A 57,062-nucleotide genomic window follows, 5' to 3' on the forward strand; every position below is an offset into this window, starting at 1 on the left:
GCCGATCCTGATGCCCGCCCCGTTCAGGACGGCGGCGCTCATCATCAGCCCGGCCAACGGATAGGCGAGCAGCGGGAGCAATATCGCGTTCCAACCAAAACGGCATACGATCTGGAGGCCATAGACCGGCGTGCGCTCCACGACGCTGGAGGCCAGCGTCCGCACATAGCCGACCGGATCGGCCAATATGACGGCAAGCTGCGCGCTAAGCGGCGCAGTCATCACCGTCTCGCCGGTCTTGCGCGACATGATGTGATAAAGCGCCTGGCTTCCCCCCGACATCTTCATCCAGACGATAAAGGCCAGCGCGCCGAACGCCATCGCGCCCAGCAAGAGCCATGGCCCGGCATCGCGGCGACGGGGCCATTGCAGCCCTGCCGCCATCAGGGGCAGATAGACCCCCTTGGCCAGCGCCAACAGTGGTCCGCAAATCATTAGCCCTGTCGACCGCGCCGTGTTGTAGCCCATCGCCATCACCCGAAGCGCCAGCGCCAGCGCCAGAAATCCGACCCCATTGATAACGGCGTCGGGAGAAAGCGAACCGGTCTGGAAATAGAATGTCGGCAGCAGCGCCGTCGCCAGCAAGGCGTTCCGGCCGAACGGCATGAGGCAGAAGGCAAAGGCCAGCAGGATCAGGCCCGCCAACGCGTTGACGATCCGCCCCGCATAAAAGCTCCCCAATCGCGGCAAGCCAAGTTCATCGCCCAGCAGCAAGCCCGCAGCGCCGGGCGTATAGAGCGTGGGCGCATAATTGGCGACATTGGGAAAGTCGGCAAAGGCTCTGCCCGGCCGCGCCATATCCGCCTGCCATGCCTGCTCCAGCATCGGCTTGGCGAATCGGCGCTTTTCCCCCGTCACCTCGGTCGGAAAATCGATGCCATGCAGGTCCAGCGCGGATCGCGGCAATTCAGCGCCGATCCGTTCGCCGCGCTGCTCCGCCATGACATGGCCTTCGCTTAGCAACAGCGCCTTCATATAGTGCTGGTTTTCGTCTGGGGCCTGAAATGGGGGCGTGATCAGGACGAAGGACATCGTCGCGACGCAGACCAGCGCCAGAAGCCATTTCTGCATATGGGTGGCTGCGACGGCCATGGGCAGGGAAACGGCCTTGCCGCTGAAGGCCGATGATCTTTCCTGTCGCACGTCCGCACCCGTTCCGGCCAATGGCTTGCCCCATGCAATCCATCCTTGGGAACGGTGCAGCAGGCCGATGGAAAGGTTTAGTCGTCAGCCATTAACATTCCCCTCCGTTCAGGGGCGGGGGATCATTCCTCCTCCTCGTCCCTTTTTCTCTCGGCCGGGGGATGCAGCCGCAACCGCGTCACCCTGCGCCCGTCGCTGCTGACGATTTCCAGTTTCCAGCCGCTCTGCTCATGCTTCAAAATTTCGCCTGCATCCGGCACACGGCCAGCGATGACGAAGGCCAGGCCGCCCAGCGTATCGACATCTTCCTCGATATCGGACAGCCGCTCGTCAATCTCCTCGGCGACGTCTTCCAGTTCAGCCCGCGCGTCCGCTTCCCACATTCCGCCTTCCAGCGGGACCAGCAGCGCTTCGGGGGCATCGTCATGCTCGTCCTCGACATCGCCGACGATTTCCTCGACCAGGTCCTCGAACGTCAGCAACCCTTCCGTCCCGGAATATTCGTCCAGCACGATGGCGAGATGCGTGCGCTTGGCGCGCATTTCGGCCAGCAGGTCCAGCGCACCCATGCTTTCGGGGACATAAAGCGGCTGGCGGATCAACGGCGCCAGGCTGTCGGGAACCGGGGATTTGCCGGCTAGGATCGCGAACGCGTCGCGAATGTGGACCATGCCGACAATGGTATCCAGCGTTTCGCGATAGACCGGAATGCGGCTGTGTCCCGCTTCCGCGAACAATGCCGCCAGTTCAGCGAAGCTCGCTTTTTCCTCGATAGCGATGATGTCCGCGCGCGGGACGGCGACGTCATCGACCGTGTGCTCGGAAAAATGCAGCAGGTTGCGGACCATCTGGCGTTCGATCGCCGACAGGTCGCCATTGGCAGGGGAGGGCGCGCTCTCGTCCCGCTCGTCCTCGTCATACCCGTCCAGCGCCTCCTCCAGCTCGCGCCGGAGGCTGGGGCTTTCTTCCTCACCGAAAAGCAGCGACTTCAGGCCGCTCCATAAACCGCCCTCGTGACTACTACTGTCCGATTCCTTTGAACCGTTGCCGTCCTTCGGACTGCCTTCAGCCATTGTTCTTCCTACTATCCTGTCTGGCGATCCCCATAGGGATCCGTAACGCCTAGGCTTTGCAGGGACTGGGTCTCCAGCGCCTCCATCGCTTCCGCCTCGGCATCCTCCATATGATCATATCCCAGCAAATGAAAAGTCCCATGGATGATCAGATGCGTGGCATGGTCTGCGACAGAGACGCCCTTTTCCGCCGCTTCCCTTGCGCAGACCCCTTCCGCCAGCACGATGTCGCCCAGCAGAACCTCGCCATCGTCGGTATTCCCCGTGCCTTCCAGCAGGTCGGCCTGCACCATGGGAAAGGACAGGACGTTGGTGGGCCTGTCCTTGTCCCGATAGTCGCGGTTGAGGCTGTGGACTTCTTCGTCGCTGGTCAGTTTGACGGCGACTTCATACAGGGCCTCGTCCGTGGCGAAGGCGGCGTAGGGACTGTGTACGATGGCTGCGACCACGGCCCGCTGGGCTAGCAGTTCCCAGTCCTCGCCCGGCCAGCCACTTTCATGAAGAACCGCTACTTCAATCACTTTGCATGCTCCAATATCCAGCGTTCAGGCATCCGGCCCCTCATAAGCCTGAACGATCCGCCCCACGACCGGATGGCGCACGACGTCCGCGATATTGAACGGCACGACCGATATTCCGTCCACGCCTTCCAGCCGCGCGACGGCGTCGGCCAGGCCGGACACGCCCGGCTGCGGCAGATCGACCTGCCGTGGATCGCCGCAGATCACCATGCGGCTTCCTTCGCCGAAACGGGTCAGGAACATCTTCATCTGCGCCACGGTCGTATTCTGCGCCTCGTCCAGCACGATAAAGGCATTGGCCAGCGTTCGCCCGCGCATGAAGGCCAGCGGCGCGATCTCTATCTCTCCGCTCGCGATCCGCCGCTCCACCTGTTCGGCGGGCAGCGTGTCATAGAGCGCGTCGTAGATCGGCCGGAGATAGGGATCGACCTTCTCCTTCATGTCGCCCGGCAGGAAGCCGAGCCGCTCGCCAGCTTCCACGGCGGGGCGCGACAGGATCAGCCGATCGACGCTCCCCGTAATCAGCTGGCTGACGGCCTGCGCGACCGCCAGATAGGTCTTGCCGGTGCCTGCCGGTCCAAGCGCAAAGATGATATCGTTGCGGGTCAGCGCCTCCATATAGGTGACCTGCGTTGCGGAGCGCGGCACGATCGTCTTCTTGCGCGTGCGGATCATCACCTTGGGCGGCTCTGCGACGTCATGGCGGATGATGCCGTCCAGCGTCGGTTCGGCGGACATGGCGATCACCGCCTCGACGGCGCCGCTGTCGATTTCCTGCCCCGCCGCGATCCGGTTGTAGAGCCCGGTCATGACATCGCGCGCCCGCGCCGCCGCTTCGGCCTCGCCCTCGATCTGTAATTTGTTGCCCCGCGCGGCGATATAGACGCCCAGCCGGTTCTCGATGGCGACCAGATTCTGGTCATATTGCCCGAACAGCGCGCCCAACAGGTGGGGGCGGTCGAACGTCACTTCCAACCGTGCGCGCTCTACGGTGTCGCTGCGCTGGTTCTGGTTCGGCTTCTTGGACATTTCAGCAGCTCCCCTTTCCGTCAGTCATATCCGCTAGGGCGAATATCCATCTCCTGTCGCTCGAGCCTGGTGGACAGGTCGGGAGATGGGTTCCCTGCGCGGGAACGACTGAGAGTAGGTTCAAGCGGCTTTCCTCCTGCTAGGTTCGCCGGCCAGGCTGTTCGGACCGGCGCTGATGATATCGACTTCCACCATATCGCCAATGAAAAGTTCGGGCGCGGTGACGTGAACGGACTGGAGCCAAGGCGTCTTGCCGATCAGCTGTCCGGCATGACGGCCCTTGCGCTCCAGCAGGATTTCGGTGCGGCGGCCCACGGTCGCGGCGTTGAAGTCCACCTGATGCCGGTTGATCAGCGCCTGCAGCCGCGCAAGCCGTTCGTCCATCACTTGCGCAGGGATCTGACCGTCCATGTCCGCGGCAGGGGTGCCCGGACGCGGGCTGTATTTGAACGAATAGCATTGCGCATAGCGCACCTGATCCACGATCTTCAGCGTATCTTCGAACTCCGCGTCAGTTTCACCGGGGAAACCGACGATGAAGTCGCCCGACAGCGCAATGTCCGGCCGCGCCTCTCGCACCCGCTCGATGATCCGCAGATAGCTGTTGACGCCATGGCTGCGGTTCATCGCCTTCAATATGCGGTCGTTGCCCGACTGCACCGGCAGGTGAAGGAACGGCATCAGCTTCGGCTCGTCGCCATGCGCCGCGATCAGGCCGTCGCTCATGTCATTGGGATGGCTGGTGGTGTAACGGATGCGCTTGAGATCAGCGATCTTGCCCAGTTCGCGGACCAGGCCATCCATGCCCTGCATGCGCCCCCTGTCATCCTCACCGGTCCAGGCGTTCACATTCTGCCCCAGCAGCGTGATCTCGCGCACGCCGCCATCGACCAGCGCCTTGGCTTCGTCCAGGATCGCGCTCCAGCTACGGCTGATCTCCGCCCCACGCGTATAGGGCACCACGCAATAGGTGCAGAATTTGTCGCACCCTTCCATGATGGTCAGGAAGGCGGTTGGCCGGGCTTGCTTGGTGCGACCGGGCAGGGCGGCGAATTTCGACGCCAGCGGCATGTCGGTATCGACCGCCTCTTCGCCACGCCCGGCCTTGGCGATCAGGTCAGGCAGCCGGTGATAGGCTTGCGGCCCCACGACGATATCGACGGTTTTCGCTCGGCGGCTGATCTCGCTCCCTTCCGCCTGCGCGACGCAACCGGCGACGGCGATCATCGGGCGCGTGCCATCCTCGCGGTTGAGGCGACCGATGTCGGAATAGACCTTGTCCACGGCCTTTTCGCGGATGTGGCAGGTGTTCAGGATGACCAGATCCGCCTGCGAACCATCGGCCGCTGCGGTCATGCCGCGTTCGCCCAGCATCTCCGCCATGCGCTCGCCATCATAGACGTTCATCTGGCAGCCGAAGGATTTGACGTGGAATGTCGCTGGAGTCTTTTGGGCGTCGTTACGATTCATGCCGTCCAGCTATACAGGGGCAGCAGCCGGAACGAAAGGCGGCAGGTGCATCGCAATGCTTGCCGCGATCTTGTCTCTTGTAACCGCCGCCAATTGCTTGCGATCGGGGTAGAGCGCCGGATCGAACGGCTCCAGAAAGCGCAGCGTGACGTCGATTCTGCCGGGTCGCTCCAGCAGCCGTTTCACATTCCGACCCGCCGGTTCATCGCTGTGCCATGCGATCTCGGCGGTGGCCGCGCCATAATCCACATGCACCGGCTGGATCATCACCGCTCTTGGAGGCGGTAGCAGCACGGCCAGCAGAGAGGGCTTGAAAGGCAGCAAGCCCAATCCGTCGCTTGTCGTCCCCTCGGGGAACAGGGCGACCGGCTGATGCCCGGCCAGCGCCGCACGCAGCGCCTCGATCTGGCTGGACAGCGCACCGCGCCGATTGCGCGCAACGAACAGCGTGTTGTTCTGCGCCGCCAGCCACCCGATCAACGGCCAGCCCGCTATGCCGTCATGCGCGACGAAGGCGGCCCCGGTCGCGCCGCCCATCGCCAGAATGTCGATCCAGCTAACATGATTGGCGATGATGAAACTGTCGCCATGAAACGGATGGCCTTCGATCCGCACGCGCGCGCCCACTGCTCGCGCCGCCAGTCCCAGGAAGCGGCGGGGCCAGGGGGATCGCCTGCCCGCCGCCCGCCAAAGCAGGTGCGGGATCAGGCAAAGGATAAGGCAGCCCGCAAGGGCGCCCAACCGGCAGAAATAGCGAAGCCGCCGCAAGCGTTCAGTTCTTGCGGTCGAGCGATACGCCGTACAATTCCATGCGGTGATCGACCAGGCGGAAGCCGAGCTTTTCGGCGATCTGCTTCTGCAACTGCTCCAGTTCGGGATCGACGAACTCGATGACGTTGCCGGTTTCAACGTCGATCAGATGGTCATGATGCGCTTCGGGAGCCGCTTCATATCGTGCCCGGCCATCGCCGAAATCATGGCGCTCCAATATGCCCGCTTCTTCAAACAGGCGGACGGTGCGATAGACGGTCGCGATGGAGATGCCCGGATCGATCGTGGAGGAACGCTTGTGCAATTCCTCCACATCGGGATGGTCCGATGCGTCGCTAAGGACTTGAGCGATCACACGACGCTGCTCGGTGATGCGCAGGCCCTTTTCATGGCAAAGGGCTTCTACGTCGATCTTGCGGTTCATGCGGACTCGCTCATTTCAAATTTTCAGATAGTCGGCAGAAATTTAGCGGCATTTTCGGCATTGTAAAAGGGGCGCACGGCAAATGCGCCCCTTCACATGCCGGATCGCCCACCAACGGTGCTTATTTCGCGCGGGTGCGGCGGCGCTTTGTGCCAAGACCGATCTTCTTGGCCAGCGAACGGCGCTGTTCGGCATAGTTGGGAGCGACCATCGGATAATCCGCGGGCAGGCCCCATTTGGTCCGATAATCATCCGGCGTCATCTGATAATGGGTCATCAGGTGGCGCTTGAGCATCTTCAACTTCTTGCCGTCTTCCAGGCAGACAATATAGTCCGGCTTGATCGACGAACGGACCGATACGGCTGGTTCCGGCTTTACTTCGGGAACAGCAGCGGGCGTCGCCAGTCCTGAAAGTGCGGCGTGCACGTTCTGGATCAACGTCGCCACATCAGACACAGCCACGCTGTTGTTCGATACATGTGCAGCAACGATATCCGAAGTCAAAGTAATGAGCAGTTCGCTCTGTGCGGATTCGATTTCCATTTCTATTATCCTGCGAAGGCTGAATTTGATGCGACCCGCCCAGGCCTATTCGTTTCACGAGCGGTATATGAGCGTTATACCCTCGTCTGCCGCTTAGCAAGGGTGATCCAGACTATCCGATCATTTCGATACGAAAGCTCAGGGCATCATATAGTTGTCCGTCGCTGCCCCGGTAGTAACCGGGTCGGCGATGCACATATTCAAACCCGATTTTTTCATAGAGTTTGATTGCTGTATTCGACGAACGGACTTCGAGGTTCATCGACCTTATGCCACGTCGTCGCGCCGTCTTGAGGCTATCGACCAACAGCACTTGCCCAATGCCTCTTCCACGCCATGATGGATGAACCGCCAACAGCAGCAATTCGCATTCGTCCAGCACCGACCGGACAAGCGCAAAGCCCATGGCCGCAGCGTCAACGCGCGCAATAGTCAGCCAGGTTCCCGGCATCATCATGACGCCTGCAAGCTGCGACAACGTCCACGCCTCGCCAAAGGCGGGATCGAATGCCTCCGTCATGACATCCATTGCGTCGGACAGCGCGTTGCGTTCGCCCTCATCATAGGTGTCGAGGATGATGCCGGGTATCATAGCGGCTTGCGCATCGACATCGGCTGCGCGTCCGCGTCGCGGCAATATATGGGGGAGGGGGGCAGCGGCGGCAGCCCCGCGATCAGCGGATAGTCCGCCGAGTTGGGATACAGGGCGATGGCGGCGCCATGTCCGCGCGCCGTCACCAGCGCTTCCGCGCCCGTGCCATAGAGAATGGGCTGATCAAGCTGCGCGGCCAGCACCGCGATGGGCGTGGACGCAGGCTGCGTGATGGGGGTCAGCCCGTCGGGTTCAAAGCATTGCCAGAACAGTTCGCCATGTCCCCCGGTGATGGTGACTGCGATCGGGCCGCCTGGATGGTCCTGCGCTGCCTTCGCCGCTATCAGGGATAGCGCGCCATAACCCCGTAAGGGGAGCGACCAGGCAAGCGCAAGCGCCCGCGCCGCAGCGATTCCGATCCGTACGCCGGTAAAGCTGCCCGGTCCCAGGTCCACCGCGATTCCGTCGGCGCGGCCGCCATCTGGCAGCGCGGCAATTGCGGGCATCAATGCTTCGGCATGACCCCGGCCCACTATTTCGTGAAAATGTCCTGCCGGGACGCCATCGTCGAGCAGCGCCACGGACAGCGCCTGCGTCGCGGTGTCGATGACGAGAATGCGCAAGAAAATCCCCTGTAGAACCGGCGTGACCGGATGACCTGCCGGAAGCGGTTAATCGATCCGGCCCGATTCGCCAAATGCCGCCGTCATCGCATCAAACGGCGCGAACTTCCGTCACTTCGGGGACATAATGTTTCAGCAGTTGCTCGATGCCGTTCTTCAGCGTCGCCGTGGATGACGGGCAGCCCGAACAGGCGCCCTGCATGCGCAGAAACACCGTGCCGCGTTCGAACCCGCGATAGACGATGTCGCCGCCGTCATTGGCGACGGCGGGCCGTACCCGCGTGTCGATCAACTCGCGGATCTGCGCGACGATCTCCGCGTCCTCCGGGTCGTCGGCGAACTCTTCCTCCTGCGGGATCATTATGTCGGAAGCCGACCCTTGGGTGAACAAGGGCATGTTGGCTGAAAAATGATCGAGCAGGATCGACAATATCTCCGGCTTAGCATCGCTCCACTGCGCGCCGGGGCCGATGGTGACCGAAATAAAGTCTCCGCCGAAAAATACGCCGGTGACGTCCCCCAGCCCGAACAGTGCGGCGGCAAGGGGTGATGCTTCAGCCTCTTCGGGCGTTGCGAAGTCGCGCGTTCCCATGCCCATGACCACGCGGCCGGGGATGAATTTGACGGTTGCCGGATTGGGCGTTGATTCTGTCTCGATCAGCATGGCTGCTATGTGGAGAGGACACTGCTTGAGATCAAGCTTTCCTGACGCGATGAACGGAACTTCGCCACTGGCCGTCCATTGACTCCATGTCTGTAAAAGCAGGAGACGCAGGATGAGCAACGAGTCCGATATCCGCCACCGCTTCTGGACCGAATTGTCGCAAAGCCCCTTCGTCATGATCGGCTTGCAGGGGTCGCATGAACATACGCTGCCCATGACGGCTCAGCTGGATCCGGGGGCCAATCATTGTTTCTGGTTCTATACTACCAAGGACAACCGACTGGCCGCGGGTGGCCCTGCCATGGCTCAGTTCGTTGGCAAGGGCCATTATCTGTTCGCCTGCATCGACGGGACGTTGGTGGAGGAAACCGATCCGGCGGTGATCGACCGCTATTGGTCCCATGAAGTCGCCGCCTGGTATCCTGGCGGGCGGCAGGACCCCAATCTGCTGATGCTGCGCTTCAACCTTGGCCACGCTGAAATCTGGCGTGCGGACATGTCGCTGGGCGGCGTATTCAAACAGATGTTCGGTGGCGACGTGCGCGATGAAATGCGCGCGAAGCATGTGGAAATATCGCTCTGATTGTCACGGGGGCCCCTAAATATACGGGCCCCCTTGCTTTTCTGCGTAAATGAACGCATAGGGCCCGCAGCGCAGCGGGCGGCCCTCATGGCCCATCAGCGATTGGCAGCGTGATCGTTCCGGCCCTTGATATGGGGTAACGGGGCCGGCCAATGAAAGTCTGCGCCAAGCTTTGAGGCTTCCCTTTTCACGCGGGTCGTTTCGTAACCCGCCTTGCGCCCGGTTGCGAAATGCAACCTATTGGCGCGTGTGCTTTTCAATTCGAGAGTTCATTCATGCATTTCACCGACCTTGGTCTCGCCGAGCCCATTCTAAAGGCGCTCGCCGCCAAGAATTACGCATCCCCCACCCCGATCCAGACACAGGCCATTCCTGTCCTCCTACAGGGCAAGGACCTGTGCGGCATCGCGCAGACCGGGACCGGCAAGACAGCCGCCTTCGCGCTGCCCAGCCTGGATCACTTCGCCCGCAATCCCAAGCAGACCCCGCTCCAGGGCTGCCGCATGCTCGTCCTGTCGCCGACCCGCGAGCTGGCGGCGCAGATCGCACAGAGCTTCCGCGACTATGGCCGCTTCATGAAGCTTTCCGTCGAAGTCGTCTTCGGCGGTGTTCCCATCAACCGCCAGATCCGGGCGCTGGGCCGCGGCGTCGATATCGTCGTCGCGACGCCGGGCCGTCTGCTCGACCTGATCGACCAGCGCGCCTTCACCATCAAGGATACGGAAATCTTCGTCCTCGACGAGGCCGACCAGATGATGGACATGGGCTTCATCCATCCGCTCAAGCGCATCGCGAAGCTGTTGCCCAGGGAACGGCAGAACCTTTTCTTTTCAGCCACGATGCCGGGCGAGATCGAATCGCTGGCTGCGCAGTTCCTCAATAATCCGGTGAAGGTCAGCGTCGCGCCGCAAGCCACCACGGCTGAACGCGTCCGCCAGCAGGCGACCTTCGTCAACCAGGTGGAAAAGCAGGCGCTCCTCACGCTCACCGTGAAGAATGAGCCGATCGATCGCGCCCTGATCTTCACCCGCACCAAGCATGGCGCCGATCGGGTCGTGCGTTTCCTGGAAGGCGCCGGCATCCAGTCCGTCGCGATCCATGGCAACAAGAGCCAGGCCCAGCGCACCACGGCGCTTCAGGCGTTCCGTCACGGCCATGTGAAGCTGCTGGTGGCGACCGACATCGCCGCGCGCGGCATCGACGTGTCGGGTGTCAGCCATGTCATCAATTTCGAGCTGCCCAATGTGCCCGAACAATATGTCCATCGCATCGGCCGTACTGCCCGCGCCGGGGCGGAGGGCGTCGCGATCAGCTTCGTGGCGGATGACGAGAAGCCATATCTGAAAGCTATCGAGCGGACCACGCGGATCAAGCTCGACATCGTGCCGCTGCCGGAGAATTTTGTGGAGGCAGTCCGCAACCTTCCGAAGGCAGCGCCGCAGCGCAAGGGCCGCGAACAGACGCCCGAGCAGAAGGCGAGACGGGCCGATGGTCAGCGTCGCTATCAGGACGATCAGCGGCAGCAGCGCGGCACTGCGGAACGGGCGCATCGTCCCGACGGAGACGCCAAGCCCGCCAAGAAGAACTTCCGGCGTGGTCGCGGCGGTGTCGGCGCGCATAAGGGCGCCGTGCAGAAGGTCGGCGGGCGCTAAGGATCGAGCAAGCCCGATAAAAGCAGATCGTCATGCCGAATCCTTTTCGGCATGACGATCGGCATGACATGGCCCGCGCTTCCGCCAAGCCGTCGCATTGTCAGTAGCCATTCAGAATTTTGGCTCTAGGCTAACGCGCCATGAGCTTTTCCCTTCGGCGCCCTGCCGTTTCGCTGACCGTCCTCGCACTGCTTCTTTCGGGATCGCCGCTCCCGCTGTCGGCGCGGACGGAGCCGATCACTACCAAATCAGCCGTCACCGCGAGCGATACGCGGGCGCAGGTTCGTCCCTGGCTTTACGAAAACAGCGATGTGCCGATCGACGCGGCATGGCGATTCGGTACGCTGTCCAACGGCTTGCGCTACGCGGTTCGCCGCAACGGCGTGCCGCCAGGGCAGGTTTCCATCCGTCTGCGCATGGATGTGGGCTCTCTGATGGAGCGGCCCGACGAGCTTGGCTACGCGCATTTCATGGAACATCTGACCTTTCGCGGGTCACGCCATGTTCCCGATGGCGAATCGAAGCGGATATGGCAGCGTCTGGGCGTGACGTTCGGCAGCGACAGCAATGCCCAGACCACGCCCACGGGCACCACCTATGCGCTCGACCTGCCGCAGGCGACGCAGGCGAGCCTTGGCGAGAGCATGAAGATCCTGGCCGGCATGATGGCCAATCCCAACATCGTCGATAGCGCGGTCGCCGCCGAGCGGGCCGTCGTGCTGGCCGAACGGCGCGAAGGCGACGGGCCGCAAATGCGCATTTCGGATGCGAGCCGCCGCCATTTCTTCGCCGGACAGCCGCTCGCGGACCATAGTCCCATTGGCACGGTCGCCACGCTCAATGCCGCCACCGCCGGGCGGATGGAGGCGTTCCATCAGCGCTGGTATCGTCCAGAGAATACGGTGATCTCCATTGCGGGCGACATCGACCCAGCTGTCGCCGAGCAGATCATAAAGGATAATTTTGCGTCCTGGTCGGTGGCGGGGAAGGGAGCGCCGCTGCCTGATTTCGGGGAACCGGACCCCGAAGCTGCCGCCACGCGCGTAACCGTGGAACCGGGCGCGCCCACTGGCCTGACCATGGCATGGCTGCGCCCGTGGAAGCCGCGCGCTGACACGATCGTCTATAATCAGGACAAGCTGACTGATATGCTGGCGCTGCAGATCATCAGCCGCCGGTTGGAACAGGCTGCACGCCGCGGCGGCAGCTTTCTCCAGGCTAGCGTCGATCAGCAGGATGTCAGCCGTTCAGCCGACGGTACTTTCGTTACCATCATGCCCACGGGGGACAATTGGGAAAAAGCGCTGGGCGACGTCCGCGCCATCATTGAAGACGCCAAGGCGAGCCCGCCCAGCCAGACCGAAATCGACCGCGAATATGCGCAGCTCGATACGGCGCTCGCGATTCAGGTCGAAAATGCGGATACCGAAGCGGGGGCCAAGCAGGCGAGCGATCTGGTGAGCGCGGTCGATATTCGCGAAACCACGGTTAGCCCTCAAGCGGCGCTGGAGATATTCCGTTCGGGCCGGCCGTCCATGACGCCGCAGAAGATGCTCGATTCCACCCGCCGCCTTTTTTCCGCAGGTGTGTTCCGCGCATTTCTGATCACGGGAAAGTCAGTGCCAGGCACCGAGGCGAGATTGGCCGCCGCAGTCGCTGCGCCGGTCAGGGCCGCCACCGATGCCCGGTTGGCTGACAAGGCGATCACGATGGCGGATCTGCCCAAACTTGGTCCTCCGGGCAAGGTTGTTTTACGCACCCAGACCGGGCTGCCTGGTATGGAAAGCATAACCTTTGCCAATGGTGTGAAGCTGACGCTGTTCGCCAACGATGCGGAAACGGAAAAGGTCCGCATTAACGTCCGCTTCGGGCATGGCCAGCAGGCATTTTCGCCTACCAAGCCCGCGCCTGGTTGGGCCGCCAACTATGCCTTGGTGGCGAGCGGTATCGGCGATCTGGGTCAGAGGGAACTGGATGATCTGACCAATGGCCGCCGCATGGGCATGGATTTTTCGATCGACGACGACGCCTTCGAACTGCAGGCGGTGACGCGGCCCGCCGACTACAGGGATCAGCTTCAGCTATTTGCCGCTAAGCTCGCCGCGCCCGGCTGGGATCCCGCGCCAATCGCCCGTGTGAAGACGGGCGCTGCCGTCGCTTATGACGCGATGGGGCGCTCACCGGACTCGGTGCTGGCGCGCGACCTAAACTGGTTGTTGCGTGACAAGGACGTCCGGTTCCGCACGCCCTCGCGGGCCGAGGTGGAGGCGCTGACACCCCAGGGGTTCCGTGCCACATGGGAACCTCTGCTCGCCTCAGGGCCGATTGAAGTGCAGGTATTTGGACAGGTGAAGGCGGAAGAAGCAATCCAGGCGGTTGCCGCGACCTTTGGGGCGATGCCTCCCCGCCCGGACGTTCCTGTCCCCCCAGCTAACAAGCGGATGCGCTTTCCGGCTCCCGTCGCCAGCCCCGTCATTCTTCGGCACAAGGGCGATAAGGAGCAGGCGGCGGCGGTGATGGCCTGGCCCACTGCTGGCGGCTTGGCGCTTACCCAGGAGGCGCGCCAGCTGGAGATATTGACGCAGATTTTCAATGATCGGCTGTTCGACAAGCTGCGATCGACAGAGGGCGCGGCCTACTCGCCGAGCGTGCAGAATAGTTGGCCGTTCTCATATGAGAATGGTGGCTATATCCTTGTTACAAGTCAGGTCCGGCCCGATCGCGTCAAATATTTCTACGGCGTGGTCAAAGACACCGCCGCCGACCTCGCCAACAATCCGGTGAGCGATGATGAACTGCAACGCGCCGTCGCTCCGATGCGTCAGCTCCTGATGCGCGCCAGTACGGGCAACGCCTTCTGGATGAACCAGATGGAAGGAGCGACGCAGGATCCTCGCTACGTGCAGGCGATGCAGACCATGGCCAAGGATATGCTGAACGTCACGCCTGCCCAGCTTCAAGCCCTGGCCGCCAAATATCTGGCGTCGGGCAAGAGTTGGTCGGCAGTAGTGCTGCCCGAGGGGGTAGCGGCACATTGAGGCGTCCTTCCCTGATTCTTGGGAAGGGCGCGCTAGGCGTGACATCGGCACGGGGCATGGCCTGTGCAGGCGGCGCGAGTTCGCGGGACGCTGCAATGGAAGCGGGCTCTCCGCGGACCCTATGCACATGCCGCACCTATATCTGAATTTGGCTACCCAATTCGACCACGCGGTTTGTCGGGATCTTGAAAAACTCCATCGCGCTCTCGGAACTCTTGTTCATCCAAGAGAATAGCCGTTCGCGCCACACCGCCATTCCCGGTTGGTCCGCCGAAATGACCAGCTTCTGCCGCCCCAGGAAAAAGCTGGCGGTCATCATGTCGAACGGTCCGCCGATGCAGTTCAGCGCTGCGAGGTCGCGTGGGATATTGACGTCTTCCATGAAGCCATAATGTAGTATCAGGCGGTAGAAGCCAAGCCCCGCGTCATGTGCCTCCAGTCGCTTGTCCGGATCGGCATAAGGCACTTCCTCAATCAGCACGGTCAGGATCAGCACCCGCTCGTGCAGTACCTGGTTGTGCTTTAGATTGTGGAGCAGTGCCGGGGGAATGCCCTCGGGCGAAGCCGACATGAAAACGGCTGTGTTGCGGACCCGGTGCGCGGACGCGGCGGCGGACTTGATGAATACCGGCAGCGGCATGCCGCCATCCTCCAACCGCATGCGCATCAGGCGGCGGCCCTTCGACCAGGTGGTCAGCACGGTGAACAACACGGCCGCCACCGCCAGAGGAAACCAGCCGCCATCGGGAATTTTGGTAATGTTGGAGGCAAAGTAAGTTCCATCTACCAGCATGAACAGGCCGATCGTTCCCGTTGCCAGCCAGCGGTTCCAGCGCCAGACCTTGAACACCAGGAAGCCAAGCATCAGCGTAGTGATCAACATCGTGCCGATCACCGATATGCCATAGGCCGATGCGAGACGGGTCGATTCTCCAAAGCCCAGCACAAGCACCAGTACCATGACCAGCAGGCCCCAGTTCACCGACGGGATGTAAATCTGCCCTGCGGCCTTCTCACTGGTGTGCAATGTCCGCAGGCGCGGCAGAAAACCTAACTGGATCGCCTGATGAGTCACTGAGAATGCGCCGGAGATCACCGCTTGGCTGGCGATAATCGTGGCGGCCGTGGCGATCAACACCAGCGGCAGCCGTGCCCATTCGGGCGCCATCAGGTAAAACGGGTTCTCGACCGCTTCAGGCGTACCGAGCAGCAACGCGCCCTGTCCCATATAATTGAGCATCAGGCATGGATAGGCGAGTGTCAGCCAACTCAGTCCAACCGCCTTGCGCCCGAAATGGCCCATATCGGCATAGAGCGTCTCGGCGCCTGTAACCGCTAGGAAAACCGACCCCATGGCCAGGAACGCCAGCCGGGTGTCGTAAAGAAAGAACTCGAACGCCCGATAGGGGTTGAGAATGCCAATGATTTCCGGGTGCGCGGCGATGTTGGCCACGCCTAGCGCCGCCAGGGTGGCGAGATAGACCAGCACGATCGGCCCGAACAACGCGCCCACCCGCGCCGTGCCGCGTGACTGAATCAGGAAAAGCGCCACAAGGATGACCACTGCAATTGGCAGCACCAGCGGCTGGAGACTCGCTTCGACCACGGTCAGTCCCTCGACCGCCGACAGGACCGAAATTGCCGGTGTCAGCATTGCATCTCCGTAGAACATGGAAGCCGCCAGTACGCCCAAGACTATTAGAGTCCCGCTCCATCGGCTCGCGCCGAGATGGCGTGACACTAACGCTAGCAGCGCAAACGGCCCTCCCTCGCCTCGATTGTCGGCACGCATCGCAACGAGCACATATTTCACGGTAACGATCAGCATCAGCGACCAGAAGATGAGGCTCAGCACACCGAAGATATGCAGTTGGTCCACCGCCAGCGGATGCGGACCGATAAAGCTTTCCTTGAGTGCGTATAACGGCGATGTGCCGATGTCGCCGAATACGACGCCCACGGCGCCGAGCATGAGCACGGGTAGCCTGTCCTTCGGGATGTGAGAGGGGGAAGCCGCCACGGCGGCAGGCGATGGATGAGGGTCTTTTGTCATGCTGTGGATTTGGGCTGAACCAGCATAAAGATTCCATGTGGATTTGGCGTGCGCCTCTCGACGCAAAGGCATGGCAGGCGCATCTGTATGCATATGAAAACCAGTGCGGCAGACCGGGACATCCGGCACAACGAGATGACCAGGCGCATTGCGGGCTATGCCGCTACGTTGCTGCTGATTGCGGGCGCAACGGTCGCGGGTTTGCTGATTGCGTCACGCTGGGGCAATGAGCCGGTGGCTCTGCTCTATATTCCACCGGTGCTGGTCGCTGCGCTCATCTGCGGGCTGTGGCCTGCGCTTGTAGCCGCCGCCATCTCGACTCTCACCTATAATTTCTACTTTACCGTACCCTACCGTACCTTCTTCATTAACAATCCGGCGGATGTGGTGACGGTTACCGCACTGTTCCTGGTCGCCGTAGTCACCAGCCGCCTTGCCGCCTCCCTTCGGGAACAGAGCCGGCGCGCCGACGCTCATGCCGCGCGCAACGCCACGATCGCGGGCCTTGCGCGCCGCCTGCTATCCCGCTCCGGCGAGGCAGCTGTCGCTGAGATCGCGGTCCGCGAGCTGGCTCGCCTGTTCAGAAGCCAAGCGGCACTCGTCATCGGACATGGTGAGCCGCAAATCATCGCGTCCGTCCCGACCAGCGTTGCGCTCCCGCCGAGCGACCTTGCCGCTGCGGCGTTGACGCTCGAAACTGGCGCGCCGTCGGGGCGCGGCGTTCGCCGGGTTGATCTCGCCGACTGGCAGTTCCATCCAATCAACTCGGAGCGCGCGGTCCTCGCCGCTGTGGGTCTAGCCCGCGAAGACGGCCTGCCGCCGGTTGCGGGGAACCAGCGCCAATTGCTAGGTAATCTGCTCGACCAGATCGCACTTGCGCTAGAGCGTGCCCGGTTGGAGGGCGAGGCGCGCGAGGTCGCCGCACTGCGCGAGCGCGACCGTTTGCGTTCAGCGCTGCTCACGTCGATCGGCGAAGACGTAAAGCCGCGCCTTAACGCCATCGCCGCCGCCGCGCGCACGCTGCGGCGGTCCGAAGGCGGCGACAAGTCGCTCGCAACGACCGTGGCTGCCGAGACTGCCCAACTCGGTCGTTACATAGATGCTCTGGTCGATCTTAGCCCCGGTGACGATCAGGAGCCCCTGAACATTGGCCCCCTTGCCATCGATCTTCACCGCCGCATCGTCCGGCGCGACGGTAAGGACGTGCACCTCACTCCCAAGGAATATGCGGTTCTCGCTGAACTCGCCAAACATTCGGGCCGCGTGCTCACTCACGCTCACCTCCTGCGTTCGGTCTGGGGGCCGGCTCAGCAGGACAATATCGACTATTTGCGCGTCGCAGTGCGAAACCTGCGCCAGAAGCTGGAACAAGACCCCGCCCGGCCCGCGTTGATCATCAACGAACCCGCCGTGGGTTACCGCCTCGCTCTTCAATGAGCGACGACGCGTTTACATGCTTTAAGGAATGTGGTGCACCCAAGAGGATTCGAACCTCTGGCCTTTGCCTTCGGAGGGCAACGCTCTATCCAGCTGAGCTATGGGTGCGTGTCGCTTGGTGCGAAGCGCCGCTTAGCAAAGCGCAACTGCTGACGCCAGCACCAAAATATCGACACGCCAATCTATTTGCTCTTTGCCATCGGTTGAAACTTGCCCAATCCGCAGCTCGCGCCGCGCATTAAGTTGGGCGAATTGTACAGCACCGTTACAATGTCTACCGAGCAAAGCTGAGCCAGGCTGGTCTGGTACATGAAGCGCCGTTCGAACCCCAAGCTGGGACAGCTGTTTGGCAATATGTTCCGATAAACCTTGTTGCCATTCAGGATGAAGTCGATGGTCCGATCATCACGAACATTGGTCTGGCGGATCGAGTTGATCTGAACGCAATCGACTGGCTTTCCGGAAGGGACAAGATTGTCGGTTCGCGGTTTCGCAGTGGCGGGCGCGACCAGCGACAAAAGCGTTAAGGCTAAGCCCAAGCGAAGGGCTGGATGAACAGGGACGGACATTGGCTTGCCTCTCCTCATTGTCGTCACGGAATACACGCCACCAAATGGGGCGTTCCGTATCCGCCAATAGCATGGCTCGCCTGAACCGCGCGATAATGGCGCGTCGTCAGCCGACGGCGGCGGTGGTGGCTTTAGAAGCGGGCGTTTTCGGCTTGTAACGGCACAGGTCGGCGACGATGCAGCGCCAGCATTCGGGTCGCCGCGCCTTGCACACATAGCGCCCGTGGAGGATCAGCCAATGATGGGCATCCCGGCGAAAGGGGCCGGGGACGCGCTTCTCCAACTTTTGTTCGACCGCAAGCGGCGTCTTGCCTGGAGCCAGGCCGGTTCGATTGCCGACGCGGAAGATATGTGTATCGACCGCGAATGTCTCGTGTCCAAATGCGGTGTTCATCACCACATTCGCGGTCTTTCGTCCCACGCCTGGCAGTGTCGTTAATATGTCGCGATCCTGCGGCACCTGACCTGCGTAGTCTCGCACCAAAATCCCTGAGAGCGCGATGACATTCTTTGCCTTGGCATTGAACAGGCCGATGGTCTTGATATGCGCCTTCAGGCCATCTTCGCCCAATTCCATCATCTGCGCGGGGGTTTCCACTTCGCGGAACAGCGCACGCGTCGCCTTGTTAACGCCGACGTCCGTCGCCTGGGCGGACAGCACGACCGCCACCAGCAACTGATAGTCGTTACCATATTCCAGTTCCGTGCGGGGGGCCGGATTCGCTTCGGCCAGACGGCTGAAGAAGTCGAAGACCTGGTCTTTTTTCATCGCCTGATCAGAGGCCCAGTACCGCTTTCATATCATATCGGCCGACTGGTTGGTTCAAGAGCCAGGAGGCTCCCTTCACTGCGCCACGGGCGAAGATGGCGCGGCTTTCGGCGCGGTGGCCGAGTTCGATCCGTTCCCCATCGGCGGCGAAGATGACCTGATGGTCGCCCGCCACCGATCCACCCCGCAGCGCGGCGAAGCCGATCACGCCCGGTTGCCTTGCGCCCGTGATGCCATCGCGGCCGCGGTCGCTTTGGGTGGCGAGGCTAATGTTTCTCCCGTGTGCGGCTGCCTCGCCCAATAATAGGGCAGTACCGGAGGGGGCATCAACTTTGTGCCGATGATGCATTTCGAGGATTTCGATGTCCCAGTCATCACCCAGCCGGGATGCCGCCTGCTCCACCAGCGCTGCCAGCAGGTTGACGCCCAGAGATGTATTGCCGGTCTGCAACACGGGGATCACGCTGGCGGCTGCGTCGATCAGGGCATGATGAGCCGGTTCAAGCCCGGTCGTACCGATCAGGATTGGCTTTTTCGCGGCAACGCATGCATCCAAATGGGCGGAGAGGGCGCTGGGCGCGGAAAAATCGATCAGCACGTCGCTCTGCGCGGCGAGCGCCAGCGGATCGGCGCTGATGGCCAAGCCGGGCAGAATGTCGCCGCTGCCTGCACGGTCCGTGCCGCCGCTGATGCTTAGCCCGGCTTCGGTCGCGACCTGAGCGATTGCGCGTCCCATGCGGCCCGCTGCCCCGAATAGTCCGATCTTCGTCATGATGTCGCTGGTCCCCAGATGCTTGGCCGTCGGATGCCAGAACGTTGCGTACTTGTCATCTGGAAGCTGCAGTTTGGGCGTGGTCGGATTGCGCTGGGAAAGGAGCCGCGTGCATCGGAAATCATGGCGCGCGCGAACGCTGGGAGATATGGAAAGCAGATGGACGAGATCGAGAATATCGTGATCCTCACGGGTGCGGGTATTTCCGCCGAAAGCGGCCTGGCCACCTTCCGGGGGCCAGATGGCCTGTGGGAAGGCCATCATGTCGAGGATGTCTGCACGCCCGAAGCGCTGGCGCGCAACGCAGACCTGGTGCATCGTTTTTATGACGAGCGGCGGGCGAAGCTGCGGGATGTTGCGCCCAATCCGGCGCATCAGGCATTGGCGGCTCTTGATGCTCAATGGCCGGGCGAACTGTTGGTCGTGACCCAGAATGTTGACGACCTGCATGAGCGGGCGGGGACCAAGCGCCTGATCCACATGCATGGCGAATTGCGCTCGGCGCTATGTGCGGCGTGCGGTATGGCGGCGCCATGGATCGATCCGCTGCCGCCAGGCGTGCGATGCCGGCGCTGCGGCCAGTCGAGTCTTCGCCCTGACATCGTTTTCTTTGGAGAGATGCCCTATCACATGGAAGCGATAGACGAGGCTCTGCGGCGTGCCGATCTGTTCGTGTCAATCGGTACATCCGGCGCAGTCTACCCCGCTGCCGGATTTGTTCAGACCGCGCGTCATGCGGGCGCGCGCACCCTGGAACTGAACCTGGAGCCTTCTGCCGGAAGCCTCTATTTCGAGCAGAGTCGTATCGGCCCGGCAAGTCGTCTCGTTCCCGAACTGGTGCGCGAACTGCTGGTTTAGTTGGCGCTGTCCGCCCGGGACGACAGGTCGCGATAAAGCAGCATGACCGAACCTTCTTCGCCATCGACCACGCGTATCGGCAGATGGGACTGAAGCGCCGACAGGAATTTGCCGCTGTCGGTGATGTGGAACTCTCCGCCAATGCGGAGGGATGATACGCGCGTGTCTCCGATCAGGATGGGCGCGACCCGATAGCGGTTGAATTCCCCCGTCGCCTGCTCAATCGTCTCGTCTTCCAACTGAACCAGTTTCTGGCGCCAGGCCGTGCGTTGGCGGATCACCTTGGGATCGAGATGTGTAAGCACCAGGCTGCGAGGCTGGAGGACGGCGCCGTCGCCAGCAGCAACAGGCTGCGGTTGCCGATTGCCGCATCTTACGGTAACAGCGCCCTGTGTCACCGTCAATTCGGTCAGGGCGGGGCGAAGGCGCAGGTTGAATGATGTTCCAACGGCGCGCACCACAGCGGACCGAGCCTCGACTTCAAAGGCGCGCTCAGGATCGTGCGCTACGTCGAACGCGGCTTCGCCTTTCAGCAGGCGGACCTTTCGGCCATTGTCGGTGAACCGCACCTCCGCCGCGCTATCGCTGTTGAGGTGGAGGCGTGATCCATCTGAAAGCGCAATGGTACGGATTTCTCCGATTCGCGTCTCATAGCGATCGACATCGTTGAACGTCAGCACTGTTACGATGGCCGCCAGAATGAAAAGGAGCATGGCGACCCCTGCGGCTATCAGGATGTTACGCGACAGGCGGCGTTGCTGTTCCTCACTGACGATTTTCGCCATCGGCGGAAGATTGACCTCGGCCGCCGCGCTTTTCAGCCGCTCGGCGGCTTCCCAGGCAGCTTCGGCCCGAGCGAAGGCAACGGCATGACGCGGGTCAGCCTCGACCCACGCGCAAAGTTCGGCTTCGTCTTGCGGTGTTGGGGCGCTATTAAGCCTGGCCAGCAGGCGCGCGGCTTCCGCCTCGATCCCGTCCCTGCTGTTTGATCCTGGCCCCGACGCTTGCACGTTCGAAATCCGTTTCCTCACGTTCCGCCCAGGCCCGCATAACTATCGCGATGGCTTTGGCCAGATGTTTTTCTACTGTTGAAACGGACAGGGACATCTCTGCCGCTATTTCCAGCATCGATCTCTCATGGATTCGGCGCAGAATAAAGACCCGGCGGCACTGCGTCGGTAACGAATCGACGATGGTTTCAACCTGCCGAAGCGCTTCGCGGGCATGAAGCTGTGCTTCGACATTATTGTCCCCCTGCAGCAATTCCAGATCGGCGATGGTTTCGAAGCTGACCACCTTGTTCCGCCGGGCGGTGTCAATCACGAGATTTCGCGCGATCGTGAAAAGATAGGCGCGACCCGTCGTAACATTTTCCCAGTTTTCCGTGGCATAGGCCCGCGCCATGACCTCGGCGACCATGTCGTCCAGTTCATGGGTAGAAGGAAGTATCCTTCGAAGCCGCCCGCGAAGTGCGGCTTCCTGCGGTAAAATGACTGTCTTGAACCAATCCAGTTTGGCGCGAACCTGATGCACGATGACCCCCTTGATGTCAGCCGCGCCTCTCCCGCTTTCTTTTATTTGTCATAGTTCAATCATGCTTGCAGGGGCCTGTCCAGCACAGCGCTGGCAACATCGATCAATGAACGAAAAAAACTTTCTCCGTTGGCAAAAACTACGGATCGCTTGCGTCAATCAGGCGGCAATTCGGGAATCGATCGGTCCGGCTGGTCATAATCCGGCGTTATGGGCACAAATCCGGGAGGTTCTCCCGCTGGAGTTTCGTCTGGTGTGCTCGGGGGCGGGGACTCCGGCGGCGATTGCGGCTGTATCGTGTCGGGGGGCGGAATGCCGATGGGTTCCGGATCGGGCTGGGTGGCCATGCTTCTCTCCTTTGTCAGGGTTACGCGCGGGGCCGGGCGTGGGTTCCAGCGAAGTTATCCACAATTGCTTGCCTCCCCGAATGCTTTTCTCTATGCCGCGCCGACCGGCGGCCGATGCGGGCGTGGCGAAACTGGTAGACGCGCCAGATTTAGGTTCTGGTATCGCAAGATGTGGGGGTTCGAGTCCCTTCGCCCGCACCAGTGCGCCAGGCCCGGATCATGTCAGGCGCCACCTGAATTCAGCTGAAGAAAGCGTTTGAGAGAAGAGATGCAGACTGTCGAGACGTTGAACGAGGGCCTGAAGCGCGCCTACACCGTGACCATCACGTCGAAGGACATCGACGCCCGCGTCGAAAAGGAAGTGGCCACGATCGCGCCGCAGGTCCGTATGCCGGGCTTCCGTCCCGGCAAGGTGCCGGCGAACCTCGTCAAGAAAATGCACGGCGAATCACTGCAACGCGACGCGCTCAACAATTCTATCCAGGAAGGCGTTCAGAAGCTGATCGCCGACAACAAGCTGCGTCCTGCGATGCAGCCTTCGGTCGAGTTGGATGAGGGCTTCGAGTTTGGCAAGGACGCCCAGGTCAAGATCGAGTTGGAAGTGCTGCCCGAGATCGAGGCGCCCAGCATCGACGGTCTTAAGCTGGAACGCTTGACCGCCGAGGTTTCTGAGTCGCAGGTCGATGAAGCTGCGGGCCGGATTGCGACCCAGCAGGGCGCGCTGGAAGAGCATGCCGCCAGCCACAAGGCGAAGGACGGCGATACCCTGACCATCGACTTCGTTGGCAAGATCGACGGTGAAGCGTTCGAAGGCGGGTCGGCCGAAGATGTGAAGCTGAAGATCGGGTCGGGCCAGTTCATTCCTGGTTTCGAAGAGCAACTAACCGGCGTGAAGAAGGGTGAAGAGAAGACCATCACAGTCACCTTCCCCGAAGATTATGGCGCCGCGCATCTCGCTGGCAAGGCCGCGACCTTCGATGTAACGGTCAAGGCGATCCTGAACGCAGACAAGCCCAAGCTGGACGATGATTTCGCCAAATCGCTGGGTCTGGAAGGTCTCGATAAGCTCAAGGAACTGCTTAAGGGCCAGATCGAGCAGGAGCATAACGGCCTGACGCGTACATATATGAAGCGCAAGTTGCTCGACCAGCTTGCCGCTTCGCATGATTTCGACGTTCCCCCGAGCATGGTGGAAGCCGAATTCAACCAGATCTGGGCGCAGCTCCAGCACGAAGCCGGTCATGAAGAAGATCCGGCGGCTGCGCTTGCAGAGATGGAAGCCGAGAAGGAAGACTATCGCGCGATCGCCGTGCGACGCGTCCGCCTTGGCTTGCTGCTTTCGGAGATCGGACAGGCCAATGGCGTCAGCGTTTCCGACCAGGAAATGAGCCGTTTGATCATGCAGGCTGCGCAGCAGTATAGTCCGCAGGACCGCGAGCGCTTCGTGCAGTATGTCCGTCAGGATCCGATGGCCGCCGCCCAACTGCGCGCGCCGCTTTATGAGGATAAGGTCGTCGACTTCCTGTTTGAGAAGGCTGAAGTCACTGATCGCGCCGTCAGCCGTGAAGAGCTGGAAGCCGCGATCGAGGCGGAAGATGGCGACCTGAAGCCGCACGTCCACGGTCCGAGCTGCGGTCATGACCATCCTGATCATGACGAAAAGCCCAAGGCAAAGAAGGCTGCCCCCAAAAAGAAGGCGGCTGACGCCGGGGAATCGGCAGCTGCTGAAGTTGCTGATGATGTGCCTGCCAAGAAGGCTCCGGCGAAGAAGGCCGCTGCCAAGAAGGATGAGGCTATGGCAGACGAAGCAGATGCGGAGGCAAAGCCCAAGGCCAAGAAGGCGCCCGCCAAGAAGGCTGCAGCCAAGGCTGAGTAAGGTCGTCATGGCCTGATCGGACGAGCGCCCGGCTTCGATGGAAGCGCGGGCGCTTTTCCATTGGTGAAGGACGGGCAAAATATTAATCTCGGCCGTGCATGCGATGGCTTTCGGCGGAAGGTGTGGGGGCTGATGAAGGAATTTCCGGCAGTAGCAAGCGGGCAGGGGCTCGAAGGCCCGCGGATCGCCGTGATTCTACCCTGCTATAATGAAGCTGGAGCAATCGTGCAGACGGTGGAGGACTTTCGTCGCGCGCTACCTGCGGCCGAGGTCTATGTATTCGATAACAACAGCACTGACGCAAGCCGCGAACTGGCCGCCGCTGCGGGCGCGATCGTCCGGCGCGTGGCTCAGCAGGGCAAGGGCCATGTCGTCCGCCGCATGTTTGCCGATGTGGACGCTGACATCTATGTCATGGCCGATGGGGATGCGACATATGAAGCAGCCGCAGCGCCCCGGCTCGTCGCAGCGATGCTGGAAGACAATCTCGACATGGTCGTTGGCGCGCGTAGAAGCGAAGTGGACGAAGCTTATCGGCGGGGGCACCGCTTCGGGAACTGGGCACTCACCAGTCTGCTCCAGCAGCTTTTCGGTCGCAGCTTCACCGACATATTGTCGGGCTATCGGGTGTTTTCACGGCGTTTCGTGAAAAGCTTTCCCGTGCTTTCGGCAGGCTTCGAAATAGAAACCGAGATCAGCGTCCATGCGTTGGAACTGGCCATGCCTGTATCAGAGGTCATGACCGCCTATGGCGCGCGGCCGGAAGGATCGGTCAGCAAGCTCTCCACCTATCGCGATGGATGGCGTATACTGCGGACGATCTTTACCCTGTTCCGCGTCGAAAGGCCGGTTTTGTTCTTTGGCCTAATCGCCGCGCTTTTGGCTTCGGTGGGGTTGATGTTGGCGGTGCCGCTGATCGCGACCTATCTCGATACGGGGCTCGTTCCACGATTTCCGACGGCGATTCTTGTGACCGGCCTGATGATCCTGGCGACGCTTTCGGGCATGTGCGGACTGATTCTGGATACAGTCGTGCGAGGACGCCGGGAAGTGCGACGTCTAGCCTATCTCGCCTTCCGGGCTCCATCCGATTTTGGATTGCGCGGCTGAAGCACTGGCCGTCTTCACGGCCCCCCTTGAACCCTTCCGCTTTTGTGCCGATGTAGAGGTCGGGCAAAATCACCTTGAAAGAGCAAAATGACCGATATCATGTCTGATCCCATGGCCGCGCTGGTTCCTATCGTTATTGAGCAGTCCAATCGCGGTGAGCGCAGTTTCGATATTTATTCCCGCCTGCTGCGCGAACGGATCATCTTCGTGACCGGCCAGGTGGAGGATCATATGGCGTCGTTGATCGTCGCCCAGTTGCTCTTCCTCGAGTCGGAAAATCCGAAGAAGGACATATGGATGTACATCAACTCGCCCGGCGGCGTGGTGACGGCCGGCATGGCGATCCACGATACGATGAAATATATCCGTCCGCAGGTCGGCACCGTATGCATCGGCCAGGCTGCCTCAATGGGCAGCTTCCTGCTGGCGGCGGGCGAGCCGGGCAAGCGTATCGCTCTGTCGAACGCGCGCATCATGGTGCACCAGCCCTCTGGGGGCGCCCAGGGCATGGCTTCAGACATCGAAATCCAGGCCAAGGAAATCCTCAGGATTCGCCGCCGCTTGAACGATCTTTATGTCAAATACACCGGCAAATCGCTGGAAGATGTCGAACGGGCGATGGATCGCGACACGTTCCTGGAAGCGGACGAAGCAAAGGCGTTCGGTCTGGTGGATGAGGTTTTTGATCGTCGTCCGGTCGCTGCGGATACGTCGGAAGGTTGACATGGATCTTAATCGCGCATGCCGTTTTCTCCCCTTGTGAAACCGGCGTGACGCGGTCTAGGATGATCCTAGGACCAGAACATCCCTAGCCAGCGGTGGTTTCCGCGAAGGGCAGGGAGGAAAGATTGGCGAATGACTAAGCTTACGGGCTCCGATTCAAAAAGTACGCTTTACTGCTCCTTCTGCGGCAAGTCGCAGCATGAGGTGCGGAAGCTCATCGCGGGGCCGACCGTATTCATCTGCGACGAGTGCGTGGAACTGTGCAACGACATCATCCGCGAAGAGACTAAGGGTGGTCTTGTCGGCAAAAAGGATGGGGGCGTTCCGACCCCGCAGGAAATCTGCGATGTTCTGGACGATTATGTGATTGGTCAGAACCGGGCGAAGCGTGTCCTTTCGGTCGCTGTGCATAATCATTATAAGCGCCTGAACCACGGTTCGAAGCCGGGCGAGGTGGAACTGGCGAAGTCGAACATCCTGCTCGTAGGTCCGACGGGTTGCGGCAAGACGTTGCTGGCGCAGACGCTGGCTAAGACGTTCGACGTTCCGTTCACCATGGCCGATGCAACCACGCTTACCGAAGCGGGCTATGTGGGTGAGGATGTGGAAAATATCATCCTCAAGCTGCTTCAGGCGTCCGATTATAATGTTGAAAAGGCACAGCGCGGCATCGTCTACATCGACGAAATCGACAAGATCAGTCGCAAGGCCGAAAACCCGTCGATCACTCGTGACGTATCTGGCGAGGGCGTGCAGCAGGCTTTGCTCAAGCTGATGGAGGGCACGACCGCGAGCGTGCCTCCCCAGGGTGGGCGCAAGCATCCGCAGCAGGAGTTTCTGCAGGTTGATACGACCAACATCCTGTTCATCTGCGGAGGAGCGTTCGCGGGTCTTGAAAAGATCATCGGCGATCGACTGGAAGCAAAGTCGATCGGTTTTGGCGCCCATGTCGCAGCTCCTGAGGAGCGCAAGACGGGCGAATTGCTACGCCAGAGCGAACCGGAAGATCTGCTGAAGTTCGGCTTGATCCCTGAGTTTGTCGGCCGCCTGCCGGTGATCGCGACGCTCGAAGATCTGGATGTGACCGCCTTGGTCAAGATCCTCGTCGAACCGAAGAACGCACTGGTCAAGCAGTATGGAAAGCTGTTCGACATGGAAAATGTTGAACTTAGCTTCACAGACGATGCGTTGACGGCGATTGCCAAGAAGGCGATCGAACGCAAGACCGGCGCGCGTGGGCTGCGTTCGATCTTGGAAGCGATCCTGCTCGACACTATGTTCGACCTGCCTTCCATGGAAGGCGTTGGCGAAGTCGTCGTCGATAAGGATGTCGTCGCTGGGACCAAGGAACCGATCCGTGTTTTCAGTGAAAAAGACAAGCGCGCCGAAGACGCGGCCTGAATTTTTCCTCATGCATGTGAAAGGCCCGTCTGGATAAACCAGGCGGGTTTTTCATTAGGTGCAGCTCGTGGATTGCTGGTGCAACAGGGCCTTATATGGCTAGCGAACTATTGGCGGGCTGTGTTCAGATCGATCGATGGCGGAGCGGTAATCGCGATAACTATTGAGCGGGGTCGCCGGTTCACGTCCGCGCATCTCATCGTACGCAGCTATCCAGCCCATCCCGCTGCACTATGCCGATACGGGTGGCGATGCTGTTCCCATAGCTCCGCGTGAACCCGCGAGGCGTGATGGCTGCGCGCTTCTTGGGCAGGGGTAGCACGGCTGCGATCCGGGCTGCTTCCGCTCTGGTTAGTTGCCCTGCGCCGTGACGGAAATAGCGCATTGCGCCTGCCTGCACGCCATAGGTGCCGATGCCGGTCTCTGCGACGTTCAGATAGACTTCCATTATCCGTCGCTTGCCCCAGATCGCCTCGATCAATATGGTGAACCATGCTTCAAATCCCTTGCGGATGAAGCCGCCACCCTGAAACAGGAATACATTTTTCGCAGTTTGCTGGCTGATAGTCGATCCGCCGCGGATACGGCCGCCGCTTGCATTGTGTCGCATTGCCTGAGCTATTGCGACAGCATCAAAACCGTGATGGCTACAAAAGCGGCTGTCTTCGCCCGCGATCACTGCGCGCGCCATATCGGGGTCGATCTCGTCTATGCTTAGCCAATCTTTGGTGATGCCGTTAGCGTCGAACATCATGGTCAGCGTTACCGGCGGTGGCACAAAACGATAAATCAGTACCAGCAGTAGCGAGAACGCGACAAAGCCGCCGATGATTTTGAGTATCACGCGACTCCAGCGAGGGCGGTGGCGGAGTGCGGCAGAGGAACGGCTCATCCGGCCAGTCGTAGCGCGATCACAGGAGCGTTCAAGCTGTACAATAGCGGCCAAGACGCGTCCGGGAGACATTCATCATATTTTGGAAGCATGTGTCATAAACGGAACGGCTATTAAGCCAGAAGCCTCTGACAGCGCAAACAAAAAGCCCCGGAGCTGTTCCGGGGCTTTTCTCATCCAACGATCATAAGCCTCAGGCCAGAGCGAGGCGCATCTTGCCGATCCGATCGCCTGCGATGCGCATCATGGCCTTTTGCAGCTTTTCGAAGGCACGAACCTCGATCTGGCGTACGCGCTCGCGTGACACGCCATAGACCTGGCTCAATTCTTCCAGAGTCTTGGGCTCTTCGGCCAAGCGTCGTTCGGCCAGGATATGTTTCTCCCGATCATTAAGATCGTCCATCGCCTCGACAAGCATGTCGTGACGCATTGTCTTTTCCTGTTCCTCCGCGACGCGTTCGTCCTGAAGCGGGTCTGTGTCAGCCAACCAGTCCTGCCACTGGCCCTCGCCATCTTCGCGCATTGGGACGTTGAGCGATGTGTCACCACCCATCGCCATACGGCGATTCATGGATACCACATCCTCTTCGGAGACGCCGAGATCGGTCGCGATCTTCTTGACGTCATCGGGGTGCAGATCACCGTCCTCGAATGCTTCGATGTTATTCTTCATACGCCGCAGGTTGAAGAACAGCTTCTTCTGTGCGGCGGTGGTGCCCATTTTCACGAGCGACCAGCTGCGAAGAATGAATTCCTGTATCGACGCGCGGATCCACCACATGGCGTAGGTAGCCAAGCGGAAGCCGCGATCCGGCTCGAATTTCTTCACCCCTTGCATCAGGCCGATATTGCCTTCGCTGATCAACTCACTGACCGGCAGGCCATAGCCGCGATAACCCATGGCGATCTTTGCCACCAAGCGCAGGTGCGAAGTCACCAATTGAGCCGCCGCTTCAGGATCCTGATGTTCGGCATAACGCTTGGCGAGCATATATTCCTGCTCAGGCGTCAGGATCGGAAACTTGCGGATTTCCGAGAGATAGCGGTTGAGGCTGGCTTCGCCGCCCAGCGTCGGCACCGCGGGGACATTGCTTTTATTAGCCATGTCGCTTCACCTTTCCCTTTCATGCGCGGTGGGACCCAGAAGAGGCGTCCAACGCACCGTCGCAAACTTGTCAAAATCTATACGAGAAGCTCGCTTAACAGTTCCTGCATATCGGCAGGGAGTGCACTGTCAAAGCTGAGTTTTTGCCCCGTTATTGGGTGTATGAACCCGAGCCGTTTTGCGTGCAATGCCTGCCTTTTGAAACCTAGAGTTTCCAGTATTGATTTGAAACCTTTTCTTTCTCTACCGTAAACGGGATCCCCGATCAAGGGGTGGCCAAGATGTGCCATATGGACGCGTACCTGGTGGGTGCGCCCAGTTTCCAGTCTACATTCTACAAGCGCCGCGCCGCGAAACCGATCCGTGACGCGATAATGGGTGACGGCGTGTTTGCCACGTCCTTCTCGCTGTACCGCCATCTTCTTGCGGTCGGAGTCAGACCGCCCGATCCAGGTATCGATCGTTCCGGCAGCTATCGGGGGTATGCCATACACCGCCGCTGCATAGAGTCTGTCGATGCTGTGCGCCTTGAACTGTTGAGCCAGCCCTTCATGAGCCTTGTCAGACTTGGCAACGACCAGAAGGCCAGAAGTATCCTTGTCGATGCGATGGACGATGCCGGGGCGAGCGACGCCGCCAATTCCAGACAGGTGGCCCCGACAATGGTGAAGCAGGGCGTTGACCAGCGTTCCATCAAGGTTACCCGCCGCAGGGTGCACGACCAGTCCCGCGGGCTTATCCACCACGATGAGATCGGCATCTTCATGTACGATAATGAGCGGGATATCTTGTGCCGCGGCCTCGGCCTCGACAGGCGCGGGCACCGTGACAGTGAAAACCTGCCCCGACAGCACTTTCATGGAAGGATTGAGAGTGCGACCCTCTGCCGACACCCGACCCTCGACAATCAGGCTCTTCAGCCGTTCGCGGGAAAGCGCTGGCAACAGATCGGCAAGCGCCTTGTCGAGCCGCTGTCCATGTTGCGCCTCGCCAATCGTCGTTTCGATGATGGAATCCCCCGAACCCATTGGGTAAGCATGTAGGAATGAGGGTGCACATTTCAAGGTCGCTGATGGACCAGATACTGTCCTTGGCGGCTGCGGATCATCGTGAGATATGCGGGCTGTTGCTGGGTTCTCCGGGCTGGATTCACGACATCTGCCCCGCCGCCAACGTGGCTGCTGACCCGGCGCGGCATTTTGAGCTGGACCCCCGAACGCTTCTTGCTGCTCACAAGTCTGCTCGCGCGGGTGGGCCAACTGTCCTTGGTCATTACCACTCGCATCCCGGCGGTCGCCCTGAGCCGTCCTCGACCGACGCTGCCTGCGCTGCGCCTGATGGCAGCCTTTGGCTGATAATAGGTGGTGGCGAAGCGCGGCTTTGGGTCGCCACTGGAATTGAGGGAGGCAAGGCGGCCTTTAATGGCGTGGCGCTCGATATCATGTGACGCAAAGACGGCGGGCTGGGGTTGCATCCGCCATCCCGGCAGCGCATTAGCCTGTCATCGCCTCAATCCATTATTCGGCAGCAGCACCTTCATGACCAATCCGACCGACAGCATCGAATTTGCCAGCTTGCTTTGTTCGCGCCTCTGCCACGATCTATTGAGTCCGGTGGGCGCACTCAACAACGGTCTGGAACTGATGGCGGATGAGACCGATCCTGAAATGCGTCAACGGTGCCTTGATCTGTTAGCCGATAGTGCCAAGACCTCCGCCAATAAGCTTAAATTCTTCCGTTTGGCTTTCGGTTCGGCGGGTGGCTTTGGCGACGCTGTCCCTACGCATGAAGCGCGCGTGGCGATCGAGGGCATGTTCTCTGGCGCGGGCCGGGTAAAGATCGGCTGGCTAGTCGAGGACGACATGCTCGACAAGCTGCCGGTAAAGGTGTTGCTGAACCTTGCCCTGATCGCGGGTGACGCGCTGGTGCGTGGCGGCCAATTGGATATCGGCGCCGAAAAGCGGCCGGGCGTCACGGAAATCGTCGTGCGCGCCGAAGGTCCCAAGCTGGTGCTCGACCCGGATTTGCGCGCTGCGCTTGCGGGCGCCCTGCCGCCGGAGGGGCTTGCTTCACGCACGGCTGCCGCATGGATGGTGCGTAGTTTGGTGACGAACGCTGGCGGTGATATTGCACTTTCCCCAGCGGGTGAGCCTATGTTGCTTTTTGGCGCTTCCATTCCCGAACGGGGCTGACGCCATTAGGGAGGCGCGCCGTGGCGTTGTAAGCAGCGTCGTTGCGCGAACTCAACCGAAGCCGTTCATTCTTCGCAGCGCAGGTTTTAACGGTGGCTAAGCCGCCTGGCGGACTGGTATCGCCCTCTGTGAGGTCTGCCAAGACCGCCGACAGTGGGGAAATTTTGCCCTACACTGGTCCTGCCAGTTGGACACGCGACATGGGCCGTATGCCGTAGATGTTGGATGTCGCCCCGGGTGAAACAGCATCGCGACAATGATGCTCGCTATGATTTCCGAGTGAGCCGACTTGGCATTGTCCAGCAATTTTACGATCCAGGGGGGTGTATTTAGCCTTCGTTAATCGGGCGATTTAGCGGTCAAATTGGTCGATGGTTTTGCATAGAATTGCACGGTGCTACCAAAAGCAAATGGCCCAGACGCTCTTGCGCCCGGGCCATTGTCTTTTTAGCCTCTGATAGATCAGGAGCTGTAATACATGTCGAATTCGACCGGCGAGGGAGCCATTTCCCAGCGATACACTTCCGGCCATTTCAGTTCCATATAGGCTTCGATCTGGTCCTTGGTGAACACATCGCCCTTCAGAAGGAAATCATGATCTGCGGCCAGCGAGTCCAGCGCTTCACGCAGCGAGGCGCAGACGGTCGGCACCTGGCTCAGCTCTTCCGGCGGAAGGTCGTAAAGGTTCTTGTCCATCGCGGCGCCCGGATGAATCTTGTTTTCGATGCCGTCCAGGCCAGCCATCAGCAGAGCCGAATAGCAGAGATAGGGGTTAGCCATCGCGTCGGGGAAACGGAATTCGACGCGCTTCGCCTTCGCGCCCGCACCATAGGGGATACGGCATGAAGCTGAACGGTTACGAGCCGAGTAGGCGAGTAGAACCGGAGCTTCGAAGCCCGGCACCAGACGCTTATAGCTGTTGGTGGTCGGGTTCGTGAACGCGTTCAGGGCCTTGGCATGCTTGATGACGCCGCCGATGAAGTAGAGGCACATATCCGACAGGCCAGCATAGCCTTCGCCTGCGAACAGCGGCTTGCCACCATTCCAGATCGACATGTGGGTGTGCATGCCCGAACCGTTATCCTGCGCGATCGGCTTCGGCATGAAGGTTGCGGTCTTGCCGTACGCCTGCGCGACGTTCCACACGACATATTTGTAGATCTGCATGCGGTCAGCGGTCTGGACCAGCGTACCGAAGGTCAGGCCCAACTCGTGCTGGGCGGCGGCGACTTCATGATGGTGCTTGTCGCACGGCAGGCCCATTTCGAGCATGGTCGAAACCATCTCGGCGCGGATGTCGGTAGCCGGATCGACCGGAGCGACGGGGAAATAGCCGCCCTTGGCGCGCGGGCGGTGGCCCAGGTTGCCACCCTCATATTCCTTGCCGGTGTTGGTCGGCAGTTCAATGTCGTCGATCTTGAAATAGCTCTGCGAATAGTCATTTTCGAAGCGCACATCGTCGAACATGAAGAATTCGGCTTCGGGGCCGACATAAACGGTGTCGCCGAAACCTGCCGATTTCACGAACGCCTCGGCGCGCTTGGCGGTCGAGCGGGGATCGCGGCTGTAGAGTTCGCCCGTGTCGGGTTCCACGATGTCGCAGAACAGGATCAGCATCGGGGTGGCGCTGAACGGATCGACATAGACCGCGTCCAGGTCGGGCTTCAGGATCATGTCCGATTCGTTGATCGTCTTCCAACCTTCAATCGACGAACCGTCGAACATGAGGCCTTGGGTCAGTTCATCCTCGCCCAGCACCGAAGCGACCATGGTCAGGTGCTGCCACTTGCCCTTGGGATCAGTGAAACGGACATCGACCCACTCGATCTCCTTTTCCTCGATCATCTTCAGGATGTCTTTTGGCGTGTTGGCCATGTGAACTTGCCCTTCTTTCAAAAATACCCCCCCGAAGGGGTAGTGGATGTTACGGTTCGTCGGCCCCTTGCGAAGCCGACGGAATAGATAATGCTAGGCAGTCAGATCGCGTCGCTGTCGCGCTCGCCGGTGCGGATACGGACTGCACCCTCGATCGATGTAATGAAGATCTTTCCGTCACCGATCCGCCCCGTCTGCGCGGCGGCGGAGATGGCCTCCACCACGCGTTCGGCCAGTGAGTCATCGACGACCACCTCCAGCTTCACCTTGGGCAGAAAATCGACGACATATTCGGCGCCCCGATAGAGTTCGGTATGGCCCTTTTGGCGGCCAAACCCCTTGGCCTCTGTCACCGTGATGCCGGACACGCCCACCTCGTGAAGTGCTTCCTTCACCTCGTCGAGCTTGAACGGCTTGATGATCGCTTCGATCTTTTTCATCACTCTATTCCCAATTCACGCGCGCGCTTGATGGCGGGAAATCCCCGCTGCCCAATATCTCACTCCAGCGACGATCATCATGCCCCCCGAGACATGCGACGTCTCTTCCGACAATCAATTACCGTGCCAACTGGCGAATCGTTACATATCGCTTTCGGCGATGCGGCAATCTTTGTCCAGATTGCTCGAAAACCGGGCATTGAACCAACGAATTGCCTACTTTTTAGGCAGTTTCGAGATTGGTTCAATAGGGCGGGGCGTCAAGTCCGACCAGGCTCTTGGTAAAAATCTCGCAGCCAGTCTCAGTGATGCCGATGCTGTGTTCGAACTGTGCGGATAATGTGCGATCGCGGGTAACTGCGGTCCAGCCATCCTCCATCATCTTCACTCCCGGCTTGCCGATGTTGATCATGGGTTCGATAGTGAAGAACATGCCTGGGCGCAGTTCCGGTCCGGTACCCGGACGGCCAACATGAACCACTTCCGGGCTGTCATGAAAGACTCGACCCAGCCCATGCCCGCAAAAGTCGCGGACCACGCCGTAGCGATGCTTCTCCGCATGCTTTTGAATCGCGTGGCCAATGTCGCCGATATGATTGCCCGGCCTGGCCTCCTCGATGCCCAGCATCAGGCATTCATAGGTGACCTCAATCAATCGCCGTGCCTTGATGGATGTTTCTCCAACAATATACATGCGACTGGTATCGCCGTGCCAGCCATCAACCAGCGGCGTCACATCGATGTTTAAAATATCGCCGTCTTTCAATTTCTGGTCACCCGGAATGCCGTGACAGATGACGTTGTTCAGCGAAATGCAGCAGCTGTGCGTATAGCCGCGATAGCCGAGCGTTGCAGGCACGCCGCCGCCGTCCAGCGTCATTCGGCGCACGATATCATCAAGTTCGCCAGTGGTTACGCCTGGAGCCACATGCGGAACCAGTGCGTCCAATATCTCTGCAGCCAATCGCCCTGCCTTGCGCATGCCTTCAAAGCCGGCCGCGTCATAAAGCTTGATCGCAGTCGATCGTGAAATCGGCGCGTCCGCCGTCATCGTCATATATTCGGTCATGGGCCGATTATATGCGCGCGACCTGCATATTGCGAGGCCCAGTTCGCAGCGGGCTAGGCAGCAGAGCTGTCAAAGGCTATGGCCGGCGTCATGTCAGCCCCTGAACGTATTTGGACTGCCGCGCTGATCGTGATCGGAGACGAGATTCTGTCCGGGCGCACGCAGGACAAGAATGTCGCTCAGATCGCGGCGTGGTTGAATGTGCAAGGTATCCGGCTGCGCGAGGTGCGCGTGGTCGCCGACGAAAGCGACGCCATCGTGGAGGCCGTGAACACCCTTCGCGCGCGGAATGATTACCTCTTCACAACCGGCGGCATCGGGCCGACCCATGATGACATCACTGTCGATGCGATTGCCATGGCACTAGGGGTGGATGTGGAGATACATCCGCAGGCCCGGGAGATGCTGCAGGGCTATTATGAAACGCGGGGCGGGCTGACCGATGCCCGGCTGCGCATGGCGAGAGTACCGGCAGGTTCGGACCTTATCGAGAACCGCATGTCCGGCGCTCCGGGTATTCGTCACGGCAATATCTTCATCATGGCGGGCGTGCCGCATATCACGGCGGGTATGCTCGACATGCTAACCGGCACCCTGGAAGGGGGAAGGCCGGTTCTGTCCGCGCAGATCGGATGCTGGGTCGCGGAAAGCGAGATCGCCGACCTGTTAGCCGCGACCGAGCGCGCGCATGAGAACTGCCAGATTGGTAGCTACCCATTTTTCCGCGAGGGGAAGACCGGCGCGAACTTCGTGATCCGTTCGACTGATCCGGCATCATTGGAACTCTGCGTTGCGGAACTGAGTTCGCGGCTTGAGGAAGGGGGATGGCCGGTGGTGACGGGAGGGATCTGACAACCTCATATAATCCCACTTTTCGCTGCCCGCTAAGTCCCTGATCCGCGCCCATATGTGGCTGCAAAGCGGCAGGCTGCATTGCATGCCGCCTGCTGCACGGGCTATGCTGCGCTGCGTCAATGGCTGGCTGGTTCCAGCTCTTGGATGTTGGGCCTGGCGCCCGTGCGTCCGATCAATGGTGAAAGGCTGGCTGTTAAACCCCCTTATTTCGGGAGCGGCTTTGTGCGTCCTTTTTCCTTGGATCCCCGCGCGGTGGATGCCATTTAAAGGGAGAATAGGTGATGCGGATCGTGATGATCGGATCGGGCTATGTCGGACTAGTTTCTGGCGCGTGCCTCGCGGATTTCGGCCATGACGTCATCTGTGTCGATAAGGACGCGGCGAAGATCGCCGTGCTACGCGAGGGCGGGGTGCCTATATACGAGCCCGGCCTGGCTGACCTTATTGCACGGAATGTTAAGGCGGGTCGGTTGACCTTCACGACGGATGTTGCGGCGTCAGTGGCGCAGGCCGACGTTGTCTTTATCGCAGTTGGAACGCCCGCGCGCCGCGGGGACGGCCATGCCGACCTGAGCTATGTCTATGATGCCGCGCGAGAGATCGCTTCTGCCCTGACGGGCTTCACCGTGGTCGTGACCAAATCCACCGTGCCGGTGGGCACCGGCGACGAGGTTGATCGGATCATCCGCGAAACGAACCCGCGCGCGCAGTTCGCAGTGGCTTCCAACCCGGAATTCTTGCGGGAGGGCGCGGCGATCCAGGATTTCAAGCGGCCTGACCGCATCGTTATCGGCATAGAAGATGATTGCGCGCGTCCGGTTATGGAAGAGGTCTATCGCCCGCTCTACCTGAACCAGGCACCTATTCAGTTCACCGGTCGCCGCACCAGTGAATTGATCAAATATGCAGCCAATGCATTCCTGGCAATGAAGATCACCTACATCAACGAGATCGCAGAATTGTGCGAGCATGTCGGCGCTGATGTGCAGCAGGTTGCCCGCGGCATTGGTCTCGACAACCGGATCGGATCGAAATTCCTGCACGCGGGACCGGGCTATGGCGGTTCCTGCTTCCCGAAGGATACGCTGGCGCTGGTAAAAACGGCAGAGGATGCAGGCGCGCCGATCCGCCTCATCGAAGCCACGGTGGCCATTAACGAAAGCCGTAAGCGCGCCATGGCCCGCAAGGTGCTTGCAGTGTGCAACGGCTCCGTCCGAGGCAAGACCATCGCGGTACTGGGCCTTACCTTCAAGCCTAACACTGACGACATGCGTGACGCGCCATCGCTTTCGATCATCCAGGCGCTTCAGGACGGCGGCGCACAGGTGCGGGCTTATGACCCCGAGGGTATGGATGCGGCCCGGACGATGCTACGAGACGTTGAATTCTGCACCAGCCCCTATGTAGCCGCACAGGGTGCGTTCGCGGTGGTGATCGTCACCGAATGGGACGCGCTTCGTGCATTAGACCTGCCGCGGCTGCGGTCGGTGATGGGCGGGGATGGTCTGGTCGATCTTCGCAACATTTACCGTTTCGAGGATGCAGAAGCCGCTGGCTTCACATATGTCAGCGTCGGCCGTGGCGCTGTGCCCGAACCACAACCGTTGATCCAGGCGGCCGAATAAGGCGAAATGAAAGCGGCTCGTCGCAAACGCTGCCGCTTTGCGACGAGCCGTTGTTGACCGGAAGTTTTTGTTAATCTCCCTGTAGGACCGTTAGGACACTAACAACGGGGGTTGCAAAAATGAATATCAGGTTGACTGGCTCCATGATTGGAGCCGGAGGATCGCTCCTTTGCGTCATGGCGGCGGGGGCCGCGACCATTCTTTCCACGGGGTCTACATCGACAGGCACGTCCATTGGATCAGCGACGACCCTGCTCAATAGCGGAGCAGCGACGTCGTCGTTCTCGACGACCTCGACATCGACGGGAACCACGTCAACTATCACATCGAGTTTTTCGACGTTCGATTTCGCAAATGGTACAAAACTGCCGGAAAAGGCGACGCTGTCGCTCGGCAACGCGACCTTCCGGCCGGGTGCCGGCACTGCCTATGTGCCAGTGACCCTGGATCGCCCGACTCCTAACACGATCATTGCTAGGGTCATCACGGTAAATGGATCCGGTACGTTGCGCGCGCTATCGGGCTATAATTACCAGACCGTCGATACCGTCGTGATTTTCCGACCCGGCGATCCACTCGTCCAGACGGTAGCAGTCCCGATCATCAGCGCAGGTGAGGGCCAACAGTTTCAGCTGAAGCTACGCGAAGCGCCTTGGGGTGGTTTACAGGGACAGTCTTTTGCCACCATAACCGCGACAAGCAACGTCGCACCTACCGCCAAGGCCATGGGATCATTTCGCCAGCCGCGCACCTTTGCGGCGACCGGCACACTTCAGTTCGAGTTAAAGAAGGAAACGCACAAGCGTTCTCCTGATGGAGGATGGAACCGTTGGGCGACCTCCCTATCGCATGGCCGTACTCAGGTAGCCAATGGCGAAACAGGCCTGTATCTCGATTCCAGCGTCTTTCCGGGCGTTGAAGGCCCTGTATATTGGGGCACGCAGGGACTCGTGCTGCACAGCCAGAAACTCAAAACACCCATCTATCATGAAGGGCAGAACTGGTATTACGGGGCATCGGTGCTCGATGGCCGCCACTTCCTGGCGTCTCAGATCGGCTACGGCCAATATGAGTGGGAAGCCAGGATGCCCAATCGCCGTGGATCCTGGCCAGCCTTCTGGCTGATCTCAACCAGCGGTTGGCCGCCGGAAATCGATGTTTATGAAGGCTTTGGCTATCAAAGCTATTGGGATTTCGACCGGCATATCGGCCAGACCATTCACGGTGGTTCAGGCGGAACGCGCAGTTTTCAACGGGGTGTCGTGATCCAGACTGAACAAGCCTATGGGTTGAAAGGCTATTCGCAGAACTTTCATCGTTTTGCGGTGGACATTCAGCGCGATTATATCACCTGGTTCGTTGACGGGTTGGAGACTTACCAGTCGGTCAATCCGTTCCAAGGCCATCGCTGGTATCCGATCATGGACGTGGCGGTCAAAACGACCGGCAGTTATGATGACGGTTCAGGCGACATGATCATCAAGAGCTTCCGCATCTACAGCGCGCCATAATGGCTGTGGGCGCCGCCTGACAGGGCATAGAGGCGCCCCCAGCATTTGATCCATTGCCCGGCTATGTCCACTCGGCGTGCGCCGGGCAGCAGCATCATTGCAAGGCCAGCGGTTCGGACCATGAGGATGCCGAGGGTTCGCCCCAGCAACATTACCTGTCCGGCTGCTCCAGGCCGCTGTTTGCGCCGTGTAAGCGTCTCGGTAAAGCCGATCCGCCACATGCGTTTCAACACCCAGGACAGCTTCGCACGCTCGCTTGGCACCCATTCGCTCACCCGCGCCTGGGGAGCCCAGGCAAAGCGGGCTCCCGCTTCCCGGAGGCGCGCAAGGAAATCAAGGTCCTCACCCCCACTGCGGTTGAAGCGCATGTCGAACCATGGCTGGCTGATCAATCCAAGCGCCCGGCGACTTACCAGAAGGTTATTGCTTGCCCACAGCATGCTTGTCGCACCCCAGGCGCGTTGCTCCGGCCGGAACACCAAAGTCTGCAGCGCCCACCGGGGCGGCCTGCCGGTGAAGTGGAAATCCACAGGGCCCGCCACAACGTCAGCCCCGACCTGCGCCTGGCAGGCGAGCAGCGCATCCAGCCAGCCCTGCTGCGGCCATTCATCATCGTCGATCATTGCAACGAAGCGCATCGTGGGATCGGCCACAGCTGTAGCGAATATAGCGTTTCGAACGGCACACAGACCGGGCTCCGGCACGGGCAGTAAGGTGAGGGGAAGCGGATAGCCTTCCAGCTTCAAAGCCTGCACTATGGCTGCGCCCTGCTGCGCGTCGCCGTCATTGTCGGCGATCAGCAGCATGACGTCGCGCCGGTCGATAATCGACGCTAGCGTTTCCAGAAGGTGTCGCAGTTCGGCAGGCCGTCGAAAGGTGGGTATGGCGATCCAGATTGCCTTGCCATCCGTCATGGCGCCGCCGCCTCAATTGGGCGGGGCCGCTCTGGCCTGCCGCGTTGCAGCCATTTGATCAACTGGTGCCCGCGAATTTCGATCAGCAGGTAACTCACCCAGCAGACCAGCCATGTCGCACCGATCATCCCGACGACGAATAGCCAGTCAATCCCGGAGATGCCGTGCCGCTGCGCGATGCTCATCGCCCGCGCTGCAACGTCTCTCACCAGCGGGTGCCACAGGTAGATGGAATAGCTGATCAGCCCAAGATGGAAGCTCACTGGGTTGGCCATTACTGTCCGGGCCGCAGTGCCATCATAATAACAGCTCAATACCAGCAATGGCATGAGGCACACGACCAGTACGTCAGCCTTGGGCAGCAGCAGGGTCAGCACGATCAGGCCGCAGATGATCGCGAAGCCGCCGCGCCGGTCGATCAGGGCCCTGCACCAGGGCTTGTCGGCAATGCGGAAGGTGGGCACACCAAGGGAAAAGCCGGCGAGGCAGCGCAGCAGCGTCAGAACGCTGTCATTCTCATTCACGTCTAACGGCCCGCTGGATCCCAGACCGGAAGATGCCACGAGCGATAGTAAAGTGACGCACAGCGCCGCCTGCGCCCAGGCCCAGCGCGAAAAGGCCATGATGGCGATCAGCGGATAGATGAGATAGGCCGCGACTTCCGTGCTGACCGACCAACTGTTGCCAGCTATGGGCTGGGTGCCCCAACCCCAACTCTGCACCATGAAGAGGTTGCTGAGGATATTGGCGAGCGTCAGCTCAATGGATTGGTTGCCCGACACATTGAGTAGAATGCGCAGGCCGAACACAAGCGTCACGATTAAGTGCAACGGCCAGACGCGCGCGATCCGATTGACGAGAAAATCGATATAACTCGCTGTTCCCAGATGTCTCACCACCCGGTCGTGATAGCCGTAGGATATCACGAAGCCGCTGAGGATGAAGAATAGATCCACGGCCAAATAGGCTCGTGAGAACAGGGGGATGGCGAAGTCGGCAAAGGCCGGCTGGTGCGGGATATGGTACAAAAGCACCGAAACGGCGGCAACTCCGCGCAACCCGGTCAGCGAAGCAACCCTCATGCGCTGGCGCTCCTCATAGCAGGCGCTGAATCGAATGCGGCGGCGATCGCGTCCCAAAGAGGCTTGCGATCCATTTTCGCGTCCAGCGGGAGTCCACGCGACAACTGACCGCCCGGCCACTTATATTCAGGGAAGTTTGAAAGCCACGAATAGCGGTCCGACAGGCCCCAACAGAGAATGGACCCCATCGCCGGATTGTCGAGTGCAACGTCCAGAAAGGCCTTTGCCACAGACGCGACTTCGCGGTCGCGCTTGTCCGGGCTGGGTGGACCGCCGCGGTCTGCAACATCGAACTCGGTGATTGAAAGCTTCAGGCCATAGCCGCTCAACATCCTTAGGAAGTCAGCAAGCTGTCGTTCGTTGAATCGCTCTTTATAGGGTTTCAGATGACCCTGTATGCCAACCGCATCGATCGGCACGCCTCGTCCCATCAACCTGTCGAGTAGCTTCAGCAGCGCCGTTCGCCGTCGTTCGCAGCGGGGGGAGTCATGTTCGAGACCGAAGTCGGTCAGGAACAGCGTCGCTTTTTCATCTGTATCCCGTGCTTTGTGAAATGCGATGTCGATATAATGCTCGCCCAGCGCCTTCATCCACATGCTGCCCATGCGCATGCCGTCGGCCCGACCCTCATTGGGTTCCACCGCCTCATTGACCACATCCCACTCGCCAATCCGCCCGGCATAGCGGCGCATTGCTACATCGATGTAGCTGGTCATCAACTGTTGCCGTGTTTTCTCGTTGGCGGCGTCCAGTGCGGGTTCGAGCCAAGGAGGGTTGGCGGCATACCACACCAAAGCATGGCCGCGTGCGAGCATGCCATGTTCCTGAGCGAAATCGACTATCTGATCCGCGCCGCTGAAATCATATTTCCCCGGCTTGGGCTCGGTTGTGCCCCTCTTCAGTTCATATTCCTGCACGACCATATCGCATTCCCGCGCGACCGCCGCGCGAAAGGCCGCATCCTCTCGCAGCAGCCGGGATTTTACCGCCGCGCCGAAATGGCGGCCAGACCTGCGTGCATGTTGTGCAAGGCCATAGCGTGAAATATTCCGCGCAACGCCAGGGGGCACGGGCGAGCAGGCAGCCAGCGCCACAGCGCTTGCAAGAAAATCCCGCCGCTTCATAGCCGCTGCATCCTTCCGACGAAGAGCCGTATGAAGTCGATCCATTTGTCGCAGATGCGACGATAGGTAGTGTCGGGAAGGACGATCTGCATCAGTACCGCTGCCGCCAGCCTCGGCCCATAAGCACCGTGCAGCAATGCTGCGAGATAATAGCGCATCGCCCGGCTGCGGCTGGTCGGCCAGATACTCTTTGCTGCATGCCAGCCCATATAGCCGGAGAATGCGCGGGCTGAGATATGGGGACGCAGGTCGGCCAGCCACGCCAGACTGCCGATATTGCCGCGTACCTGCGATAGCCGGTCCTCTGCCTTTCTGTCCGCCCAGATCGTGCCCGGTCTGTCTGCCATTACGAACCGGGCGCCTGCCAGCGAAAGGCGTAGAGCAAAATCGGTATCGTCGCCGAACTTCACATCCTCTCGGTAGCGCACCTTTTCGGCGAGCGAACGGCGAAGCGCCACGCTGCTGGTCTGGATGAATCCGCGGTCGCACATCAGGTAGCGGTCTACCCGCTCGTTACTCGCGATCGCTCGGGGCGGTTTGAGGAAACGGCGCCCGCCGCCGCGATCTGCCAGCACCTGTGCATAGGCGACAATATCCTCGCCTTTCTCCAGCAAGGGTAAGAGGTCGGCGAGATGATGTGGAAGGAAACGATCGTCGCAATCGAGAAAGGCGACGTAAAGTCCGCGTGCGTGATCGACTCCCGCGTTGCGAGCGGCTGAAGCGCCCCGATTTTGCTGCACGATAATGATAAGGCGCGGATCCTTGATCGCACCCAAGGCGATTTCTGTGCCGTCGGTCGAACCGTCGATGACGACGATTACCTCTATGACCGCGATGCTTTGTTCCAACGCGGAAAGAACGGCTGCCATCACGGCTTCGCGTCGCTGATAAGTGGGGATTATGATGGAAAAGATGGGCTGCGCTACAGCCGCCTGCAGCCGGGATGGAGGTTGCCAGGCGCTCATCACGACCGCGCCCCGCCATGGACGGGATCGCCCTTGCCGAAGCGCAGGACGAAGCCGTTGACAAGTGATCGATAAAGCCGCTTGGGAAGGTAGGATCGCAAGACCTGTCGGGCGACCACCTTGGGGGGGACGCCGCCCGCAAATAGTCCCACTGCCAGATCCCGAAATGCGATCACCGGGCGGATGGGCGCCATATGATAGGCCAGCACCGTAGCGCGATAACCTCGCCGCGCTCGTTCCGTGAGCATGTGGCCGCAACGGTCGAGCCAATCGAGCGAAGTTTCATAGCCGCGCACATAGGAAGTGCGTCCCGCCTCGGTCGCATCGAGCCAGACCGTCAACGGCTGTTCGATCATGCGAAACCGTGCTCCTGCGCTTTGCAGCCGGACGCAGAAATCAAGATCCTGCCCTTTTTTCAGCGCCGGATCGAAGAGCACCTTACGGGCCAGATCGCTAGGCACGACCATGGTGGATGTCTGCATGAACTGATTGGCGCAGAAGAGATATTCGCCGACGTCTTCACCGTCGCGAATACCGCGATCGGGCCTGATCCAGTAACGATCAACACCTCGATCCACCTTCATCCGGGAATATAGCACCGTCCGCCCGTCGTCCTTTTCCAGCGCCTTGACCATGGTGGACAGTTTCCCCGGCAGGAACAGGTCGTCGGAATCCAGGAAAGCGATGTGTAGTCCGCGCGATGCTTCGATCCCGCGATTGCGCGCAGCGCCGCCACCCGCATTGTGCTGTCGGATGTAGCGTACCCGGGGGTCGCCGATTACCTTGATCACGGACTCCGGGTCGTCACGTGATCCGTCATCAACGACTATGATCTCGAAATCCTGCCAATCTTGTGCCTGCACCGACTGGATCGTATCGGTTAGGATCTCTGCGCGATTGTACAGCGGAATGACAACGGAGAAGAAGGGGGCTGCATCTGTCATGCGCCATGCACCTTTCGATATTCTTCATAATGAAATCCGGCGATGCCGGCGATTTTGCCGACAGCGCGGTATAGCTTGCCGAGCCGCACGACCCGCTTGCCTCGGTCCAGCGTTGCCACCGCGCCCAGGGTGCCCACGAGGACGCCGACCGCAATGCGGGGCGCTTCACTCAGCAATGTAAGTAGCCGCCCCTTGTGATACCGCTCCACCATCATGTCGGTCATGCCGAGACGATAGCCACGCATGAGCAGCCATTTGGCGGTTACGCGACTAGCCGGGATGAGTTCCGTCACCAGTGCATCCTCAGCCCAAGCGAAACGAAAACCCTGGCGGGCCATTCGCGTGAACAGTTGCTTGTCGGAGCCGCCGGTCAGCGCCATTCGCTCATCGAAGGGGCTCTGGCCCATCGCGCGCAACGCATTGGCGGAAATCAGCACATTGGCGGTGCTGTCGATGAGCTTTACCGGCCCTGACATGCCGCGTCGCTTGGCTTGCAGCAGCGGATGCCGCGCGGCCCAGGGGGCAAGATGGCTGTCCATCTCGCGCGCCACCGCGCCACCCACCACGTCAGCGTCCCACCGTTCTGCTGCACCGACCAGAGCGTCAATCCATGCTGGTGATGCTGCTTCGTCATCGTCAAGCATGGCAACATGCGTGACGCCAGGCGTCGCGACAGCTTTAGCCACCAGCGCGTTGCGCACCAGCGGTATGCCGCGTTCCGCCACCAGCAAAGCCTTCACCGGCCAGCGATAGCCCTGTGAGGCCATGCGCTCGACCACCGCCATACCTTCGCGCCGTCCCGCGTCATTATCGGCGACCAGAACCTCAATGTTATGGGCCGTATTTTGCATGGCGATGGATTCCAGCGTGCGCTGCAACCCCAGCGGTCGATTGCATGTGGCGACGCAGATTATGATCCTAGCCATGAGCCGTCTCCGCTGAAGAAATTTGTCGCCGTTGCCATTGTGGGCGCGGCTTGGCCTTGAAGGTTGCATGCGCCGTTGCGATGGCTGCGAGGAAGATCACCCAGACCTGCCGGTCTTTGTCGAAGAAGCTGGTTTCCAGCAGGTTCTGGTACATGACGAACACCCAGACTGCGAAGGCTGGCACCATCAGATGCTGGTTCTGCTTGGTGGAGCCGGTCAGGAACCAATAGGCTGGCAGAGCCAAAAAGCTGACCAGCAGCATGATCAGTCCCAGTGGTCCGGTCGTTACGAGGATTTCCAGATATCCATCATGCGAGTGGGCTGTAAGCATCTGAAACTGCTGGTTTAAATAGTCATGGGCGGGGGAATTTGTGCCGACCTGCCAAAAACCGCCGAAGCCAGCGCCCAGATAGGGATGATCCGCCAGATAATCGAATACCACCTGCCAGATCGAGACACGCCCGGTAAAACTGGTCGGATCGGCGAAAAGCCGCTCGATTGTCGGTTGATACGCAATATAGAGCGCCAGGAACCCCACCATGCCAAAGCCCAGCATCATGAGCAGGATCGCCCGCTTTTGCGTGCTGTCGCTGAGCGCCCGGTAGATGTTGCTGATCATGAGCATACCGATGCACAGCGCCAGCGACGTTTTGCTCTTCGTACCGACTACGAACAGGAAAGCCATGAGAGCAAACAGCGCATAATACCATTTGCGCCGGTCTATCCACGCATTGCCGCAAACGATGAAGCACAATGCCATCACCGCTCCCGCAATATTCTTGTGGAAGAAAAAGCCTCTCCATGCGCCGATGAGCGCCTTGTCGCTCTCGGTAGGCGGATGCACCGCCGCAGGGGTCAGCGGCATGGATATCCAACAAATAATCAGCGACGTGATCAACGCCCACCGCAGGGCGGTGAACAACCTTTCCGGCCCCATCAGCGCCAGCGCGCAGAATGTGATGTAGATCACGATAAATTGTTGCATCACACGTTTGAAGGATACGAAGGGATCCACGCCCCAACTGCATGTGATCAGAAACCAGACGAGCATGATCGCCAGCGGCCAGAAGGTGAAACGGTATTTCAGCGGATGCTGCCGCAGCATCTGCACCGCCGTCAGCAGCAAGGCAAAGCCGATGAACAAGGCCTGCTTGAAAAGGTCCGATCCGTCGTTATCCGCCGCCATCGCCACCAGTTCGTCCTGCGTGCGCGACGCGAAGGGCTGCTGGCCGATGAATACCATCATCAGGAACACGAAGTAGAAGATCTGCGCGACCACCACTATGCGGCTGTCCTGCTCCGCAACCGATGAACCGGGCAGGGCGGGGGAGGGCACATTGCCGATGCGATGCCAGGTGGAGGCCATCAGCCCGTCACTCCGTGCTGGGCGCGCCATTTCCGGTCGATCTGCCATATGCCCAGCATCATCACTAACTGCGACAGTACGACGCCCGCGATGGAAAAAATCGGGGCCACGGCCAGCGTCAGCAGGGTCACCGCCATGAGTCCCACACCACAACTGCGCAGGCTTTGGTTTGCAAGCGGCCTGAACGCTTTGCGCGCCTGCGTCATGACGCTCATGGGCGTCTGGACACATTGGACGAGAGAAAGCAGGGCGCAAAGCCCGACGGCAATCGCCACCAGTTCATGGTCGAGTGTGGGCTTCAGGATCAGCTGCGGAAAACCGAAGAGCACTACCGCCGCGACGCCACAGGTCGCCGCCCAAAGAAGAACGAGTGCGGCCATGAAGATGCGTTCCGACTTGATCGCGCCGGCATGATCGCCGCTGGCCACTGCGCGGGTCATGCGCGGCCGTTCAAGTTGGGTGAGCGCAGTGATACACACATTCACCGGCCGGAAGAATAGCATCCCTACCGCCACCGGCGCAAAGGCCGTTGGCCCGGCGAGCAAAGTAACGATATAGCTGTGCGAGTTGGAGGTCGCTTCAGTTGATAATACGCCCACCAGCGTCCAGGCGGATTGCTCCCGCCACACTGGCCGGTAGCCGCTCAAGGCGCGGCCCGGCCCCATCGCGATATGTCGCCGCAGATAATCGAGGCCGAAGGGCGTAAGGCCCACAATGTTAGCCGCAACGAGCATGGCGCCGATGCTGGCGAGATCAGCTCCGGTGCGCGTTGCAATCAGCAATCCGGCAACGATCGTCCCCGCATAGGCAAGGTCTGATCGTGCCGCGCGGGCGGGTGCGTGATGCGCATAGGCATTGGACCGCCCGAACCAGCGCACGAGGGACAGGGTCCCCGCCAGCCCGAATATCGCCGCTGCTGATGGCGACGCCGTGGCCGACGCTATCCCTGCGCAGAGCAATCCCTGGCTGAGCGCCAGCAACAGGTTTATCGGAAAGAAGAAGTCGAACGATTTGCCATCGGCATCGTCGCCCTGATTGACCGCGATCGTATAGGGCGTGGATACCAGCGCGTTCGACAGGCCGTAGCCGAACTGGATGATCACCAGCAGAAAGGCCAGGATGCCGATCGCAGCAGTGTTGAGCTGGTGGATCGAAAACAGCTGTACGCCAAGATGACTGACCGACACGATTGCGGACGACAGGCTGGCCACGCCGAAACGGCCCAACAAGGCGCCAAGCCCCTTTCGCTGCGCGGGGGGAGGAGAGGCATGCTCAACGCTCGTCCCTCTCTGCTGCGGGAAGGGGGCGGGAAGGGCTTCAGGCTCGGCCCGTCCTTCAGCCATGGCGATGTTTCCAGATCAGCCACAGGGCATGCGGATTGGTCGTGATATAGCGCCAAGCGAGTTGTCTGGGACGCGTCACCATCCGGTGAAGCCATTCCAGGCCGGATTTCTGCATCCACATAGGCGCGCGGGGATAGTCCCCGGTCACATAATTATAGAGCCCGCCGCAGGTCACTATCCAACCGGCGTTTATCCTGTCCCTGTTGCGGACGCAGAATGCCTGCTCGCGCGGCTTGCCCGTGCCGACCCAAAGCACATCCGGGGCTGTCGCATTGATCTCTTCGATCACGGCATCCTCATCTTCGCGCGACCAGAAGCCGTTGCGCCGACCGGCCAATTCCAGCCCCGGCGCTGCTTCGAGGATCCGGTGCGCGCACTCCGCGTTCACTTTCTCCTCCCCGCCCAGCAAATAGTAGCGCACGCCTTGCTTCGCCGCGGGAACCAGACTGTCGATGAACATGTCGGTGGTGCTGGATCGATCCGCGATGGGTGTCTTGCCGAACCAGCGCGACGCTATGACGATGATCTGTCCATCGGCATGGATCAGGTCCGCCTGGGCGAGGTCTGCCCGGAACTGCGCGTCGCTGGCGTTCATGGACAGTCCTTGGCCGTTGCAGTCGAATACGAGCAAAGGCGGCTGCTTTTGCATCCGGCGCAGGGGTGCATCCCGGACCATCTTGTTGATAAGCGCGTCGAGTGAGAGGGTGGAGACCGGCACGCCGCCAACCATCACCTTCTTTTCCGGTCCTTCTGCAGAAGGGAAGGGCTGGCGCAGAGCCCGTTCGGCACTCATGCAATCACCGTCCCGGCGATCGGCACACCCTGCCTGTCGAGATCGTCGATGACGCGGCGCATGTCGGCGATGGCAGTTTCACCGCGCCTGGCGACGATGGCGACGGCGTCGAATCCGGTCAATATACTCCCGAACGGCGTCTGTTCTCCCTTGCCTTCGGCCAGGTAGAACAGCATCGACGTTTCCCGCAGGCCCCAGCCATTGGCGGTGTCCGCAAGCGGACCGCGCGTGATCATGCTCGAGGCGCTGCCCGATGCGCGGCCAGCGGTCATCAGCCACAATCCTTCGATTGCCGTCTTTGACGCGGGCAGCAAAGCCGCGCTGCCCATTAGCTGCTCGGCAAGCCCTGTCTTGTTCGCAACCCGGAAAAGCCGGTCCAGCGAGGGGTTTACCATGTCCACATCGACAAGCATCGTCTGCCCGTCCATCTGCGCTAGCACCACCGCAAGGTTTGCTGCGATGACGGCCGCTTCGTCGCCTGCGCCAACCGAGAGCACCGCGAGTCTCAGAGATGAAGGATCCCCGCCGGCAGCCGCTGCCTTCATCTTGGCACGGATTGTCCTGATCTTGGCGGCGTAGGGGCTCGCTGGATCGAAGGCTGCGACGACCTGCGGATCTATCCGCTGGTCGCCTGCGGGCAACAGCGAAAATCCGCCCGCCAGCGCAGCCAGCAAACCGGCTGCTTCGCTATCCAGCATTCCCAGATCGACCGCCGCATCAGGAAATGGCAGGCCCTGAGTCCGGGCATGCACATCGACGCGGGCCACATCCGATTCGGCCAGGAAACCATGACCGACCGCCAGCTTGGCAAAGCCTTGATTGTCGCGCGTGCGGGGACGCAATGCTGCGGTCCCACCGCCTGGCATCAACTGGGGCGGGGCGCCTGCTGTGGAACGCAGTCTCATGCGGCCTCCTGCTGTTTGAAGAACCAGACGCCGCGGGTGGGCGCCGGCATCAATTCGGTGATGACTTCGACTTCGGTTGCCCGGGCGACGCCAGCGGCGGAACGAACGCGCGGCTTCAGAATCTCGGTGATGATGACAGCCGCCACGCCGCCCATAAGGCCAAGCGCCACGCCAGCGACGAGCCAGAGCATCAGGTTCGGCTTTGCGGGAAACAGAGGGACAGCCGCCTCGTCCAGCAGGCTCGCATTGGGCTGCGAGATCTGACTTTTGAGCGTCGCTTCGTTAAAGCGTTGGCGGACTGTGTCATAGGTCTGTCGCGCGGCATCGACGTCACGCTGAAGCACCATAAGTTGGTCCTGCACATCCGACATGCGGATCATCCGATCCTCCTGCCCGGCCATGTTGGATTTCAGGTCGCCCTCGCGGCGATTGGCGGCAACGCTGTTAGCGCTGACCGCGCCTGCCTGGCTCGACCGTGCGGCCGCGAGCTTCGACTGGAGTTCCGACAGCTGAGCATTGGCGGCGGCCATGTTGGGATGGTTCGGCCCGAGCGTCTTCGATAGTTCGGAAACCCGGCCTGATTGCGTGGCCACCTGTTCCTGCAGGTTCTGCACGATCAGCGACCCTTCGATGTCCGACACCGCGCCCGCGCCGGCTTTCGACCGCGCCGCTGCGGCTTCGGCCTGCGCCTGTGTAAGCTGATAGGACATGTTTTTCAGCTTTTCGGCTTCCAGGTCCATCCGGTTGATGCCGATGATGTCGTGTGCCCGTTGGAAATCCGACAGCCGCCGTTGCGCCATTTCATAACGCTGCCGCACGTCCTGCGTCTGCTCGTCAAACCACTTGGCTGAACCACGAGCCGGTGAGGCGCGTAATTCCACCTGTTCGCGCATGTAGATTTGTGCGGCGAGGTTGGCGACCTTCGCGGCCGTGGCAGGATCAGCATCGAGATATTGGAGCTGCAGTACATTGCTCTGCCGACCGCTGGTCACCGTAAGGTTCGCGCGCACCCGATCTGCCGCTTGCTGCAGCCGCGCTGCGGCCGGGACATCCTTGGGCAAGGCATCTACGAAGCCAGCTTCCTTCGCCACGGCGTTGATTACCTTGGCAGAGCGGATGACGTCGGTCTGCGTGCCCAGGATGCTGTCGACTTCGACGCGCGCTCCCTGATTCGCGTTGGAATCGGTCGGGTCCGTCTGTGACAGGTCCAGCAGCAACGAAGACGTTGCCAAATATTGGCGTGGCTGCATGAAGGCAATTATGGCGATGATCAGGAACAATGCGCCGCCCAGCATCGCAGCAGTCCGCCAACGCGCCTGAACCGCCGACAGAAGGTCTATGGGATTCATGGTCATAGCCCGTCCACTCCTCGCAACATGGCGCGCATTTCTTCGGCCGGGGTGGGAGCCGGCGGCACAGCAGGCGCCGGCTGCTTCGCCATCAGCAGCAGAAACTGCGGCGCCAGCGTATCTTCGAACATGAACAGGTCGCCGCCCGGCATGGTGGTAAGCGCAGGTTGTAATCGCCGCATGGCGTCCGCTGCCTGCTGTTCATTGATCGATCCGCCTCCCAGCACTTCCTGGCCAAGCCGGACCAGGCGGTCGTAGGAGATCACCGACATCTGCGACGCCGCGACGCCCGCCAGCGCGATCATCCGGCGGCTGGCATTCGCTTCCCACAATATGCGTCGGAACAGGGCATGGGTGGCCCCGCTCATTTCTGCCCAGTCATCCAGCGCGGAGGCGAGGCCCTGTTCGACATCGGCCAGAGTCATGCGGTCGCGCCCGCCGGCCTCCGTGACCAGCGCGGCCTGCATGCCAAACAGCCGCGCATGATAGGGTGAGCCCATGGCTGCCCCGGCCAGCGCGTCAAGCGCGTCGGGATCAAGCTGCAATCGCGCATTTTCCGCGCAGCTCAACAACAGCCTTTCCAGCTCTGGCTTGGATATTGGCGCCACCCGCTGTGGCGCAATGTGTCGACGCAGAGATGGATGCGCCGCGATCAGCCCGTCCACATCGCCCGCGATTCCCACCAACACCACCTGTACCGGCGAATGGATATCCGTCAGCAGTTTCAGCAGCGTCGCGACCTCGGACTTGGCATCGTCGGAACGGACGCGGTCATATTCGTCCAGGATCAGGATCGAACGCTGCCTTACATCCTCGACGAGCAGCGCCGCGAGCCGGGTCACATCCAGCGGTTCGTCCATCAGCTTGCGCGCCTTTTCCTTGCCCGCGGCGCTCATGGGCAGTTCGGCGAGGAAGGGACGGAAAAGAGAGTCGAAGTCCGCATCCCCGCTTGCGGATCCATACAGTGCGACGCAGCCGGCTTCGTCGGCCAGATCGCCGAACACCCTGGCCAGCGACGTTTTGCCTGAACCCCGCGTCCCGAAAATTACCGCGTGTTTGCGCTGGACGACGATGGCCTCGACCAGTTTTTCCAACTCGCTGTTGCGCCCGGCCAATCCATGGCGGTCCGTCACAGGCATCGCCGTGCTGAAGGCGTTGTAGATGGAGTCCCGCCGCAGGCTGATTGGCTTTAGCGGTGTCGCCATTGCACCCATTGATAAGGGGCGAGGAGCTTCATGAGCTTCTTCGGTTTGGTGGACCGACCGAAAGCCAGGGGGAACGGGCGTGTCCAGCAAAAGAGGTTCTGCCGCTGTCGTGCGCGGGCCTGGGGTCGGGGCTTCCGTGCGCGGCATGCCGCGGCGAAATGAAGCGAGCCAGTCCAGCATGCCGCTTGGCCGGTCCTGCGCGAAGCCATGATCGATTGCGGTCAAAACAGCTTCTCCCGGATGATGAGGACGTCTTCAGGCTGAACTGGATCATCCAGGTTCGCCTGCACTTCCTTCCCCCCCGGCGTACTTTTATGCGTTTCGTTGAACCCGCCAGCGTCGGTCCACCAGCCAGCGCAAGCGCCTGGCGGAAGCTTTGGCCCGGCGCGAATGAAAAGGCGCCGGGTTGCTGTACCTGGCCGTACACATAGATCTTTTCAGCTGGCGGCACGTAAAGGATGTCGCCTGGCTTCAACTGCCGGCTGCCGCCGACCGCCATGTCCGCCAGAGAAATCCGAACCGGCCCGCTGCCGTCCGCAGGGGTCAGGATCACGGCGTTGGCCCCATCCTTCGTGGAACCGCCGGCCTTTGCCAGCATCGATGCCACACTGTAGTTTCGATCGAGTGGATAATTGCCTGCCTGCGGCACATTCCCAAGTACGGTCACGAAGCGGCTGACATAATTACTGACTTCCACATTGACCGATGGGTTGGTGAGAAAGCCGCCGCTCGCATAATTTGCCGCAATCGCCTGAGCGAGTTGCGACGTCGTTTTGCCTCGCGCTTGAACGGGACCGATCAGGGCGAGCGCTACGGTGCCATCGGCTTTTATCCGGGTAGTGGCTGAAAGATCAGGCTGTCCGAAGATCGAGATCTTCACTTCGTCATCGGGCCCTAGTTGATACCCGGCTTCCGCCGTCGGCGCCGTTGGGCTGGCAGTGCTGACAGCCGCCCCGGCCGTCTGAGCCGTGGCAGCCACGGGGACGGCCGCCGCCAGGCAGATCGAGAGGCTGGTCAGGAGAGTCTCTGTTTTCACAGCTCGTGCTCCTTCAATAATGAGGGTCAAAATCTGAGCGCCGCGCCCAGCGTCACCTGGGTTCCACTGAATTCGGCTACATCTGTGTCTGTGCGTCGCTTATAGCGTTGGGCGTCGAGCGAAATATCGAAGCGATCGGACAGCTTGCGCTGCAACATCGCCCCCAACCGCACGTTCCGGTCCGCGGTGATAGAGAAGGGGCGCAGCGCCGCGTCCTGCCGGAATTTGCGCCGTTCCAATTCCCCATAGAGACCCGCTGAGGTGAGTTCTGAAATCGCGAACGCGCCTTCCAGCCGGTGTCTTGTGCGAATGGCGAAGCCGCTGGCGATAAGGCTGTCGTTGACGATACTGCGCTCGGTGGTCGCCGTCAGCTTCAGACGGGGAATGATGCCAGTGGACAGGCTGACGTCCCAACCCAAGCCGTCATAGCTGCCCACCGCCGCTGAATCGCTGGCCACATCAAGCCAGCGGACTTCTGCATCCATCTGCGTGATCGGGGATACTTCGCGCTTGAACCTTAGGCCGTAGCTGTTGGTCCGGTTCTCGATTCCAAGATTGCGTCGATCGCTGTTCACGCGCTCGTAAAAAGCGGTGACCGTGCCGAGGCTGGGCATATTGTAGCCGACGCCAGCCAGAAATGTATCGCTGGTCTGGTCGGCGAAGTCGAATGCATCAGCGTTGCGGGTCAGATCTCGGCGATAATTGGCGACAGGAAACAAGCCGGGGCGTTCGCAGTCGAGCTCTGCTCCGAATGTTGCGAAGCGCTGAAGATTTTCCGTCTGCTGGTTGAGGTCGCCATAGTCAGCGCGCTGCTGCCGATAGGAAATCAACGGAGTGACCGAACAGGTGGCCCCGAAGCGGATCACCGCCTTCGCCTCTGTGTCGAGCCGCAGCTTGCTGCGCTGCCCTTCTGAAATAAAGCGGTCATAACCAACCCGTCCACGAAGGAGCAGGTCATGCCGTCCGATCGGCTTGCCATAGGTCAGTTCCGCCCACGGCGTGACTATAAGATCCGTGTTAGGATCTTCGACCCGATCGTCAACACGGTAGACGTTGTCATCATAGAGCAGATCGAGACCGGCCGTGGCATTGAGGCCCATTATCTTGATACGGGATTTGTCATCGACCTGCGTTGCTTGCGCGGCAGCGGAACCGGGGTTCACCGCCCAAGTGACGGCGCCCAGCGACGCAGCTACCGCGCAGCAGAGTGGAAAAATTTCTTGGTTTGCAGGCGCACAAAGGAGCCGCCGCAAACGCGGTGTGTATGCAATATCCAAACGTGCAACCCTTTATTGCATTGCAGCAATATGGGCATGCTAGTCGGGTTTGCACGCAAAGCGAACCATTAGGAAAACGGCTTGTCGCGACTAAGCAACGGTTCGGTTGGTCACAAAAATGACCGCCGTTAACAACTGGGTTTCCGGCTAAAAGCGTTCATCTGGCAGCAATGTTGAGCATTGCCGTCCGTTCATGATGGCGCAAGTTTTTGGCCGAGCGTCGTTCTAGAAAATGATCCAGGCTATGGCCGCGACTGCTGCCGCAAATGCGAAGATGCCGGCCCAACGAGAGAAGATTTCGACACCGCGATCTGCTCGATCAGCAAACGGCCTAGGCATAGCCTCTACCGTTATCTCGTTCCGTCCCTGAACCGCATTGTTCAAGGAAGAAGGTTGCGCAACAGCAACCGTCGCAAAATCATCCGCCACGTCTTTGATCCGCCCTGTTCGTGATAACGGACATATCCGATTTCACGGTTAACAAACAGTTTTCATGCGGGCGAAAACGTCGTCATTTCATCGCAAAATCAAAAGGCTGGTGCAGAAAGTCCACGCATCATCGCGGTTAGCGGTGATGCGGTCAGTAAGCGTTTCGATGAACAAGCACATTGAGCGTTCCGATCAGAATCCCGATATCGCGCATCAGGCTCCAGCCATGGAGATACTCCAGGTCGGCTTCGACCCGATTGAGGATGTCGCGCCGGGTTTCCGTTGCTCCCCGAAATCCACGGATTTGTGCAAGGCCCGTGATGCCCGGCTTCAGCGCGTGGCGGTGCCAATATTGGCGGTCGACCTGCCAGAAGAGCTGTTCCTCCGCAGTTGATCCCAGCGCGTGCGGACGGGGGCCAACCAAGCTCATTTCTCCCAGCAGCACGTTGATCAGTTGCGGCAGTTCATCAATGCTGGTCTTGCGGATGAAAGCCCCGACACGGGTGATGCGATCATCATCTCGTCGCGTCGAAGCGGCTCCGGCCGCATCGCATTGTTCAACGCGCATGCTGCGAAACTTCAGGATATGGAACAGGCGATTGCCGCGACCTATCCGCTCCTGCTTGAAGAATACAGGGCCTGCTGAATCAAGCCGGATGGCGATGGCAATGGCGATCATCAAGGGTGCCAGGGCGATCAGCAGCGGCACCGTGATCGCGATGTCCAGCAGTCGCTTCTTCGCCCGGTTCGCAAGATTTAGCGGGCCACGGGCGACGACGAGTGTTGAAACGCCACGATAAGTCTGAACGGCCAGCGGCGCCATGTGATCCAGTTCGGGAACGATGATCTCGCCCAGGATATTTCCGCCCTTCAGCATTTGGGCCCAATCGGCCTTGCGGTCGGTGGGGCAGGATATGACAACCCGGTCGAAATCCCGGAGCAAGGTGCCTAGACGGTGAAGCATATATGGGTCGTCGAGGTCAGCTTTGATCCCCGCGGCATCCGCATCGACGATGACCATGCCGTTTACGTCGTGCGGAATCGTGCCACCATCAATGATTAGCAACTGGGCAAATAAATCGTCGCTGAAATTGCGCCGCACTGCCCGGACAATGAGCAGCCTTTGCGCCACCAGCAAAGCGCCGCTGCAAATGATACCTGCTGAAATGCCCAAGCGTGATAACTGACCCGTCGCCTTAAGCGAAAAAACGACAAGCAGGAAGATCAGAAGCGTCGCGGCCAAAGCCATAGATGCGTTACGCAGGCTGGGCGTAATGCGAGTAAGGCAGACAGGATTGTAGGCCTGGTTGTGGAAGGCGATGACTCCGTAGACGATCATGCCGCCTGCAAGAGGTTGCCAAAGTTCGCTGGACAGCAATGGCATGCCGGTCGTGCGAAGCCCTAGGGCAAAGCCCGTTGCCAACGCGCCAAGATCGGCGGCCAGCAGCAGCATGCACAGCCAAAGCCTCACATTCCGCTGGACAGCGGCTGTTACCGGCTGGCGACTGGGAAAACCTTCGATCGCCAGATCAATTTTCGACATCTGCAACCCTTTTTATGTCCTGACGTCAAAATGTTCGCCGACCTTAATCGATCGGCGCGCATTGCATCAGACATCCGCTGCCTTTTGATTTATGTTGCGCAGCAGCAGGACATAAATGTCAGGGCCTAGCAATCAGCACTGGGACGCCCGGACGATCTTTTCCGATGATCCGTTGGTCTCGAAGGACATGACGCCCCGGTTGCGCGATGAGTTGAAATTCGAGGACGGGAATATTCAAGCAAAAATTTACCGTTCAATCGAACCCCTTGAACGAATCAGTTCGGTCGAGCCTCCGAATCAGCCCAAAAGCCACCAGCCCAAGAGAATGACCGAGATCAGTAGCGCGAGTGGACCAGCCCAGCGGGATAGCAGTTGGATCGCCACCTCGCCCTGGTCATGCGTAAAAGCCCAGCTGCCTCTTGGCCGAACCGTCTCTGGCGGCGCGGCTAAAATTGGATCGGGGCGCGGTTTCGAATGAAGCTCCGCAGCGCTGGAGCTTTCATCGTGAGGCTGAGGCGACAGGTCGATCATCTGCAAAAATGCCTTGAACGGGCTGATCCAATCATATCAGCAAAATAGAAGCTTCGCCGGAAAAAAGAAGAGCGTTATGCAATGCGACATGTCATCGCCAGCGAGTAGAGTTTTGCGCTATGTGATTGTAAATTTTGGCGCTGCAACCGAGCGAAGCGCCATTTTCAGCTTGGTGGTAGCAATGGAATTTT

The 57,062-nt window shown here is 60.3% G+C and carries 53 protein-coding genes and 2 tRNA genes (2 of these 55 cut by a window edge); 16 read left to right on the top strand and 39 right to left on the bottom strand.

What is annotated here, in order from left to right; genetic code table 11:
- From B6S01_RS00330 to B6S01_RS00380, 11 genes are all read right to left on the bottom strand, one after another.
- Positions 1-1,092, bottom strand: partial view of a DUF2142 domain-containing protein gene (locus B6S01_RS00330; protein ID WP_037466855.1) — the 5' portion only. 342 nt of this gene lie to the left of the window's left edge; only the first 1,092 of its 1,434 coding nucleotides appear in the window; the start codon lies at positions 1,090-1,092; its stop codon lies off the left edge, out of view.
- Positions 1,093-1,265: 173 nt separating this feature from the next.
- On the bottom strand, positions 1,266-2,216 hold the full coding sequence (locus tag B6S01_RS00335) for a hemolysin family protein (protein ID WP_037466628.1): 951 nt from the start codon (positions 2,214-2,216) through the stop codon (positions 1,266-1,268).
- 11 nt (positions 2,217-2,227) lie between these two features.
- Positions 2,228-2,737, bottom strand: coding sequence for an rRNA maturation RNase YbeY (gene ybeY / locus B6S01_RS00340; protein ID WP_037466631.1), 510 nt, complete (start codon positions 2,735-2,737; stop codon positions 2,228-2,230).
- Positions 2,738-2,761: 24 nt separating this feature from the next.
- Positions 2,762-3,766 carry a PhoH family protein gene (locus B6S01_RS00345; protein ID WP_037466633.1) on the bottom strand — a complete coding sequence of 335 codons (1,005 nt, stop codon included), beginning with the start codon at positions 3,764-3,766 and terminating at the stop codon, positions 2,762-2,764.
- Positions 3,767-3,886: 120 nt separating this feature from the next.
- Positions 3,887-5,236 carry a tRNA (N6-isopentenyl adenosine(37)-C2)-methylthiotransferase MiaB gene (gene miaB / locus B6S01_RS00350; RefSeq protein WP_037466636.1) on the bottom strand — a complete coding sequence of 450 codons (1,350 nt, stop codon included), beginning with the start codon at positions 5,234-5,236 and terminating at the stop codon, positions 3,887-3,889.
- Between the two features lie 9 nt (positions 5,237-5,245).
- Complete coding sequence (locus tag B6S01_RS00355; protein ID WP_037466638.1) at positions 5,246-6,004, bottom strand: lysophospholipid acyltransferase family protein; 759 nt, start codon at positions 6,002-6,004, stop codon at positions 5,246-5,248.
- A gap of 4 nt (positions 6,005-6,008) precedes the next feature.
- Positions 6,009-6,431: a Fur family transcriptional regulator gene (locus B6S01_RS00360; protein ID WP_037466641.1), complete on the bottom strand. Its 423-nt coding sequence runs from the start codon at positions 6,429-6,431 to the stop codon at positions 6,009-6,011.
- 121 nt (positions 6,432-6,552) lie between these two features.
- Entirely contained in the window at positions 6,553-6,975 is a 423-nt protein-coding gene (locus tag B6S01_RS00365) for a Ros/MucR family transcriptional regulator (RefSeq protein WP_037466643.1), read from the bottom strand.
- Positions 6,976-7,087: 112 nt separating this feature from the next.
- Positions 7,088-7,567, bottom strand: coding sequence for a ribosomal protein S18-alanine N-acetyltransferase (rimI, locus tag B6S01_RS00370; protein WP_037466646.1), 480 nt, complete (start codon positions 7,565-7,567; stop codon positions 7,088-7,090).
- On the bottom strand, positions 7,564-8,190 hold the full coding sequence (gene tsaB / locus B6S01_RS00375) for a tRNA (adenosine(37)-N6)-threonylcarbamoyltransferase complex dimerization subunit type 1 TsaB (RefSeq protein ID WP_037466648.1): 627 nt from the start codon (positions 8,188-8,190) through the stop codon (positions 7,564-7,566). The genes rimI and tsaB overlap by 4 nt, the downstream gene beginning before the upstream one ends.
- A 91-nt stretch (positions 8,191-8,281) precedes the next feature.
- A complete protein-coding gene (locus tag B6S01_RS00380) occupies positions 8,282-8,854 on the bottom strand; it encodes a NifU family protein (protein WP_037466651.1) in 573 nt (190 codons plus the stop codon).
- A gap of 112 nt (positions 8,855-8,966) precedes the next feature.
- Between B6S01_RS00380 and B6S01_RS00385 the strand changes: the two genes are divergently transcribed.
- The 3 genes from B6S01_RS00385 to B6S01_RS00395 all read left to right on the top strand — a co-directional run bounded on the left by B6S01_RS00385 (position 8,967) and on the right by B6S01_RS00395 (position 14,127).
- On the top strand, positions 8,967-9,437 hold the full coding sequence (locus tag B6S01_RS00385) for a pyridoxamine 5'-phosphate oxidase family protein (RefSeq protein ID WP_037466653.1): 471 nt from the start codon (positions 8,967-8,969) through the stop codon (positions 9,435-9,437).
- Between the two features lie 275 nt (positions 9,438-9,712).
- Positions 9,713-11,089 (top strand): DEAD/DEAH box helicase, encoded by a 1,377-nt coding sequence (locus B6S01_RS00390; protein ID WP_037466655.1) that lies wholly within the window; start codon positions 9,713-9,715, stop codon positions 11,087-11,089.
- 140 nt (positions 11,090-11,229) lie between these two features.
- Positions 11,230-14,127 (top strand): M16 family metallopeptidase, encoded by a 2,898-nt coding sequence (locus tag B6S01_RS00395; protein ID WP_037466656.1) that lies wholly within the window; start codon positions 11,230-11,232, stop codon positions 14,125-14,127.
- 136 nt (positions 14,128-14,263) lie between these two features.
- Here B6S01_RS00395 and B6S01_RS00400 read toward each other — a convergent pair whose 3' ends face one another.
- Positions 14,264-16,180, bottom strand: a complete 1,917-nt coding sequence (locus B6S01_RS00400; protein ID WP_094182623.1) for a potassium transporter Kup — start codon at positions 16,178-16,180, stop codon at positions 14,264-14,266.
- 93 nt (positions 16,181-16,273) lie between these two features.
- Here B6S01_RS00400 and B6S01_RS21975 point away from each other — a divergent pair, with 93 nt between their 5' ends.
- The gene (locus B6S01_RS21975) at positions 16,274-17,617 is read left to right on the top strand and encodes a DUF4118 domain-containing protein (RefSeq protein WP_051908290.1); all 1,344 of its coding nucleotides are present in this window, start codon (positions 16,274-16,276) and stop codon (positions 17,615-17,617) included.
- A 31-nt stretch (positions 17,618-17,648) separates the two neighbouring features.
- Here B6S01_RS21975 and B6S01_RS00410 read toward each other — a convergent pair.
- From B6S01_RS00410 to dapB, 4 genes are all read right to left on the bottom strand, one after another.
- Positions 17,649-17,725: transfer RNA gene (locus tag B6S01_RS00410), tRNA-Arg, on the bottom strand.
- A gap of 74 nt (positions 17,726-17,799) precedes the next feature.
- On the bottom strand, positions 17,800-18,186 hold the full coding sequence (locus tag B6S01_RS00415; RefSeq protein WP_174525902.1) for a hypothetical protein: 387 nt from the start codon (positions 18,184-18,186) through the stop codon (positions 17,800-17,802).
- Positions 18,187-18,292: 106 nt separating this feature from the next.
- A complete protein-coding gene (nth, locus tag B6S01_RS00420) occupies positions 18,293-18,955 on the bottom strand; it encodes an endonuclease III (RefSeq protein ID WP_037466657.1) in 663 nt (220 codons plus the stop codon).
- Positions 18,956-18,962: 7 nt separating this feature from the next.
- A complete protein-coding gene (dapB, locus tag B6S01_RS00425) occupies positions 18,963-19,727 on the bottom strand; it encodes a 4-hydroxy-tetrahydrodipicolinate reductase (RefSeq protein WP_037466658.1) in 765 nt (254 codons plus the stop codon).
- Between the two features lie 159 nt (positions 19,728-19,886).
- Between dapB and B6S01_RS00430 the strand changes: the two genes are divergently transcribed.
- Positions 19,887-20,585, top strand: a complete 699-nt coding sequence (locus tag B6S01_RS00430) for an NAD-dependent deacylase (RefSeq protein ID WP_037466867.1) — start codon at positions 19,887-19,889, stop codon at positions 20,583-20,585.
- On the opposite strand, the gene B6S01_RS00435 is transcribed toward B6S01_RS00430, so the two are convergent.
- Together B6S01_RS00435 and B6S01_RS00440 are read right to left on the bottom strand one after the other, a co-directional pair.
- The gene (locus tag B6S01_RS00435) at positions 20,582-21,595 is read right to left on the bottom strand and encodes a FecR family protein (RefSeq protein ID WP_037466660.1); all 1,014 of its coding nucleotides are present in this window, start codon (positions 21,593-21,595) and stop codon (positions 20,582-20,584) included. The genes B6S01_RS00430 and B6S01_RS00435 overlap by 4 nt on opposite strands.
- A complete protein-coding gene (locus B6S01_RS00440) occupies positions 21,519-22,118 on the bottom strand; it encodes an RNA polymerase sigma factor (RefSeq protein WP_037466662.1) in 600 nt (199 codons plus the stop codon). Before B6S01_RS00440 ends, B6S01_RS00435 begins: the two co-directional genes overlap by 77 nt.
- Positions 22,119-22,581: 463 nt before the next feature.
- On the opposite strand from B6S01_RS00440, the gene B6S01_RS00450 reads away from it, so the two are divergent.
- The 5 genes from B6S01_RS00450 to clpX all read left to right on the top strand — a co-directional run bounded on the left by B6S01_RS00450 (position 22,582) and on the right by clpX (position 27,575).
- A tRNA-Leu gene (locus B6S01_RS00450) sits at positions 22,582-22,666 on the top strand.
- 67 nt (positions 22,667-22,733) lie between these two features.
- Entirely contained in the window at positions 22,734-24,341 is a 1,608-nt protein-coding gene (gene tig, locus B6S01_RS00455) for a trigger factor (RefSeq protein ID WP_037466664.1), read from the top strand.
- 132 nt (positions 24,342-24,473) lie between these two features.
- Entirely contained in the window at positions 24,474-25,451 is a 978-nt protein-coding gene (locus B6S01_RS00460; protein WP_037466870.1) for a glycosyltransferase family 2 protein, read from the top strand.
- 87 nt (positions 25,452-25,538) lie between these two features.
- Positions 25,539-26,174: an ATP-dependent Clp endopeptidase proteolytic subunit ClpP gene (gene clpP, locus B6S01_RS00465; protein ID WP_037466666.1), complete on the top strand. Its 636-nt coding sequence runs from the start codon at positions 25,539-25,541 to the stop codon at positions 26,172-26,174.
- Positions 26,175-26,306: 132 nt separating this feature from the next.
- Positions 26,307-27,575 carry an ATP-dependent Clp protease ATP-binding subunit ClpX gene (gene clpX / locus B6S01_RS00470; RefSeq protein ID WP_037466668.1) on the top strand — a complete coding sequence of 423 codons (1,269 nt, stop codon included), beginning with the start codon at positions 26,307-26,309 and terminating at the stop codon, positions 27,573-27,575.
- A 196-nt stretch (positions 27,576-27,771) separates the two neighbouring features.
- On the opposite strand, the gene mtgA is transcribed toward clpX, so the two are convergent.
- From mtgA to B6S01_RS00485, 3 genes are all read right to left on the bottom strand, one after another.
- Positions 27,772-28,467 carry a monofunctional biosynthetic peptidoglycan transglycosylase gene (gene mtgA / locus B6S01_RS00475; RefSeq protein ID WP_037466671.1) on the bottom strand — a complete coding sequence of 232 codons (696 nt, stop codon included), beginning with the start codon at positions 28,465-28,467 and terminating at the stop codon, positions 27,772-27,774.
- Positions 28,468-28,660: 193 nt separating this feature from the next.
- Positions 28,661-29,572, bottom strand: coding sequence for an RNA polymerase sigma factor RpoH (gene rpoH / locus B6S01_RS00480; RefSeq protein WP_037466675.1), 912 nt, complete (start codon positions 29,570-29,572; stop codon positions 28,661-28,663).
- A 77-nt stretch (positions 29,573-29,649) separates the two neighbouring features.
- Complete coding sequence (locus B6S01_RS00485) at positions 29,650-30,600, bottom strand: RluA family pseudouridine synthase (protein WP_081570242.1); 951 nt, start codon at positions 30,598-30,600, stop codon at positions 29,650-29,652.
- A 17-nt stretch (positions 30,601-30,617) separates the two neighbouring features.
- Between B6S01_RS00485 and B6S01_RS00490 the strand changes: the two genes are divergently transcribed.
- Positions 30,618-31,019 carry a M67 family metallopeptidase gene (locus tag B6S01_RS00490; protein WP_037466681.1) on the top strand — a complete coding sequence of 134 codons (402 nt, stop codon included), beginning with the start codon at positions 30,618-30,620 and terminating at the stop codon, positions 31,017-31,019.
- A 91-nt stretch (positions 31,020-31,110) separates the two neighbouring features.
- Entirely contained in the window at positions 31,111-31,764 is a 654-nt protein-coding gene (locus tag B6S01_RS00495) for a histidine phosphotransferase family protein (RefSeq protein WP_037466683.1), read from the top strand.
- A gap of 462 nt (positions 31,765-32,226) precedes the next feature.
- Here the strand turns inward: B6S01_RS00495 and glnA are convergent, their stop codons facing one another.
- The 3 genes from glnA to map all read right to left on the bottom strand — a co-directional run bounded on the left by glnA (position 32,227) and on the right by map (position 35,148).
- A complete protein-coding gene (gene glnA / locus B6S01_RS00500) occupies positions 32,227-33,639 on the bottom strand; it encodes a type I glutamate--ammonia ligase (RefSeq protein ID WP_037466685.1) in 1,413 nt (470 codons plus the stop codon).
- 101 nt (positions 33,640-33,740) lie between these two features.
- Positions 33,741-34,079, bottom strand: a complete 339-nt coding sequence (locus tag B6S01_RS00505; protein ID WP_037466688.1) for a P-II family nitrogen regulator — start codon at positions 34,077-34,079, stop codon at positions 33,741-33,743.
- A gap of 244 nt (positions 34,080-34,323) precedes the next feature.
- A complete protein-coding gene (gene map / locus B6S01_RS00510) occupies positions 34,324-35,148 on the bottom strand; it encodes a type I methionyl aminopeptidase (protein ID WP_037466691.1) in 825 nt (274 codons plus the stop codon).
- Positions 35,149-35,238: 90 nt separating this feature from the next.
- Here map and B6S01_RS00515 point away from each other — a divergent pair, with 90 nt between their 5' ends.
- From B6S01_RS00515 to B6S01_RS00530, 3 genes are all read left to right on the top strand, one after another.
- The gene (locus B6S01_RS00515; RefSeq protein ID WP_037466873.1) at positions 35,239-36,000 is read left to right on the top strand and encodes a competence/damage-inducible protein A; all 762 of its coding nucleotides are present in this window, start codon (positions 35,239-35,241) and stop codon (positions 35,998-36,000) included.
- Between the two features lie 284 nt (positions 36,001-36,284).
- Positions 36,285-37,628 (top strand): UDP-glucose dehydrogenase family protein, encoded by a 1,344-nt coding sequence (locus B6S01_RS00525; RefSeq protein ID WP_037466697.1) that lies wholly within the window; start codon positions 36,285-36,287, stop codon positions 37,626-37,628.
- Between the two features lie 176 nt (positions 37,629-37,804).
- Positions 37,805-39,139 carry a glycoside hydrolase family 16 protein gene (locus B6S01_RS00530; RefSeq protein WP_407695209.1) on the top strand — a complete coding sequence of 445 codons (1,335 nt, stop codon included), beginning with the start codon at positions 37,805-37,807 and terminating at the stop codon, positions 39,137-39,139.
- Here the strand turns inward: B6S01_RS00530 and B6S01_RS00535 are convergent.
- The 15 genes from B6S01_RS00535 to B6S01_RS00610 all read right to left on the bottom strand — a co-directional run bounded on the left by B6S01_RS00535 (position 39,124) and on the right by B6S01_RS00610 (position 56,340).
- A complete protein-coding gene (locus tag B6S01_RS00535; protein WP_037466700.1) occupies positions 39,124-40,053 on the bottom strand; it encodes a glycosyltransferase family 2 protein in 930 nt (309 codons plus the stop codon). The two genes, B6S01_RS00530 and B6S01_RS00535, sit on opposite strands and share 16 nt — an antisense overlap.
- Entirely contained in the window at positions 40,050-41,135 is a 1,086-nt protein-coding gene (locus B6S01_RS00540; RefSeq protein WP_037466702.1) for an acyltransferase family protein, read from the bottom strand. The genes B6S01_RS00535 and B6S01_RS00540 overlap by 4 nt, the downstream gene beginning before the upstream one ends.
- A complete protein-coding gene (locus tag B6S01_RS00545) occupies positions 41,132-42,259 on the bottom strand; it encodes an endo-1,4-beta-xylanase (RefSeq protein WP_037466705.1) in 1,128 nt (375 codons plus the stop codon). The genes B6S01_RS00540 and B6S01_RS00545 overlap by 4 nt, the downstream gene beginning before the upstream one ends.
- The gene (locus B6S01_RS00550; protein WP_037466707.1) at positions 42,256-43,224 is read right to left on the bottom strand and encodes a glycosyltransferase family 2 protein; all 969 of its coding nucleotides are present in this window, start codon (positions 43,222-43,224) and stop codon (positions 42,256-42,258) included. The genes B6S01_RS00545 and B6S01_RS00550 overlap by 4 nt, the downstream gene beginning before the upstream one ends.
- On the bottom strand, positions 43,224-44,168 hold the full coding sequence (locus B6S01_RS00555; RefSeq protein WP_037466709.1) for a glycosyltransferase family 2 protein: 945 nt from the start codon (positions 44,166-44,168) through the stop codon (positions 43,224-43,226). Before B6S01_RS00555 ends, B6S01_RS00550 begins: the two co-directional genes overlap by 1 nt.
- Positions 44,165-45,094, bottom strand: a complete 930-nt coding sequence (locus B6S01_RS00560; protein ID WP_037466711.1) for a glycosyltransferase family 2 protein — start codon at positions 45,092-45,094, stop codon at positions 44,165-44,167. Before B6S01_RS00560 ends, B6S01_RS00555 begins: the two co-directional genes overlap by 4 nt.
- Positions 45,087-46,460 carry an O-antigen ligase family protein gene (locus B6S01_RS00565; protein WP_037466713.1) on the bottom strand — a complete coding sequence of 458 codons (1,374 nt, stop codon included), beginning with the start codon at positions 46,458-46,460 and terminating at the stop codon, positions 45,087-45,089. The genes B6S01_RS00560 and B6S01_RS00565 overlap by 8 nt, the downstream gene beginning before the upstream one ends.
- The gene (locus B6S01_RS00570) at positions 46,460-47,803 is read right to left on the bottom strand and encodes a polysaccharide biosynthesis protein (protein ID WP_231568014.1); all 1,344 of its coding nucleotides are present in this window, start codon (positions 47,801-47,803) and stop codon (positions 46,460-46,462) included. Before B6S01_RS00570 ends, B6S01_RS00565 begins: the two co-directional genes overlap by 1 nt.
- Complete coding sequence (locus B6S01_RS00575; RefSeq protein ID WP_037466715.1) at positions 47,796-48,596, bottom strand: WecB/TagA/CpsF family glycosyltransferase; 801 nt, start codon at positions 48,594-48,596, stop codon at positions 47,796-47,798. Before B6S01_RS00575 ends, B6S01_RS00570 begins: the two co-directional genes overlap by 8 nt.
- Complete coding sequence (locus tag B6S01_RS00580; RefSeq protein WP_037466717.1) at positions 48,593-49,501, bottom strand: P-loop NTPase family protein; 909 nt, start codon at positions 49,499-49,501, stop codon at positions 48,593-48,595. The genes B6S01_RS00575 and B6S01_RS00580 overlap by 4 nt, the downstream gene beginning before the upstream one ends.
- On the bottom strand, positions 49,498-50,856 hold the full coding sequence (locus tag B6S01_RS00585; protein ID WP_037466719.1) for a GNVR domain-containing protein: 1,359 nt from the start codon (positions 50,854-50,856) through the stop codon (positions 49,498-49,500). Before B6S01_RS00585 ends, B6S01_RS00580 begins: the two co-directional genes overlap by 4 nt.
- Positions 50,853-52,055 carry an ATP-binding protein gene (locus B6S01_RS00590; RefSeq protein WP_234810773.1) on the bottom strand — a complete coding sequence of 401 codons (1,203 nt, stop codon included), beginning with the start codon at positions 52,053-52,055 and terminating at the stop codon, positions 50,853-50,855. The genes B6S01_RS00585 and B6S01_RS00590 overlap by 4 nt, the downstream gene beginning before the upstream one ends.
- A gap of 28 nt (positions 52,056-52,083) precedes the next feature.
- On the bottom strand, positions 52,084-53,091 hold the full coding sequence (locus tag B6S01_RS00595) for a polysaccharide biosynthesis/export family protein (RefSeq protein WP_234810774.1): 1,008 nt from the start codon (positions 53,089-53,091) through the stop codon (positions 52,084-52,086).
- A gap of 26 nt (positions 53,092-53,117) precedes the next feature.
- Positions 53,118-54,200, bottom strand: a complete 1,083-nt coding sequence (locus B6S01_RS00600; protein ID WP_407695212.1) for a hypothetical protein — start codon at positions 54,198-54,200, stop codon at positions 53,118-53,120.
- 748 nt (positions 54,201-54,948) lie between these two features.
- Positions 54,949-56,340 (bottom strand): exopolysaccharide biosynthesis polyprenyl glycosylphosphotransferase, encoded by a 1,392-nt coding sequence (locus B6S01_RS00610; RefSeq protein WP_037466727.1) that lies wholly within the window; start codon positions 56,338-56,340, stop codon positions 54,949-54,951.
- Positions 56,341-56,884: 544 nt separating this feature from the next.
- Between B6S01_RS00610 and B6S01_RS20905 the strand changes: the two genes are divergently transcribed.
- Positions 56,885-57,062, top strand: the start of a protein-coding gene (locus B6S01_RS20905) for a hypothetical protein (RefSeq protein WP_156103372.1). 215 nt of this gene lie beyond the right edge of the window; the window shows 178 of its 393 coding nt (coding positions 1-178); the start codon lies at positions 56,885-56,887; its stop codon lies off the right edge, out of view.

Origin of the sequence: Sphingobium herbicidovorans (assembly GCF_002080435.1) — a bacterium.
GTDB classification, from domain to species: domain Bacteria; phylum Pseudomonadota; class Alphaproteobacteria; order Sphingomonadales; family Sphingomonadaceae; genus Sphingobium; species Sphingobium herbicidovorans.

Bases quoted from the DNA above. Each gene is read 5' to 3' on its own strand.
- B6S01_RS00430 (WP_037466867.1), top strand. From the start codon at position 19,887: ATGGACGAGATCGAGAATATCGTGATCCTCACGGGTGCGGGTATTTCC.
- map (WP_037466691.1), bottom strand. From the start codon at position 35,148: ATGACCGAATATATGACGATGACGGCGGACGCGCCGATTTCACGATCG.
- B6S01_RS21975 (WP_051908290.1), top strand. From the start codon at position 16,274: ATGAAAACCAGTGCGGCAGACCGGGACATCCGGCACAACGAGATGACC.
- rimI (WP_037466646.1), bottom strand. From the start codon at position 7,567: ATGATACCCGGCATCATCCTCGACACCTATGATGAGGGCGAACGCAAC.
- B6S01_RS00555 (WP_037466709.1), bottom strand. From the start codon at position 44,168: ATGACAGATGCAGCCCCCTTCTTCTCCGTTGTCATTCCGCTGTACAAT.
- B6S01_RS00585 (WP_037466719.1), bottom strand. From the start codon at position 50,856: ATGACCATGAATCCCATAGACCTTCTGTCGGCGGTTCAGGCGCGTTGG.
- B6S01_RS00580 (WP_037466717.1), bottom strand. From the start codon at position 49,501: ATGAGACTGCGTTCCACAGCAGGCGCCCCGCCCCAGTTGATGCCAGGC.
- B6S01_RS00610 (WP_037466727.1), bottom strand. From the start codon at position 56,340: ATGTCGAAAATTGATCTGGCGATCGAAGGTTTTCCCAGTCGCCAGCCG.
- B6S01_RS00530 (WP_407695209.1), top strand. From the start codon at position 37,805: ATGGCGGCGGGGGCCGCGACCATTCTTTCCACGGGGTCTACATCGACA.
- B6S01_RS00365 (WP_037466643.1), bottom strand. From the start codon at position 6,975: ATGGAAATCGAATCCGCACAGAGCGAACTGCTCATTACTTTGACTTCG.
- B6S01_RS00495 (WP_037466683.1), top strand. From the start codon at position 31,111: ATGACCAATCCGACCGACAGCATCGAATTTGCCAGCTTGCTTTGTTCG.
- B6S01_RS00415 (WP_174525902.1), bottom strand. From the start codon at position 18,186: ATGTCCGTCCCTGTTCATCCAGCCCTTCGCTTGGGCTTAGCCTTAACG.
- clpX (WP_037466668.1), top strand. From the start codon at position 26,307: ATGACTAAGCTTACGGGCTCCGATTCAAAAAGTACGCTTTACTGCTCC.
- B6S01_RS00590 (WP_234810773.1), bottom strand. From the start codon at position 52,055: ATGGCGACACCGCTAAAGCCAATCAGCCTGCGGCGGGACTCCATCTAC.
- B6S01_RS00390 (WP_037466655.1), top strand. From the start codon at position 9,713: ATGCATTTCACCGACCTTGGTCTCGCCGAGCCCATTCTAAAGGCGCTC.
- B6S01_RS00560 (WP_037466711.1), bottom strand. From the start codon at position 45,094: ATGGCTAGGATCATAATCTGCGTCGCCACATGCAATCGACCGCTGGGG.
- glnA (WP_037466685.1), bottom strand. From the start codon at position 33,639: ATGGCCAACACGCCAAAAGACATCCTGAAGATGATCGAGGAAAAGGAG.
- rpoH (WP_037466675.1), bottom strand. From the start codon at position 29,572: ATGGCTAATAAAAGCAATGTCCCCGCGGTGCCGACGCTGGGCGGCGAA.
- B6S01_RS00535 (WP_037466700.1), bottom strand. From the start codon at position 40,053: ATGACGGATGGCAAGGCAATCTGGATCGCCATACCCACCTTTCGACGG.
- B6S01_RS00395 (WP_037466656.1), top strand. From the start codon at position 11,230: ATGAGCTTTTCCCTTCGGCGCCCTGCCGTTTCGCTGACCGTCCTCGCA.
- B6S01_RS00400 (WP_094182623.1), bottom strand. From the start codon at position 16,180: ATGACAAAAGACCCTCATCCATCGCCTGCCGCCGTGGCGGCTTCCCCC.
- tig (WP_037466664.1), top strand. From the start codon at position 22,734: ATGCAGACTGTCGAGACGTTGAACGAGGGCCTGAAGCGCGCCTACACC.
- dapB (WP_037466658.1), bottom strand. From the start codon at position 19,727: ATGACGAAGATCGGACTATTCGGGGCAGCGGGCCGCATGGGACGCGCA.
- B6S01_RS00565 (WP_037466713.1), bottom strand. From the start codon at position 46,460: ATGGCCTCCACCTGGCATCGCATCGGCAATGTGCCCTCCCCCGCCCTG.
- B6S01_RS00570 (WP_231568014.1), bottom strand. From the start codon at position 47,803: ATGGCTGAAGGACGGGCCGAGCCTGAAGCCCTTCCCGCCCCCTTCCCG.
- B6S01_RS00485 (WP_081570242.1), bottom strand. From the start codon at position 30,600: ATGGGTTCGGGGGATTCCATCATCGAAACGACGATTGGCGAGGCGCAA.
- B6S01_RS00550 (WP_037466707.1), bottom strand. From the start codon at position 43,224: ATGAGCGCCTGGCAACCTCCATCCCGGCTGCAGGCGGCTGTAGCGCAG.
- B6S01_RS00575 (WP_037466715.1), bottom strand. From the start codon at position 48,596: ATGAGTGCCGAACGGGCTCTGCGCCAGCCCTTCCCTTCTGCAGAAGGA.
- B6S01_RS00545 (WP_037466705.1), bottom strand. From the start codon at position 42,259: ATGAAGCGGCGGGATTTTCTTGCAAGCGCTGTGGCGCTGGCTGCCTGC.
- clpP (WP_037466666.1), top strand. From the start codon at position 25,539: ATGACCGATATCATGTCTGATCCCATGGCCGCGCTGGTTCCTATCGTT.
- B6S01_RS00380 (WP_037466651.1), bottom strand. From the start codon at position 8,854: ATGCTGATCGAGACAGAATCAACGCCCAATCCGGCAACCGTCAAATTC.
- B6S01_RS00515 (WP_037466873.1), top strand. From the start codon at position 35,239: ATGTCAGCCCCTGAACGTATTTGGACTGCCGCGCTGATCGTGATCGGA.
- B6S01_RS00540 (WP_037466702.1), bottom strand. From the start codon at position 41,135: ATGAGGGTTGCTTCGCTGACCGGGTTGCGCGGAGTTGCCGCCGTTTCG.
- B6S01_RS00345 (WP_037466633.1), bottom strand. From the start codon at position 3,766: ATGTCCAAGAAGCCGAACCAGAACCAGCGCAGCGACACCGTAGAGCGC.
- B6S01_RS00460 (WP_037466870.1), top strand. From the start codon at position 24,474: ATGAAGGAATTTCCGGCAGTAGCAAGCGGGCAGGGGCTCGAAGGCCCG.
- miaB (WP_037466636.1), bottom strand. From the start codon at position 5,236: ATGAATCGTAACGACGCCCAAAAGACTCCAGCGACATTCCACGTCAAA.
- B6S01_RS00490 (WP_037466681.1), top strand. From the start codon at position 30,618: ATGAGGGTGCACATTTCAAGGTCGCTGATGGACCAGATACTGTCCTTG.
- B6S01_RS00505 (WP_037466688.1), bottom strand. From the start codon at position 34,079: ATGAAAAAGATCGAAGCGATCATCAAGCCGTTCAAGCTCGACGAGGTG.
- mtgA (WP_037466671.1), bottom strand. From the start codon at position 28,467: ATGAGCCGTTCCTCTGCCGCACTCCGCCACCGCCCTCGCTGGAGTCGC.
- B6S01_RS00360 (WP_037466641.1), bottom strand. From the start codon at position 6,431: ATGAACCGCAAGATCGACGTAGAAGCCCTTTGCCATGAAAAGGGCCTG.
- B6S01_RS00525 (WP_037466697.1), top strand. From the start codon at position 36,285: ATGCGGATCGTGATGATCGGATCGGGCTATGTCGGACTAGTTTCTGGC.
- nth (WP_037466657.1), bottom strand. From the start codon at position 18,955: ATGAAAAAAGACCAGGTCTTCGACTTCTTCAGCCGTCTGGCCGAAGCG.
- B6S01_RS00335 (WP_037466628.1), bottom strand. From the start codon at position 2,216: ATGGCTGAAGGCAGTCCGAAGGACGGCAACGGTTCAAAGGAATCGGAC.
- B6S01_RS00385 (WP_037466653.1), top strand. From the start codon at position 8,967: ATGAGCAACGAGTCCGATATCCGCCACCGCTTCTGGACCGAATTGTCG.